The organism is Pseudomonas sp. GLN_2 (assembly GCF_043106005.1).
In the GTDB taxonomy this organism is placed as follows: Bacteria; Pseudomonadota; Gammaproteobacteria; order Pseudomonadales; family Pseudomonadaceae; genus Aquipseudomonas; species Aquipseudomonas alloputida.
Window position 1 is genome coordinate 111,799 of record NZ_JBICMC010000087.1, and the last position, 55,657, is coordinate 167,455.

At 56.1% G+C, this 55,657-nt stretch carries 57 protein-coding genes and 3 pseudogenes (2 of these 60 running past the window's edge); 25 read left to right on the forward strand and 35 right to left on the reverse strand.

The window, feature by feature from the left end:
• Positions 1-763, reverse strand: the 5' portion of a protein-coding gene (locus ACF8Q6_RS21445; protein WP_392489769.1) for an MFS transporter. The gene continues 539 nt to the left of window position 1, outside the view; 763 of the gene's 1,302 nt are visible here — the first part of the coding sequence; it begins with the start codon at positions 761-763; its stop codon lies beyond the left edge, outside the window.
• Positions 764-830: 67 nt separating this feature from the next.
• Entirely contained in the window at positions 831-1,580 is a 750-nt protein-coding gene (locus tag ACF8Q6_RS21450; RefSeq protein WP_392489770.1) for an SDR family NAD(P)-dependent oxidoreductase, read from the reverse strand.
• Between the two features lie 194 nt (positions 1,581-1,774).
• Between ACF8Q6_RS21450 and ACF8Q6_RS21455 the strand changes: the two genes are divergently transcribed.
• The 3 genes from ACF8Q6_RS21455 to ACF8Q6_RS21465 all read left to right on the forward strand — a co-directional run bounded on the left by ACF8Q6_RS21455 (position 1,775) and on the right by ACF8Q6_RS21465 (position 3,800).
• Positions 1,775-2,692: a LysR substrate-binding domain-containing protein gene (locus ACF8Q6_RS21455; RefSeq protein ID WP_029380745.1), complete on the forward strand. Its 918-nt coding sequence runs from the start codon at positions 1,775-1,777 to the stop codon at positions 2,690-2,692.
• A gap of 566 nt (positions 2,693-3,258) precedes the next feature.
• The gene (locus ACF8Q6_RS21460) at positions 3,259-3,480 is read left to right on the forward strand and encodes a hypothetical protein (protein ID WP_324737247.1); all 222 of its coding nucleotides are present in this window, start codon (positions 3,259-3,261) and stop codon (positions 3,478-3,480) included.
• A complete protein-coding gene (locus ACF8Q6_RS21465) occupies positions 3,477-3,800 on the forward strand; it encodes a hypothetical protein (protein ID WP_104886884.1) in 324 nt (107 codons plus the stop codon). Before ACF8Q6_RS21460 ends, ACF8Q6_RS21465 begins: the two co-directional genes overlap by 4 nt.
• A 287-nt stretch (positions 3,801-4,087) precedes the next feature.
• Here the strand turns inward: ACF8Q6_RS21465 and ACF8Q6_RS21470 are convergent, their stop codons facing one another.
• On the reverse strand, positions 4,088-4,339 hold the full coding sequence (locus ACF8Q6_RS21470) for a hypothetical protein (RefSeq protein ID WP_104886883.1): 252 nt from the start codon (positions 4,337-4,339) through the stop codon (positions 4,088-4,090).
• A gap of 303 nt (positions 4,340-4,642) precedes the next feature.
• Positions 4,643-5,056 carry a response regulator gene (locus tag ACF8Q6_RS21475; RefSeq protein WP_196914280.1) on the reverse strand — a complete coding sequence of 138 codons (414 nt, stop codon included), beginning with the start codon at positions 5,054-5,056 and terminating at the stop codon, positions 4,643-4,645.
• A gap of 432 nt (positions 5,057-5,488) precedes the next feature.
• Here ACF8Q6_RS21475 and ACF8Q6_RS21480 point away from each other — a divergent pair, with 432 nt between their 5' ends.
• Positions 5,489-6,565: an ArsO family NAD(P)H-dependent flavin-containing monooxygenase gene (locus ACF8Q6_RS21480; RefSeq protein WP_104886876.1), complete on the forward strand. Its 1,077-nt coding sequence runs from the start codon at positions 5,489-5,491 to the stop codon at positions 6,563-6,565.
• 23 nt (positions 6,566-6,588) lie between these two features.
• Here ACF8Q6_RS21480 and arsJ read toward each other — a convergent pair whose 3' ends face one another.
• From arsJ to ACF8Q6_RS21520, 8 genes are read right to left on the reverse strand one after another with little or no spacing between them, the layout of a single operon-like run.
• Positions 6,589-7,821 carry an organoarsenical effux MFS transporter ArsJ gene (gene arsJ, locus ACF8Q6_RS21485; protein ID WP_104887857.1) on the reverse strand — a complete coding sequence of 411 codons (1,233 nt, stop codon included), beginning with the start codon at positions 7,819-7,821 and terminating at the stop codon, positions 6,589-6,591.
• Between the two features lie 9 nt (positions 7,822-7,830).
• On the reverse strand, positions 7,831-8,835 hold the full coding sequence (locus ACF8Q6_RS21490) for an ArsJ-associated glyceraldehyde-3-phosphate dehydrogenase (RefSeq protein ID WP_039582316.1): 1,005 nt from the start codon (positions 8,833-8,835) through the stop codon (positions 7,831-7,833).
• 32 nt (positions 8,836-8,867) lie between these two features.
• Positions 8,868-9,371 (reverse strand): cyclin-dependent kinase inhibitor 3 family protein, encoded by a 504-nt coding sequence (locus tag ACF8Q6_RS21495; protein WP_324737248.1) that lies wholly within the window; start codon positions 9,369-9,371, stop codon positions 8,868-8,870.
• A gap of 12 nt (positions 9,372-9,383) precedes the next feature.
• Positions 9,384-10,100, reverse strand: a complete 717-nt coding sequence (arsH, locus tag ACF8Q6_RS21500; protein WP_013974858.1) for an arsenical resistance protein ArsH — start codon at positions 10,098-10,100, stop codon at positions 9,384-9,386.
• Positions 10,101-10,103: 3 nt separating this feature from the next.
• Positions 10,104-11,165: an ACR3 family arsenite efflux transporter gene (gene arsB / locus ACF8Q6_RS21505; RefSeq protein ID WP_054912979.1), complete on the reverse strand. Its 1,062-nt coding sequence runs from the start codon at positions 11,163-11,165 to the stop codon at positions 10,104-10,106.
• Positions 11,166-11,183: 18 nt separating this feature from the next.
• Positions 11,184-11,654 carry an arsenate reductase ArsC gene (locus tag ACF8Q6_RS21510; protein WP_044047179.1) on the reverse strand — a complete coding sequence of 157 codons (471 nt, stop codon included), beginning with the start codon at positions 11,652-11,654 and terminating at the stop codon, positions 11,184-11,186.
• A 19-nt stretch (positions 11,655-11,673) separates the two neighbouring features.
• The gene (locus ACF8Q6_RS21515) at positions 11,674-12,030 is read right to left on the reverse strand and encodes a metalloregulator ArsR/SmtB family transcription factor (RefSeq protein WP_324737249.1); all 357 of its coding nucleotides are present in this window, start codon (positions 12,028-12,030) and stop codon (positions 11,674-11,676) included.
• 8 nt (positions 12,031-12,038) lie between these two features.
• Positions 12,039-12,452: an arsenate reductase ArsC gene (locus ACF8Q6_RS21520; RefSeq protein ID WP_289805267.1), complete on the reverse strand. Its 414-nt coding sequence runs from the start codon at positions 12,450-12,452 to the stop codon at positions 12,039-12,041.
• 115 nt (positions 12,453-12,567) lie between these two features.
• Here ACF8Q6_RS21520 and ACF8Q6_RS21525 point away from each other — a divergent pair, with 115 nt between their 5' ends.
• Together ACF8Q6_RS21525 and ACF8Q6_RS21530 are read left to right on the forward strand one after the other, a co-directional pair.
• Positions 12,568-12,906, forward strand: a complete 339-nt coding sequence (locus ACF8Q6_RS21525) for a helix-turn-helix transcriptional regulator (protein WP_013974863.1) — start codon at positions 12,568-12,570, stop codon at positions 12,904-12,906.
• Positions 12,907-12,948: 42 nt separating this feature from the next.
• Positions 12,949-13,491: an NAD(P)/FAD-dependent oxidoreductase gene (locus tag ACF8Q6_RS21530; protein ID WP_231386153.1), complete on the forward strand. Its 543-nt coding sequence runs from the start codon at positions 12,949-12,951 to the stop codon at positions 13,489-13,491.
• Between the two features lie 209 nt (positions 13,492-13,700).
• Here ACF8Q6_RS21530 and ACF8Q6_RS21535 read toward each other — a convergent pair whose 3' ends face one another.
• Together ACF8Q6_RS21535 and ACF8Q6_RS21540 are read right to left on the reverse strand one after the other, a co-directional pair.
• Complete coding sequence (locus ACF8Q6_RS21535) at positions 13,701-15,398, reverse strand: phosphoethanolamine--lipid A transferase (protein ID WP_324737250.1); 1,698 nt, start codon at positions 15,396-15,398, stop codon at positions 13,701-13,703.
• Between the two features lie 507 nt (positions 15,399-15,905).
• Positions 15,906-16,097 (reverse strand): hypothetical protein, encoded by a 192-nt coding sequence (locus ACF8Q6_RS21540; RefSeq protein WP_044047183.1) that lies wholly within the window; start codon positions 16,095-16,097, stop codon positions 15,906-15,908.
• On the opposite strand from ACF8Q6_RS21540, the gene ACF8Q6_RS21545 reads away from it, so the two are divergent.
• The 3 genes from ACF8Q6_RS21545 (at position 16,035) to ACF8Q6_RS21555 (ending at position 17,702) form a co-directional block, all read left to right on the forward strand.
• Complete coding sequence (locus ACF8Q6_RS21545; protein ID WP_224459391.1) at positions 16,035-16,235, forward strand: zinc ribbon domain-containing protein; 201 nt, start codon at positions 16,035-16,037, stop codon at positions 16,233-16,235. The genes ACF8Q6_RS21540 and ACF8Q6_RS21545 overlap by 63 nt on opposite strands.
• 55 nt (positions 16,236-16,290) lie before the next feature.
• Complete coding sequence (locus ACF8Q6_RS21550) at positions 16,291-17,196, forward strand: cation diffusion facilitator family transporter (protein ID WP_225789572.1); 906 nt, start codon at positions 16,291-16,293, stop codon at positions 17,194-17,196.
• A gap of 155 nt (positions 17,197-17,351) precedes the next feature.
• Positions 17,352-17,702: a DUF3147 family protein gene (locus tag ACF8Q6_RS21555; protein WP_044047185.1), complete on the forward strand. Its 351-nt coding sequence runs from the start codon at positions 17,352-17,354 to the stop codon at positions 17,700-17,702.
• A 32-nt stretch (positions 17,703-17,734) separates the two neighbouring features.
• On the opposite strand, the gene ACF8Q6_RS21560 is transcribed toward ACF8Q6_RS21555, so the two are convergent.
• On the reverse strand, positions 17,735-18,061 hold the full coding sequence (locus tag ACF8Q6_RS21560) for a DUF2790 domain-containing protein (protein ID WP_013974870.1): 327 nt from the start codon (positions 18,059-18,061) through the stop codon (positions 17,735-17,737).
• A gap of 699 nt (positions 18,062-18,760) precedes the next feature.
• Here ACF8Q6_RS21560 and ACF8Q6_RS21565 point away from each other — a divergent pair.
• Positions 18,761-19,435, forward strand: coding sequence for a heavy metal response regulator transcription factor (locus ACF8Q6_RS21565; RefSeq protein WP_094010859.1), 675 nt, complete (start codon positions 18,761-18,763; stop codon positions 19,433-19,435).
• Positions 19,432-20,850 carry a heavy metal sensor histidine kinase gene (locus ACF8Q6_RS21570; RefSeq protein WP_013974872.1) on the forward strand — a complete coding sequence of 473 codons (1,419 nt, stop codon included), beginning with the start codon at positions 19,432-19,434 and terminating at the stop codon, positions 20,848-20,850. The genes ACF8Q6_RS21565 and ACF8Q6_RS21570 overlap by 4 nt, the downstream gene beginning before the upstream one ends.
• A 56-nt stretch (positions 20,851-20,906) precedes the next feature.
• On the opposite strand, the gene ACF8Q6_RS21575 is transcribed toward ACF8Q6_RS21570, so the two are convergent.
• Positions 20,907-21,494 carry a hypothetical protein gene (locus tag ACF8Q6_RS21575; RefSeq protein WP_324737251.1) on the reverse strand — a complete coding sequence of 196 codons (588 nt, stop codon included), beginning with the start codon at positions 21,492-21,494 and terminating at the stop codon, positions 20,907-20,909.
• 266 nt (positions 21,495-21,760) lie between these two features.
• Between ACF8Q6_RS21575 and ACF8Q6_RS21580 the strand changes: the two genes are divergently transcribed.
• Complete coding sequence (locus ACF8Q6_RS21580) at positions 21,761-21,982, forward strand: hypothetical protein (protein WP_013974874.1); 222 nt, start codon at positions 21,761-21,763, stop codon at positions 21,980-21,982.
• 82 nt (positions 21,983-22,064) lie between these two features.
• Here the strand turns inward: ACF8Q6_RS21580 and ACF8Q6_RS21585 are convergent.
• From ACF8Q6_RS21585 to ACF8Q6_RS21610, 6 genes and pseudogenes are all read right to left on the reverse strand, one after another.
• A pseudogene (locus tag ACF8Q6_RS21585) lies at positions 22,065-22,540 on the reverse strand (phospholipid carrier-dependent glycosyltransferase); the annotation flags it as partial.
• Positions 22,528-22,716, reverse strand: a pseudogene (locus ACF8Q6_RS21590) (hypothetical protein); the annotation flags it as partial. The pseudogenes ACF8Q6_RS21585 and ACF8Q6_RS21590, both read right to left, overlap by 13 nt.
• Before the next feature lie 206 nt (positions 22,717-22,922).
• Positions 22,923-23,246, reverse strand: a complete 324-nt coding sequence (locus ACF8Q6_RS21595) for a DUF2790 domain-containing protein (RefSeq protein WP_013974877.1) — start codon at positions 23,244-23,246, stop codon at positions 22,923-22,925.
• A gap of 159 nt (positions 23,247-23,405) precedes the next feature.
• The gene (locus tag ACF8Q6_RS21600) at positions 23,406-26,567 is read right to left on the reverse strand and encodes a CusA/CzcA family heavy metal efflux RND transporter (protein ID WP_225789569.1); all 3,162 of its coding nucleotides are present in this window, start codon (positions 26,565-26,567) and stop codon (positions 23,406-23,408) included.
• Positions 26,568-26,591: 24 nt separating this feature from the next.
• Positions 26,592-27,872, reverse strand: a complete 1,281-nt coding sequence (locus ACF8Q6_RS21605) for an efflux RND transporter periplasmic adaptor subunit (protein WP_324737252.1) — start codon at positions 27,870-27,872, stop codon at positions 26,592-26,594.
• 69 nt (positions 27,873-27,941) lie between these two features.
• Positions 27,942-29,213, reverse strand: coding sequence for a TolC family protein (locus ACF8Q6_RS21610; protein ID WP_266025068.1), 1,272 nt, complete (start codon positions 29,211-29,213; stop codon positions 27,942-27,944).
• A 402-nt stretch (positions 29,214-29,615) separates the two neighbouring features.
• On the opposite strand from ACF8Q6_RS21610, the gene ACF8Q6_RS21615 reads away from it, so the two are divergent.
• The gene (locus tag ACF8Q6_RS21615; protein ID WP_013974881.1) at positions 29,616-30,959 is read left to right on the forward strand and encodes an OprD family porin; all 1,344 of its coding nucleotides are present in this window, start codon (positions 29,616-29,618) and stop codon (positions 30,957-30,959) included.
• 490 nt (positions 30,960-31,449) lie between these two features.
• Positions 31,450-32,124 carry a heavy metal response regulator transcription factor gene (locus tag ACF8Q6_RS21620; RefSeq protein WP_013974882.1) on the forward strand — a complete coding sequence of 225 codons (675 nt, stop codon included), beginning with the start codon at positions 31,450-31,452 and terminating at the stop codon, positions 32,122-32,124.
• A 1,318-nt stretch (positions 32,125-33,442) separates the two neighbouring features.
• Here the strand turns inward: ACF8Q6_RS21620 and ACF8Q6_RS21625 are convergent.
• The 8 genes from ACF8Q6_RS21625 to ACF8Q6_RS21660 form a co-directional block, all read right to left on the reverse strand.
• A complete protein-coding gene (locus ACF8Q6_RS21625; RefSeq protein ID WP_085982928.1) occupies positions 33,443-33,769 on the reverse strand; it encodes a four-helix bundle copper-binding protein in 327 nt (108 codons plus the stop codon).
• Between the two features lie 160 nt (positions 33,770-33,929).
• Positions 33,930-34,283 (reverse strand): copper-binding protein, encoded by a 354-nt coding sequence (locus ACF8Q6_RS21630; protein WP_047595905.1) that lies wholly within the window; start codon positions 34,281-34,283, stop codon positions 33,930-33,932.
• A complete protein-coding gene (locus tag ACF8Q6_RS21635; RefSeq protein ID WP_266025004.1) occupies positions 34,280-37,438 on the reverse strand; it encodes an efflux RND transporter permease subunit in 3,159 nt (1,052 codons plus the stop codon). Before ACF8Q6_RS21635 ends, ACF8Q6_RS21630 begins: the two co-directional genes overlap by 4 nt.
• Entirely contained in the window at positions 37,435-38,898 is a 1,464-nt protein-coding gene (locus ACF8Q6_RS21640) for an efflux RND transporter periplasmic adaptor subunit (protein WP_324737253.1), read from the reverse strand. The genes ACF8Q6_RS21635 and ACF8Q6_RS21640 overlap by 4 nt, the downstream gene beginning before the upstream one ends.
• On the reverse strand, positions 38,895-40,145 hold the full coding sequence (locus tag ACF8Q6_RS21645) for a TolC family protein (protein ID WP_324737281.1): 1,251 nt from the start codon (positions 40,143-40,145) through the stop codon (positions 38,895-38,897). The genes ACF8Q6_RS21640 and ACF8Q6_RS21645 overlap by 4 nt, the downstream gene beginning before the upstream one ends.
• 86 nt (positions 40,146-40,231) lie before the next feature.
• On the reverse strand, positions 40,232-40,579 hold the full coding sequence (locus ACF8Q6_RS21650; RefSeq protein ID WP_324737254.1) for a hypothetical protein: 348 nt from the start codon (positions 40,577-40,579) through the stop codon (positions 40,232-40,234).
• 36 nt (positions 40,580-40,615) lie between these two features.
• Positions 40,616-42,022 carry a heavy metal sensor histidine kinase gene (locus ACF8Q6_RS21655; protein WP_324737282.1) on the reverse strand — a complete coding sequence of 469 codons (1,407 nt, stop codon included), beginning with the start codon at positions 42,020-42,022 and terminating at the stop codon, positions 40,616-40,618.
• Entirely contained in the window at positions 42,022-42,699 is a 678-nt protein-coding gene (locus ACF8Q6_RS21660; protein ID WP_324737255.1) for a heavy metal response regulator transcription factor, read from the reverse strand. Before ACF8Q6_RS21660 ends, ACF8Q6_RS21655 begins: the two co-directional genes overlap by 1 nt.
• A 165-nt stretch (positions 42,700-42,864) precedes the next feature.
• Here ACF8Q6_RS21660 and ACF8Q6_RS21665 point away from each other — a divergent pair, with 165 nt between their 5' ends.
• From ACF8Q6_RS21665 to ACF8Q6_RS21690, 6 genes are all read left to right on the forward strand, one after another.
• Complete coding sequence (locus tag ACF8Q6_RS21665) at positions 42,865-43,071, forward strand: co-regulatory protein PtrA N-terminal domain-containing protein (protein ID WP_019470284.1); 207 nt, start codon at positions 42,865-42,867, stop codon at positions 43,069-43,071.
• A gap of 181 nt (positions 43,072-43,252) precedes the next feature.
• The gene (locus ACF8Q6_RS21670; RefSeq protein WP_324737256.1) at positions 43,253-45,214 is read left to right on the forward strand and encodes a copper resistance system multicopper oxidase; all 1,962 of its coding nucleotides are present in this window, start codon (positions 43,253-43,255) and stop codon (positions 45,212-45,214) included.
• 14 nt (positions 45,215-45,228) lie between these two features.
• The gene (locus tag ACF8Q6_RS21675; protein ID WP_324737257.1) at positions 45,229-45,552 is read left to right on the forward strand and encodes a hypothetical protein; all 324 of its coding nucleotides are present in this window, start codon (positions 45,229-45,231) and stop codon (positions 45,550-45,552) included.
• Positions 45,542-46,657: a copper resistance protein B gene (locus ACF8Q6_RS21680; RefSeq protein WP_324737258.1), complete on the forward strand. Its 1,116-nt coding sequence runs from the start codon at positions 45,542-45,544 to the stop codon at positions 46,655-46,657. Before ACF8Q6_RS21675 ends, ACF8Q6_RS21680 begins: the two co-directional genes overlap by 11 nt.
• Positions 46,658-46,667: 10 nt before the next feature.
• Positions 46,668-47,450: a cytochrome c gene (locus tag ACF8Q6_RS21685; RefSeq protein ID WP_324737259.1), complete on the forward strand. Its 783-nt coding sequence runs from the start codon at positions 46,668-46,670 to the stop codon at positions 47,448-47,450.
• Positions 47,440-47,895, forward strand: coding sequence for a DUF411 domain-containing protein (locus tag ACF8Q6_RS21690; protein WP_324737260.1), 456 nt, complete (start codon positions 47,440-47,442; stop codon positions 47,893-47,895). The genes ACF8Q6_RS21685 and ACF8Q6_RS21690 overlap by 11 nt, the downstream gene beginning before the upstream one ends.
• A gap of 105 nt (positions 47,896-48,000) precedes the next feature.
• Here ACF8Q6_RS21690 and ACF8Q6_RS21695 read toward each other — a convergent pair whose 3' ends face one another.
• From ACF8Q6_RS21695 to ACF8Q6_RS21705, 3 genes are all read right to left on the reverse strand, one after another.
• On the reverse strand, positions 48,001-48,189 hold the full coding sequence (locus tag ACF8Q6_RS21695) for an AbrB/MazE/SpoVT family DNA-binding domain-containing protein (protein WP_324737261.1): 189 nt from the start codon (positions 48,187-48,189) through the stop codon (positions 48,001-48,003).
• A gap of 133 nt (positions 48,190-48,322) precedes the next feature.
• On the reverse strand, positions 48,323-48,655 hold the full coding sequence (locus ACF8Q6_RS21700) for a DUF2790 domain-containing protein (RefSeq protein ID WP_094010837.1): 333 nt from the start codon (positions 48,653-48,655) through the stop codon (positions 48,323-48,325).
• Positions 48,656-48,799: 144 nt separating this feature from the next.
• Complete coding sequence (locus tag ACF8Q6_RS21705; protein ID WP_324737262.1) at positions 48,800-49,315, reverse strand: antitoxin Xre/MbcA/ParS toxin-binding domain-containing protein; 516 nt, start codon at positions 49,313-49,315, stop codon at positions 48,800-48,802.
• Between the two features lie 364 nt (positions 49,316-49,679).
• On the opposite strand from ACF8Q6_RS21705, the gene ACF8Q6_RS21710 reads away from it, so the two are divergent.
• The 5 genes and pseudogenes from ACF8Q6_RS21710 (at position 49,680) to ACF8Q6_RS21730 (ending at position 52,890) form a co-directional block, all read left to right on the forward strand.
• Positions 49,680-50,510: a TIGR04255 family protein gene (locus ACF8Q6_RS21710; RefSeq protein ID WP_324737263.1), complete on the forward strand. Its 831-nt coding sequence runs from the start codon at positions 49,680-49,682 to the stop codon at positions 50,508-50,510.
• On the forward strand, positions 50,507-51,136 hold the full coding sequence (locus ACF8Q6_RS21715) for a hypothetical protein (protein ID WP_324737264.1): 630 nt from the start codon (positions 50,507-50,509) through the stop codon (positions 51,134-51,136). Before ACF8Q6_RS21710 ends, ACF8Q6_RS21715 begins: the two co-directional genes overlap by 4 nt.
• 4 nt (positions 51,137-51,140) lie before the next feature.
• Complete coding sequence (locus tag ACF8Q6_RS21720) at positions 51,141-51,617, forward strand: hypothetical protein (protein ID WP_324737265.1); 477 nt, start codon at positions 51,141-51,143, stop codon at positions 51,615-51,617.
• Between the two features lie 349 nt (positions 51,618-51,966).
• Positions 51,967-52,383 (forward strand): annotated as a pseudogene (locus ACF8Q6_RS21725) (TniQ family protein); the annotation flags it as partial.
• A 135-nt stretch (positions 52,384-52,518) separates the two neighbouring features.
• Entirely contained in the window at positions 52,519-52,890 is a 372-nt protein-coding gene (locus tag ACF8Q6_RS21730) for a hypothetical protein (RefSeq protein WP_392489773.1), read from the forward strand.
• On the opposite strand, the gene ACF8Q6_RS21735 is transcribed toward ACF8Q6_RS21730, so the two are convergent.
• Together ACF8Q6_RS21735 and ACF8Q6_RS21740 are read right to left on the reverse strand one after the other, a co-directional pair.
• Positions 52,862-54,340, reverse strand: coding sequence for a TnsD family Tn7-like transposition protein (locus ACF8Q6_RS21735; protein WP_324737267.1), 1,479 nt, complete (start codon positions 54,338-54,340; stop codon positions 52,862-52,864). The genes ACF8Q6_RS21730 and ACF8Q6_RS21735 overlap by 29 nt on opposite strands.
• A 24-nt stretch (positions 54,341-54,364) precedes the next feature.
• Positions 54,365-55,657: the 3' portion of an ATP-binding protein gene (locus ACF8Q6_RS21740; protein WP_324737268.1), read on the reverse strand. 156 nt of this gene lie beyond the right edge of the window; 1,293 of the gene's 1,449 nt are visible here — the last part of the coding sequence; its start codon lies off the right edge, out of view — the gene reads right to left on this strand; the stop codon is at positions 54,365-54,367.

The following is a 55,657-nucleotide window of genomic DNA, read 5'->3' on the forward strand; positions in this document are numbered from 1 at the left end:
AGGCCAGCAGCCATAGGCGGCGATCACGGATGAATTCCCGAGGTGAGGCATGAGTGACCTTGTGGGCGTTGTCCTCGGCGAGCTCCTTGGTAACCAGGTCCTTTTCTTCATCGGTCAGCCAAGTGGCCTGATGCACGCCATCTTTGAGATAGCTCAGTACTAACAAGCCGACGATGACGGTTGGAATTGCCTCGATGACGAACATCCATTGCCAGCCCGCCCAGCCATGAAAACCTGCGAACTGATTCATGATCCAGCCTGACAGTGGGCCGCCAATCATCCCCGACAATGGAATCGCGACGAACCACAGCACGGTCATCTTTGCGCGACGGTAGGAAGGGAACCAGTAGGTCAGGTACAACAACAGGCCAGGAGCCAGACCCGCCTCAGCGATGCCAAGCAGAAAGCGCAGGGCATAAAACTGCCAGGCGGTTTCAACGAAGGCAAAGAGGCCGGAAATGATCCCCCAGGAAATCATGATCCGGGCGATCCAGCGGCGTGCGCCGACCCTGTGCAGGATCAGATTGCTGGGCACTTCGCAAAGAAAGTAGCCAATGAAGAACATGCCGGCGCCCAGGCCATAAACGGCCTCGCTTAGGGACAGGTCGCTCATCATCTGCAACTTGGCGAAGCCCACGTTTACCCGGTCCAGATAGGCACACAGGTAGCACAGCATCAGGAACGGCATCAGTCGCCAGGCAGTCTTGCGGTATGCGTTGGAGCGCACGGCCGAAACCGCGTCCAATGACAGGGTGGTAATCATGATGGTCTGATCTCTTGTTTTTATCGATTCAGAACAGCGTCAGCCGCGCGGGCTGACGCAATGTGCATCAGTGAATGAGCATGCCGCCGTTTACATCCAGGGTGATTCCGGTCAGGTAAGTCGACAGATCGCTGGCCAGAAACAATGCGGCGTTAGCGACGTCTTGCGCTTCGCCCAGACGACCCAGTGGAATGCCGTCGATGATCGCGTGACGACGATCGTCCTGCATCAGACCGCCAGTGATGTCCGTGTGAATCAGACCCGGGGCGATGGCGTTCACGCGCACGTTGTCCGGCCCCAGCTCTCGTGCCATGGCCTTGGCCAGGCCCAGTACCCCAGCTTTCGCTGCGCTGTAGTGCGGGCCACCGAAAATGCCACCACCACGCTGCGCCGATACCGAGGACATGCAGACAATGCTGCCCGAACGTTGCTCGCGCATCAGGGGAATGACGGCCTGAGACATCAGTAGCGTGCCGCGCAGGCTGACGTCGAGTACCTTGTCGTAGTCGCTGTGCTTGATGTCCAGGGTCTTGAGGGGTTGGGTGATGCCAGCGTTGTTGACCAGCACGTCGATGCGGCCAAAGTGCTCGATGATTTGGGCAACTGCCTGGTTTACCTGCGCCTGGTCGGCGACGTTGGCGGCCAGGCCGAGATGCCCTTCGCCAAGAGACACTGCGGCATCGCGGGCAGCGGCTTCATCCAGATCGAGGATCACCACGCGGGCACCTTGAGCAGCGAATGTGGCCGCAGTGGCCCGGCCGATCCCGCGTGCCGATGCGGCGCCAGTGATGATTGCGACTTTGCCTTGAAGAAGCATGGATGTGACCTCTGATTGTTTTTATAGGGTCGATTCATGGGAATCGATGGGCCTACTTTGGTCTCGGCCCAGGCCATGAGCAATAACGCAAAAATCATTGGGTGCTGAAAAAAATTCAGCACTCGTCACCCTGACAGCTAAATGATTGAATGGAGGTCCCAATAAAAATATGCGCTGCGAGCGAAGTGACTGATATGCGATCTGTTGACGATACCGCGCCGGCCCTTCCACCCCTGAGAGCGATTCAGGCCTTCGAGCAAACTGCTCGTTTCGGTAATGTTGCCCGCGCGGCGGAAGTGCTGGACCTCACCCCTTCGGCTGTCAGTCATCAATTGGCCAAGCTCGAAGCAATGATTGGCCGACAACTGTTCTTTCGCGCGGCGCGCGGCGTCAGCCTGACTCCCGTTGGCGAGCAGTATCTGAAAGACGTTTCCGGCATTCTGCACAGTCTTTCCGTCGCCACGGAACGGGCCAGCAGCGACGTCAGCCTCGATTGTCTGCGTTTGCATTCGTCACCGAGTTTCGGCCTGCTCTGGCTAATGCCAAGGCTGGAAGCATTTCGGATGGCGCACCCGGATATCCAGATCAACTTGTCGTGCTCCTATGAATCTCTGCATTTCAGTCGCGACAAGATTGACGTAGACATTCGCCATGGCGAACCCAATTGGCCTAGCTACGAGGTGCGCACTTTAGGCAATGAGGCATTTGCCGTGCTGGCCTCACCGAAACTGCTGGCCCGGCATAGGATCGACGACGCGTCGGATCTACTGCGTCGGGACTTGATTCTCTCCGAGGCCACATTGCTGAAATGGCCGGCCTGGTTCGCTCGACACGGCCTCGCCCGCCCGGAAAAACCCTACGCGTTGAGCTTCGATCGTTCCTACATGTCCCTGGAGGCCGCCAGTCACGGGCTGGGTTTTGCACTCGAAAGCACGTTATTAGCGCAGAAGTACCTTGCGTCCGGAACACTGGTGGAAGTCGTGCCACACATCTTCAGCGCGCCTGTGGCGGCCCATCATCTGGTGTTTCCGAAAGCACATTCAGGGTTCGAAAGGGTCAGGCGTTTCTTGGCGTGGATGGAGAGAGAGCTCGGGCATGGCTTCGTGTTTTAAGCATGCTGATGATCGCGTGCATGTTGACGTCATTGCCCAAAAGCCAGCGTCGAACGAGTGAGGCAACTTCAAGGAGCAGGAACATTGCAGGCGGCGGCGCGGTGGACTCACCGCCTCCTGCGACAGTTTTAATTATCCTGCGTCAGCTTTAATTCTCTAAATCCACAAGCTGATGTTGCTGATTAATAAACTCTGTCACAAAACCTCTTGAATTTCGGGGCCTAGCGGGGAGGTTGATCCTGGGGAAGAGAAAATAAAGGTTGTCACAAAGCATAGCTTTTCAAAAATTCTCGGGGTTTTTCGTTTAATAAAGGTTGTCACAACAATAAAGGTTGTCACAGCAAAGGTTCAGCCACAGAAAAATCGCAGGAATGTACCGTGCAAAACCCCCAAAAAAATTATGATGGTATCTTTTTGGGATGGGTAACCCGTGTGGGCGCTCTTGCATCGTTGGATTTAGAGAATTAAAACTGTCGCAGGAGCCGGTGAGGCCTCTCTCCTCCGCTCCTGCGAGCACTGCCCCTCGCTCAAACCACCCGTTGCTGTGTGACTGCGGTGCTCGCTACTTGATCGCAGAAACGTCAGTAAGCCAGGCATTCGACTCGGCTGAAAAGGTAGCCGGTGATGCTGGTTTTGTCCGGCAGGCCAAGGCTAACCTCATGTGCGAGCTATACGTGATCCTTGGAGCTTTTGATGCCCCAACTGCAGTGCTGGATCAGGTGTTTGCTGCGGTCGAAGACGAAGAGCTTCCGTACTCCACTCTGATTCCATTCGAGAATGACAAATGAACAAGATCAATTGGTTCGCGGTTTCCAACCCAGACGGCAAGCGCTTTCCCGAGTGGCGCCGGTCGTTTGGCGTCAGTGACAGCGGTACTATATTTGTACCTGCAGCAATGGCGGGTGATGAGACGGAGATGAACGTAATGCTCTGTGCTTGCGATGACGGACAGAGCACGGCGGTGCACCTAGATCATCACTTTGTGCCCAGCGATTGGCTGAAGCGTGAGTTCCCCAAGCATTTGGAGCTGATCGAAATGATAGAGGTTCGTGCCCAGACCCCACTCAGTGAAATCAGTCAGCAAGAGCCAGCAGCTACTCAGGAGTAGCTATATAGACTGGCTTCAGGACAATTACGCCAGCGATGAGTTCGATGCTCTGGTCACCAACTGTGACACCGAGCTACCTCAGGACTTCCGGAGGTAGCTCGACGATGAAATCTCCTTAGCCGTGTCCCCAGGGTCCTAGCATTTCACTGTCATACGTAATGGCTGCCTCATAGAGGTCGGCTCGAGGGTGGCTTCACCGAATATCGTACTCCGTAATGAACAAGATCGGACTCCTGTCTGCTTGTGTCAAACTATGTTGTAGCGCCCACAGTCGCCAGCCCACATCACTATTCATTGGGAGAGCAGTCCACCCGCAAGAATGGAAAAAGTTCGTCTGGATTGCCGCATTCCCCGTTCAACTCCTCACAGGTGGCTTCTGCGAGCGACCTCGTGGAGTAGCTTGGCTTCAATCGTAATTTTTCCTGATTGTCGTAAATGTCGAATCCGCCTGATACGGTAGCGGCATAGTATCGAGAACCAGATTGGAAGCATTCTTTGTCGATCGGCACAGCCGGAACGATAACAAATCTCTTTTGCATGGCGCGTGTCTCTCCAAGCATATACCTTAGTCTTAGTCCCAAGATTGAAAAGCATCAATATGACTCATCGAGACGAATCAATGACGCTTAGTGCCTCGAAGTATCACTATCACAAGAAATGACGCAGGATGATGTGGGGCTTTCTTTCTGACCGTGCTTGAGGTGGAGCCGTCAAGGCTTTGATATTGTGTATGCACCTTACCGGTACCTTGGCAACGGGCACTTCAAGGTGATGTCCAGCAGTCTCTCTAGCCGTTTTGCCTTCGCTCGACACGTTGGCATGGTTGGCCTATGGGAATGCGGCTATGAGTCCCCATGCTCTCCCGAGGTTGATTTTTGCAAAAGGAGCTGCCGGTGTTCGGTCACTAGGCTCAGGAGTAGGTCAATTGACCATGGCTTCGCGAGGAACTGAGCGCCTTCGGGTATGAGGTCCGTTTCATGTCTGACGCATCCGCTAGAAATGACTATCGAGGTTTTGGGATCCTGCTGGCTAGCGATCTGAGCAAGTTCCCAGCCATTCATTTGTCCGGGCGTTTCTACATCAGTAATGAGCATGGTCACTGGTGTTCGTTTGAGTATCTCCAAACCTTCGTCTGCTGTAGCTACGGCGAGAAGTAGAAAGCCCGAATCCTGCAGTACCTCAACAATCATTGATCGCAGAATTGGCTCGTCCTCGACGATCAGGAGGAGTCCGAGCATTTCGTGTTCCGATTTCATGTTTTTGGCTCTTGAGCTAGCAGTGGCAAGCAGCACCGGAGTGCCAATGACGACCATGACGGAGCGAGCACCATACGTTGACGCGCTAGGCCTCAACCAGCCTCCCTTCAAGAGATGACTGTTACCTGACGCACCACAGCGCGCTGTAATGGCATTTTGACTCCTAGTTTGAGTATAGAGTTCCTCGCTTTTGGAGAGCATACGCATATCAATTGGAGATAGGCCGGAGAAAGCCATCCACGGCTAGTCGCAGAAAGGTATCGGTGGCCAGGCGTTCGGTCAGCATGACATGTTGCTCGGTCGACAAGCAGTACATACTCCCCTGCTAGTACGTCCAGCTCTTTGTCAGACTCTGGCTTCAGACGACCTACATCAAGTCACTTACCGCAGCACCTGAGAAAATGGGGCCTGACCATGGCCGGAGGGAGTGAAATGAAAGCCCATGCAGAGCGCTTGTGGGATGTAGTCATCATTGGCGGAGGACAAGCCGCCCTGGCAACGGCGTACTTCCTGCGCCGGACAGATCTCTCGCTCATCATCCTCGATGCCGAGCAGGGCGCCGGCGGGGCTTGGCGACACGGCTGGGATTCGCTGCGGCTGTTCTCGCCAGCCACCTGGAGCTCCATTCCCGGTTGGATGATGCCGCCTGCTCAGGATGGCTATCCGTCTCGCGAACATGTCATCGACTACCTCACCCAGTATGAGGCGCGCTATCAGTTTCCGATTAAACGGCCGGTACGTGTCACCTCAGTCGAGCGCGTAGCCGGCGCGTTACGTGTCCATTCAGTGTCTGGCCATTGGGATGCCAAAGCTGTGGTCAGTGCCACAGGCACTTGGAGCAATCCGAACATACCTGCCTACCCCGACGCTGAGCTGTTCCGTGGCCAGCAGCTGCATTCGGCTCACTACGTTGAACCGCAGGCCTTCTCGGGCAAGCGCGTGCTAGTCGTCGGCGGCGGCAACTCCGGCGCTCAGATTCTCGCAGAGGTTTCCAAAGTAGCTGCTGCGACCTGGGTAACCCCTACCGATCCAGTTTTCCTACCTGATGATGTAGATGGCCGAGTGCTGTTCGAGCGGGCCACAGAGCGCTGGAAAGCGCAGGTGGAGGGGCGTGTAATTGAGCAGCCGGTCGGCGGGTTGGGCGATGTGGTAATGGTCCCGCCTGTGGTGGAGGCGCGTGAGCGAGACGTTCTGCACGCGGTGAGACCCTTCGTTCGTTTCACCCCTAACGGCGTGGTCTGGGCAGACGGCTCGGAAACCGCAGTGGATGCAGTGATCTGGTGCACCGGGTTCAAACCCGCCTTGGGACACCTCGCCAGCCTTGGGGTTGTTACTGAGCAAGGACGTGTAGAGGTCGAAGGGACCCGATCTGTGAGTGAGCCGAGACTTTGGTTGGTGGGCTATGGCGAGTGGACAGGTTCTGCATCAGCAACCTTGATCGGGGTGACCCGCACTGCCCGCAGTAGTGCAACTGAGATCGAGCAGTTTGTGGTGAAAGCGGAGGCCTGATGGCCTCCGCATTTCCTCACGGATCAGTGCGTCTGCTGTGCCATTTCGCTGTGCCTGGGCAGTGCGATCGAGATGAGCGCGGCAGCCAATACGAGGATGCTGGAGACCCACAAACAAGCTTCCAACCCATAGGCTTGGAATACCCAACCTGACAGCAGCGTGCCGACCAAGCGCCCGAGGGCGTTGGACATGTAGTAGAAGCCCACATCCAAGGACACGCCGTCTTCCTTGGCGTAACTGACGATCAGGTAGCTGTGCAGCGATGAGTTCACGGCGAACAGCACGCCGAACAGCATCAACCCGCCGAGCAAGACTACCTGCGCTGACCAGCCTGCCGCCAGGCCCACGGCAATGAGCGCAGGCAGCCCGGCCAGGGCGATTGCCCAGATGAAGGCTGCTCGACCATCGGGGACATGTCCGCGCTTCTTACCGGTGATATGTGGAGCAAACGACTGGACGATGCCGTAGCCGATGACCCACGCGGCCAAGAAACCGCCGACCAGCCAGAAGTCCCAGCCAAACGTAGAGCTCAGGTATACCGGCAGTGCCACAACAAACCAGACATCCCGCGCACCGAACAAAAACAGCCGTGCGGCCGAGAGAATGTTGATCGCCCGGCTCTTGGACAGCATGTCGCGGAACTTCGGTTTGGCCTTGGCTTTGCCCAAGTCCTTTTTCAGCAGGATCAAGCTGCAGATCCAAATGAGGGCCAAGGCTGCTGCCATGGCCAGCACCGCCAGGGTGAAACCGAGCAGCGCTAGCAATGCTCCCCCGAGGAAGAAACCCACACCTTTGAGGGCGTTTTTCGAGCCCGTTAGGATGGCCACCCATTTGTAGAGGGTGCCTTGCTGGCTGTCCGGTACCAGGAGCTTGATGGAGCTCTTGGCGCTCATCTTGTTCAGGTCCTTGGCGATGCCGGAGAGCGCCTGGGCGGCCATCACCCACGGCACCGTCAGCGATGCTGCTGGTACCGTGAGCATAAGCAGGGCGACGACCTGCATGCCAAGGCCGATGTTCATGGTGCGGTTGAGCCCCAGGCGGGCGCCGAGGTAGCCGCCCACGAGGTTGGTGATCACACCGAACACTTCGTAGAACAGGAACAGCGCCGCGATCTGCAGCGGCGTGTAGCCCAGTGAATGGAAGTGCAGTACCACCAACATGCGCAATGCGCCGTCGGTGAGGGTGAAGGCCCAGTAATTGCCGGTAACCAGCAGGTACTGACGCACTTCCGCAGACAAGGCTGACAACGCCTTCATGATCGCCATTTACTCCGCTGCGCCGACCAGGCGTGCCAGTTCAACCGCACGGTTGGCGTAGCCCCACTCGTTGTCGTACCAGGCGTAGATCTTCACTTGGGTACCGTTGACTACGAGGGTGGACAGCGCATCGATGATTGAGGACCGCGGATCTGTGCGGTAGTCGATGGACACCAAGGGGCGTTCTTCGTAGCCCAGGATGTCCTTCAGCGGTCCTTCGGCTGCGGCTTTCAGCAGCGCGTTGACCTCTTCAGCCGTTGTCTCACGTTCCACTTCGAACACGCAGTCGGTCAGCGAGGCGTTGGCCAGTGGTACACGTACAGCGTGACCATTCAGCTTGCCGCGCAGCTCGGGGAAGATCTCGGCGATTGCGGTGGCAGATCCCGTGGTGGTCGGGATTAGGCTCATGCCCGAGGCTCGGGCGCGACGCAGGTCCTTGTGCGGTGTATCCAGAATGCTCTGGGTATTGGTGAGGTCGTGAATGGTGGTGATCGAGCCATGGCGGATGCCAAGGTTCTCGTGAATCACCTTGACCACCGGGGCCAGGCAGTTAGTGGTGCAGGAAGCGGCGGTCACGATACGGTGCTGCGCCGGGTCGAACTGGTGCTGGTTGACGCCCATCACCACGTTCAGTGCGCCTTTCTCCTTCACTGGAGCGCAGACGACCACACGTTTGACGCCCTGATCCAGATAGGCCTGGAGCACAGCTACCGACTTCATCTTGCCGCTGGCCTCGATGACCAGGTCGCAGCCCGACCAGTCGGTGTCTGCGATGCTCTTGTTCGCAGTGACCTTGATGCGCTTGCCCTCGATCACTACCGAGTCGCCTTCTGCGCGGGCTTCACGGTGCCAGCGTCCGTGGATCGAATCGAAGTTGATCAGATGGGCATGGGTCTCGGCGTCACCGGCCGGGTCATTGATCTGCACAAACTCGAATTCCGGCCAGTCCCAGGACGCGCGAAGCGCCAAGCGACCAATACGGCCAAACCCATTGATACCTACTTTGATAGCCATGTTCTTGGTCTCGCATCGCGATTAGAGAAAAGTCAGAGGGTGTTGGAGAACTGGTTGATGTACTCAACGTGTGCAGGGTTCTGAATCGCACGTGGGCGCAGGGCCTGGACCTGAGCAACGGCTTCCTGCACAGGAATGCCGCACTCGATCATCAGGCAGGCCGCAAATAGGCCCGTGCGTCCAGAGCCGCCCTTGCAGTGAATGGCGATCGTCTTACCGGTCATCACCAGCTCTTTCAGGCGGTCCCGGTGAGTGTTCCAGGCGGCAGCAAACGGCTCACCGGGTGCTTCGTCGTCCTCGACCGGCAGGTGGAACCATTCGAGGCCCAGCAGTTGGCACTCCTCGGGGAGCAGATCGATCTCGTTCTGCAGCAGTTCTTCACTTGGCATCAGGGTCACCAGCGCGCTCGCCCCAGCTTCGCGTAGCGTTGCCAGCGCCTGAGATACCGAGGTGTCCTTGGTACCAGGGCACGGAGTGAAGATCAGCTGGCCGACCAGTTCGGAATTAGCCAATACTGAATACGGGTGCAATTGCATGCTCACAAAGCCTCAAATGGATCGTTGATTGACACGCTTGGATAGTTCTTCAGCCGACTCTTTACGTTCGGAGTAGCGATCGACCAGGTAGTCGGAGCGATCACGAAGCAGCAGGGTGAACTTCACCAGCTCCTCCATTACGTCGACAACACGGTCGTAGTACGAAGAGGGTTTCATGCGACCCGCCTCGTCGAATTCCAGATAGGCCTTCGGCACGGACGACTGGTTAGGGATGGTGAACATGCGCATCCAGCGGCCGAGGACGCGCAGCTGGTTGACCACGTTGAAAGACTGCGAGCCGCCGCAGACCTGCATCACCGCGAGGGTTTTGCCTTGAGTGGGGCGCACGGCGCCCATGCTCAGTGGAATCCAGTCGATCTGCGACTTGAACACGCCAGTCATCGCGCCGTGGCGCTCTGGCGAGCACCAGACCATGCCTTCCGACCACAGCACCAGGTCGCGCAGCTCCTTGACTATGGGGTGGTCATCGGGCACGTCATCCGCCAGTGGCAGCCCGGTCGGATTGAAGATCCGCGTCTCGGCACCGAAGTGCTCCAGCAGGCGTGCCGCTTCTTCCGTCAGCAGGCGGCTGAACGAGCGTTCGCGGGTCGATCCGTACAGCAGCAGGATGCGAGGGTTATGGGTGGACTTTTGCTCGACTGCCAGTTTGTCTGCTGTCGGCAGGTCGACCAGATCGTTGTCGATATTCGGGATATGGTGTTCGGTCATGATTTACTCCTGAGTCAAGGCGCCAGATGGCTGATCGAACCAGCGGCGCTTGAGCCACAAGGCCACGCCCACCAGGGAGATCAGTACCGGCACTTCCACCAAGGGCCCGATGACGGTGGCAAACGCGACCGGCGAGGCAAGGCCGAAGGTGGCGATGGCCACGGCAATGGCCAGTTCGAAATTGTTGCTCGCTGCAGTGAACGCCAGCGCCGTGGTACGTGGGTAGTCAGCTTCCAACAGCTTGCCCATCCAGAAGCTGATGAAGAACATCACCACGAAGTAGATGGTCAGCGGGATAGCGATGCGCAGCACATCCAGCGGCAGTTGCAGCACCATGTCGCCTTTCAGGCTGAACATGGCGACGATGGTCAGCAGCAACGCCACAAGGGTCAGCGGGCTGATCTTCGGGATGAATCGCTCCTGGTACCAGGTCTCGCCCTTGCTGCTGATCAGGATCTTGCGGGTCAGGAAACCAGCCAGGAACGGGATGCCCAGGTAGATCAGCACCGATTGGGCGATATCGAGGAAGCTGGTCTCAATGACGCTACCTTCAAGGCCAAACAGCGGCGGCAACAGCCCCAGGAAGATCCAGGCGTACACGCTAAAGAACAGGATCTGGAAAATGCTGTTGAAGGCGACCAGACCCGCCACGTACTGGTTGTTGCCACCGGCGATCTGGTTCCACACCAGCACCATGGCGATGCAGCGTGCCAAGCCGATGAGGATCAGGCCGGTCATGTACTCAGGCTTGTCGGAAAGGAAGACAACGGCCAGCCCGAACATCAGGACCGGGCCGATCACCCAGTTCTGGATCAGCGACAGGGCAAGGATGCGCTTGTCCTTGAATACCTGTGGCAACTCCTCGTATTTCACCTTCGCCAGAGGTGGGTACATCATTACGATGAGGCCAATGGCGATGGGGATGTTTGTCGAGCCTACCGACAGGCTATTCAGCCACGCAGGCAATCCCTGGAACAGGCTGCCCAGACCAATGCCCAGGCCCATGGCCAGAAAGATCCACACCGTCAGGTAGCGGTCTAGAAAGGAAAGTCGGCTTTTGCTCATGGTGGATCTCCCTAAACGTCAGAGCGTTCCGATACGGGCCAGCTCGGCCTTAAGCTGGGCGGCATCCAATTGTTCGAAAGGCAGCGCGAGGAATGCATTGAGGCGTCGTTTGATCTGCTCAAGCGTGACGTCGAACGCTGCGTCCAGTTCGGCGGTGTTGCCCTGCTGGTCAGAAGGGTCAGAAAGCCCCCAGTGGGCTTTCACTGCTGGTCCGAAGAACACGGGGCAGGCTTCGCCAGCGGCCTTGTCGCAGACGGTGATGACAAAGTCCGGTGCCAGCTCGGCATGCGCGTCACTTGACTTGCTGCTGAGGCCCTCGGTGGAGATACCAGCACGCTGCAGCGCGGTGATGGACAGCGGGTGCACATCACCCTTTGGCTGGCTGCCGGCGCTGTAGGCCTTCATGCCGGCCGGGGCCAGATGATTGAAAACAGCCTCGGAGAGGATGCTGCGGCAGCTATTGGCGGTGCAGAGGAACAGAACTTTCATCGGTTTTTCTCGGCAATGATCAGCAGCAGGAGGCGACGCGTTGAGGGCGGTCACCCATTGTGTCCAGTCGTTTAGTGCTAGCACTCAGCCATTCGCGGTTGGCCTCCAGCGTCATCGCCAGGACCTCACGTACCCAGCCGGGAAGCGATGGATGCAGGCGGTAATAAACCCACTGGCCCTGACGCCGGTCTTCCAGCAGGTCACACGTGCGCAGTTGCGCCAGGTGGCGGGAAACCTTGGGCTGGCTTTCTTCCAGCGCGCAGGTCAGTTCACAGACGCAGAGTTCTTCCTCGCGAGCGATCAGCAGCATCATCCGAATGCGGTTCTCGTCGGCGAGGCATTTGAAAACCTTGGTAGGTGTCAGCGAGTCAGTCATAGCAATTCTCAGTGTTTAGTTTTCACGAGGACGAACATTTTGATGCGCTCATGAATCTCGTGAAGCGTGCGTCGGAAGGCATCGTGTTGGTCACTGGTAACAGGGTCTTCGAAGTTCCACGCCAGAACCTCGCCGAGGGCAGGCAAAGTAAGGCACTCATGGGCTGCCTTGTCGCAGAGCGTAATCAAGTAGTCGAACCGTTCCCCTGCAAACTCGTCGATGGACTTGCTGCGTAGAGCCTTGGTATCGATATCGAGATATTCGAGGGCGTCATAGGTGCGCGGATCGACTTGGCCAGGCTGGGTACCTGCGCTAAAAGCTTCGAAATGCACAGGGTCTGTGTGCCGGAGCAAAGCTTCGGCGAGCTGGGAGCGAGCGGCGTTTGCGGTGCAAACAAACAGAACGCGGGTCTTGCCAGTCATCACTTGGTACCCTGAGTGCATATGGTTTTTCGAATATACGATTTTTCGAATGTGTCGCAACCCCTCGATGATGGGTGGCTTTACATGTGCGCGTTCATGCACATATATTGGCTGCATGACGACCAACCAAAATCTCCGTGCTCAAGCCATCGAAGCCGCCATCGAGTCGCTAGACGAGACCTTCTTCAAAGCGCTTTGCGAGCCTTCCAGAGTCGCGGTTTTCAAGCGCGTACTTTTGCTCGGCCGGGCGGATGTCGGCGAAATCGCCAAAGAGCTGCCACAGGAGCGCTCGGTGATCTCCAGGCACCTGCAGGTATTGCATGACGCCAAGATCGTGAAGGCCACCAAGGTGGGTCGGCAGGTGTTCTATGAAGTAAATGGTGGGTCGATCGTCGAGCGACTGGAGGGCCTGCTCCAGCGAACCAAAGGTCTAGTATCGATCTGCTGTCCGTAGTCCGGCCTTTTTTTGCCTTTAAATATGTATGAGTGCGCATATATGAATGAGTTGGATCGCGTTCTGGATGTGGTCGTTATCGGTGGTGGGCAAGCAGGTTTGGCGACTGGCTGGCATTTACAGCAGCACGGCTTGGATTACCTCATCTTGGATGAGCAGACATCCCCGGGCGGTAACTGGCGTAACTACTACGAAAGCTTGCAGTTGTTCTCACCATCGGAGTACTCAGCGCTGCCGGGGCGAGCGTTTCTTGGCGATCCCAAGGACTACCCGGTGCGAAATGAAGTGGTGCAGTACCTGGAGGCATACGCCGCCGAGTTTCAGCTCCCTTTTCAGGGCGGTACCCGAGTGGTGGCGGTCGTACAGAAGGGCAAGGCATTTGAGGTTCGCACCGCCAACGGAGCGAATTTCACTACGCGTGCTGTGGTAGTGGCATCAGGTGGCTTCAGCCGTCCTTTCATGCCTGACATTCCTGGGCTAGAGAGCTTTTCAGGACACTGTCTGCAGATAAAAAAGCAGCTCCGAAGAGCTGCTTTTCTGCCCTACTCCCCCTTTTTATGCTTGTGGGGTTTCAGGTCTGGGTGATCCTTCTGCTTCTCAGGCGTGACCCGCTGCCTCTTGTCCGGAGTGCCATCTTCGTTGGTGCGTTTAGGGCCTGGCTTGATGCTCATGCAAATTTCCTTTTCCGCTTGGGTTGTTGAGTACTGCTATGTAGTTAGTCGAGCTTCTGGCTGCTGTCAAAGCAGCTCGATGTGGAATCGCTATCGACCTCACGTGTTCAGCCCGTTGCAGCATTAGAGGCCTGAGTAGGTGCTTCCGGTCAAAGTCTTGCAAGGGGCAGTAAAATCAAGAGCTGAGCGATACGAGGATGTCTGGACGTTCATCATCCCGAGTACGGTGTGGAACAGGTTGTCATGACTCAATGGCGAACCTGCTTGAGCTTTCAGGCAGCCCATATTGAGCCGTTCGCTCTTCGCGATAGAGTCAGACATCCAGAGCACCATTGGCACCTTGGTTTGCTCGTCCGGGGCCATCGCATAGGGCAGCCCATGCAGATACAGGCCACCCTCTCCCAGTGACTCTCCGTGATCTGAGACGTACATGAGCGCAGTGTCGAATTTGGTATTCGCAGCCAGGATGTCGATCAGCCCGGCCGTCACGTAGTCGGTGTAGAGGATCGAATTGTCGTAGGCATTGATCACCTCCTGCTGCTTACATTTGTCGAGCTCATTGGTCTCGCAGACCGGCCCGAATTTCTTGAACTGCGGGGGGTAGCGCTTGTAGTAGGCCGGGCCGTGACTACCTTTGTAGTGGAGCACCAGGACTGCATCGCCTTCCTGACGCTTGATGAAGTCCTCCATCTCCGAAAGCAGCACCCCGTCCTTGCACTCGTCGCTGGTACACAGTTGAGCATCTGCGTGTTGGGTAGCCTTGTGGTTTGGCACCCGATCACAGACCCCTTTGCAGCCCGAATTGTTATCAGTCCACATGACACTGATGCCTGCCCGCTGAAGCACATCGAGCAGCCCTTCTCGGCTCTTGGCCAAGCCGTCCTTGTACTCATCCCTCCCGACGTCCAAGAACATGCATGGCAGGGAAACCGCAGTGGCAGTGCCGCACGAGCTCACATTCGAGAAGCTGATGACATTGCGCTTTTCCAGCTCTGGATTCGTATCGCGGGAGTAGCCATTCAGGGAGAAGTTGGCGGAACGTGCGGTTTCCCCCACTGCCAGTACCAGCAGCTTGGGTTTGCGAGCCGCTCCCTGCCTGGTCACCACGGCGTCGGTACCGATGGAGGTCAGCGCTTTCGGTGTGGCCAGCTTGCGTTTCAGGTAACCATGACCGGCAGCAAACAAATTGGTGGGAACCAGAATGAGCCGGATCTCCCGATTGTTGCGTAGGAGGGAGGCATAAGACTGGTACTGGCTCAGCACGATACCAGCAAGGGTTACCAGTGCGAGCGACAGGACGATGAGTCTGCTACCCAACGCTTTGGTCCAGGGCTTGCGTCGCAGGGGCACCAGACAGATCAGGTAGACGGGCAATACCCCTACCATTGCCACCCAGAGGCCAAGTTTCCAGTTCAGTAGCTCGGACACCTCACCGACGTCGGTCTCCACGACGTTGGTGAACATCGTGTAATCAATGACGATGCCGTAAGCACTCATGAAGTAGCTGGCGAACGACGCGCTGATCAGCACCAGGCACAGCAGAGGTTTTGCGAGTCTTGACCATGACAGCAAGCTAAGTACGGTGAACACCCAAACGAACACTACGACTGGCAGGCTGGCGGCGAGCAACCAGTTAACTTCATCAGTGTTGAATGCCAGGCGCCAGAGCACACGCCAAAGCTCAGCGTTCGCGAACAACAACAACCAAAAAGTTACTAGCGCGATGAGTAAATTGGTGCTGATGCCTTCCTGTCTAACTTTGCGAATAGCATGGATCCATTTACTTAACAGGATGTGAACAATGGATTTAGAAGGTGTCATTATCAAACTCTAGGGAGCTGCTCATCCATGGCGCTGGTTATGAATAGTCGGGAGCTAAACGGCAAGCCATCGACAGACACTGAGCGAATCAGGCCGCACAGAGCGCCAGAGACCTTGATCCCCTTAGCCTGAGGACGCTTAGGATGTGTGAGGCATAGGATTAAATGAGAAATTAGCTCTCGCTAGGCGCATTATTTCCGCCACACGATAACGTCATGATGACTTCGCGATTACAATGCTGACAGAATCGCGATAATGACTTTTTCGATTGTAAATGCTCAGGCTATGATAAAAAATCGGACAGGTCCGACTCTTTGAGTAGTCAATGCCATCTGGCGAATTAAATTAAATTTCATAAACAAACCAGCTTCGTTTTGTCGTACGCTAATTTTGAACTTTTACTTTAACTTAAAAGTCATTCTAACGAGCAGAACACTTCTTTCACCTTTTGCTCGTGCTGATGTCACCTATCGATGAGGGACGAATACCATGAGTTTTCTCAAAAATTTATTGGGCGGCCACCACGGCCGTGGCAACCACGGCGGTGGCAAGCATCACGGTAGTGGGCACGGGAGTGATCGACATGACCGGCATGGTCGCTTCGAGCAGCAGCAATCCTGCGACAGTAATGACCGGGTGATTGAGGATGGTCGCGTAATAGCTCAAGCCCCAATCAAAGATCTGCAGACTTGCAGGCACTGCCGGACCGCAAACGCCCCGTCCGCACGCTTTTGTCTAAACTGCGGAACACCACTATCGAGTGGTTGCACGGCCTGCGGCTCATCCCTGACAGCAGGAGCAAAATTCTGCAGCCAGTGCGGCCAAGCCACCCATTAGCGCATGGCCACACTGGAAATCCAACGCGACCACTACCCTGTGCAAGGAGAAATACGTGGGATCGAATCATGATCATGGCAGTGCCGCGCTTCGTGAGGGGCATCAGAAGAAACTAGTCATGGCATTGGTCCTGACCGGTAGCTTCATGATCGCTGAAGTGATCGGCGCATGGATTACCGGCAGCCTGGCGTTGCTGTCGGATGCGTCTCACATGTTCACCGACACCGCCGCTTTGGCAATTTCGTTGATTGCGCTTCAGATCGCCAAGCGGCCGGCGGATCAGAAAAGAACCTTTGGCTATGCGCGGTTGGAGATCCTAGCCTCCACGTTCAACGCCGTGCTGCTCTTCCTGGTGGCGATGTACATCTTGTACGAGGCCTACCAGCGCTTCTTCATGCCAGCGGAGATCGCCACCGGGACAATGATGTGGATCGCGATTGCCGGCCTGATCATCAACCTGATTTCAATGCGACTGCTGGCATCTGCCAGCAACGAGAGCCTCAACGTCAAAGGCGCCTACCTCGAAGTCTGGAGCGACATGCTCGGATCGTTGGGTGTGATCATCGCCGCCCTCATTATCCGCTTTACCGGCTGGACCTGGGTCGACACGGTTGTCGCCGTAGCGATCGGCCTTTGGGTATTGCCGCGGACTTGGCAATTGCTTCGAGAGAGCTTGGGAATTCTTATGGAAGGTGTACCCCGGGGACTCAACGTGGCGGCAATCGAGGCCACGATCCTCAAGGTCGACGGCGTCACGGATGTCCATGACTTGCACGTTTGGGCCGTCAGCAGCGGAAGCAACGTGATGACGTCGCACGTGGTCGTCCGAGACGCAGCAGATGGAGATGCTGTGCTAGCGGCCGTCGTGGATGCAGTCAGCGACGCGTTCGAAATCCATCACTGCACCATTCAGATCGAGCGCGCAGCTTTCCACGAGAACGTTCCGTCGCCGTCGCATTGATCGGCCGGTAGACACCTGATCAACACACCGCCGCCAACGTCGGGGGGGTGTTGTCGAGGAAAGGTAAGGATGGATAGGCGACAGCAGAAGCACGTCGTGAGTGCCTGGCGAATGATCCCAGGAGATCCACTCCACTAGCTCAAGTAGGTTCAGCGATGGCTTGGATCATTACGAAGTACCTGGTCACTGCCGCGATAGTGATTATCGTGTCTGAGCTGGCAAAGCGCAGTGACAAGCTGGGCGGCTTGGTTGCCGCCCTGCCATTGGTCACCGTCTTGACGCTCATCTGGCTCTACTTGGAGAACCAGAGCATGGAGAAGATTTCCAATCATGCCTGGTACACGTTCTGGTATGTGATTCCAACGCTGCCGATGTTTATCGCGTTTCCGGCACTGCTGCCCAAGTTGGGATTCTGGCCAACACTTATCTCCAGCATCCTCATCACCATGGCGAGCTTCGGAGGATTTGCCCTACTTCTAAGGCGATTGGGCATCGAGTTGCTTTGAGTCGGGTGTAGAGGAAAGCACTCGGTCACCGCTTACCGGCTGTTGATGCACTCACCTTTCACGAGGTAGCGAACCATGTGCAGTTCGCCCTTGGAATCCTCGTAAGTCATCATGCTTCTCACATTCCCGCAGTACCGCACGCTAGGCGAGACGTACACCAACTTGCCAACGTCCAAATCCATACCGTATGCGTAATCTTCAAGCTCGGGCATGGGTTTCTTCACGCTCTGTGCATAGCGTTCTGTAGCCTTCCTGGCAGACTGCTCAAGATCGTCGTTGATCTGAACGCTACTTTGGGCATTTGTCGACAGTGCAGAGAAAAGCATGAACGCGGCAATAGCCGATATAGTTGTTTTCATGAGAAGTCCATTAATAAAAAAGCGCCCATGGCGGGGCGCTAAAATTCACCTTACCAAAGGAGCGTATGGTTCCAAGGTGAATGCATTGGCGTGAGCAGGGTATCGTTACTCCCGCCATGCTGCTTCAGATGAGACTGGCCCAAAGCAGCGCTGCCTGTGTGCTGTTCTTAAACTAGCAAAAGCGGCTAACGACAAGATGATTGTGAAATTACAATTTGGACATGTAATAGATTGTAAAGTAATTATTCTTGCCCAATTAAGATGAAAAGCCATGCATGCTGGCCGGTTTAAGCCCGTTATCAAAGGGGCGAACGATCGGTGGCTTGCTACCACTCGGAGCTTGAGCTTGTAGGATTGAACGCCATAAATGCTGAGCAGCTTGGCAGAAACGCCACCCCTCTCGGCCGAATCCTCCTGTCAGTCCTGAGGACTGATAACCGCTGCAAGCCACAGAATCCGCTAAGCTCAGTAGGGAAAGCCGTCATGACTGTCAGCAATCTTGCGGCTACATTACAAATTTGTAGGATTTCGCCGCGGCCAGCGTCTTCGCGTTAAGATTCAAGCGTCCTCAGGTGACCCCGGCGTATGGACAGAGGTAGCGACTACCAGATGTCATGCACTCAGCCGAACCTTCAAACTGCCTGCAACCACAGTCTTGGCGGATTAGGCCAATTCCTTCCTCACACCTTGAGATAAGTTATGCGCGTTCTAGTTGTGGAAGACGAAATTAAAACTGCCGAATATCTTCAGCAGGGCCTATCCGAAAGCGGGTATGTCGTAGATATCGTGCACAATGGTGTTGACGCCCTGCACTTGTTCAATACTAACGTCTATTCGTTGGTTCTGCTGGACGTAAACCTTCCTGGCATCGACGGTTGGGACCTTTTGGAAACCATCAGGAAAACCAGCCGGGTCCGCATCATCATGCTGACCGCTCGTGGTCGCATCAACGACAAGCTCAAAGGCTTGGATGGCGGAGCCGACGATTACCTTGTCAAACCCTTCGAATTCCCGGAGCTGCTCGCTCGAATCCGTTCGCTGCAGCGGCGTGGTGATGAATTAGTCGAGAAGAGTTCGCTGAAAATTGCCGACTTGGAACTCGACTCAGTGCGCCATCGGGTTTTCCGCGCTGGCACACGCATCGACCTTACCACCAAGGAATTTTCGCTCCTGCACCTGCTTATGAGCAGGACGGGCGAAGCGTTGACTCGTTCCCAGATCATTTCGTTGGTCTGGGACATGAATTTTGACTGCGATACCAACGTCATCGATGTCGCTATCCGGCGCCTTCGCTCGAAGATCGATGACCCGTTTGAAACCAAGCTCATTCACACGCTTCGTGGCGTAGGGTACGTTTTTGAGGAACGCGCATGAGGCCATTCAGCCTGGCTGCAAAGCTGGGATTAAAGGTGGGGTTGATGAGCGCAGCGTTGCTGCTTCTGTTCGCCACCTTCGGGTATCTGATGGTAGGCCAGGCGCTAGAGCGTAATGCTCGCAGTGACCTGGAAGTGAAGATGGCGGGCATGGCTCACAACCTGTCCATGATTTCCGACATCTCAGGCGTCAACGCAGACGCACATCAGCTTGTGGATCTGGTGATGGGCCACAACAACCTGTACGTCAGCATTTTCGAGTCGGCGCAGAGTGAAACGCCCCTGCTCTCGATTGGCTCGAAGCAGGTCAACGTGGAGGTGCACAAGTTTCAACCATCCGCACAGCCGAAGGAACATGAGTGGCGCGACACCCAGGACCGCCCCTTGCTGACAGCTTCTCGCACCATGAATTTGGGCGACGGAACCGAAGTCAGCGTGTACATGACTATGGACCAGTCGTCCAATGAAGCGCTGCTTGATGCATTGCTCACCTGGGCCCTGATGATTTCCCCGCTCATCATCGCGCTGATCCTCGCAATCGGCTGGTGGACCGTACGCAGAGGTCTGCTGCCTCTGACCAAGTTCCTGAAAGTCGCCTCGAAGATCTCCACCGAGAGTCTTGACCATCGTCTGCCGACTAATGGGATGCCAGCAGAACTCAAAGAGCTCGCCGACGGTATCAACATCATGCTGGCTCGCCTGGATGACGGGGTTCAGCAGCTCTCGCAGTTTTCTGACGATCTTGCTCACGAACTGCGAGCGCCGCTATCCAACCTGATGGGTAAAGCCCAAGTTGCACTGACCAGAGAGCGATCGCTTCCCGAGTACAGGGAAGTGCTGGAGTCGTGCACAGAAGAGCTGGACCGCATGAGCCGCATGGTTTCCGACATGCTGTTCCTCGCTCAGGTCAGTCATCCGGCATCCATGGTGGAGTTCGAACCTGTGTCCCTGGTCGATGAAGTTCAGCGGGTGTGTGATCTCTTCAGCATTTCGGCAGAGGATGGCGAGATCCAGCTGCAGATCTCTGGCAGTGATGACGTGGTGCGCGGTAACCGCCTGATGATTCAACGAGCCGTCTCGAACCTGGTGTCAAATGCGATTCGCTACTGCCCTCGCGGTCGCACGGTCTACGTGAAAGTGCAACGCGGTGGTAGCGGCACGACCTTGAGCGTCGGCAACCCGGGCCGCGGGATCGCCAAGGAACACCATGCGCATTTGTTTGAACGGTTCTACCGCGTAGATAAGAGTCGAGCACGAAGCGAAGGGGGGACCGGTCTTGGCCTTGCCATCGTGCAGTCGATCATGAGCCTGCATCAAGGCTCGGCGAGCGTGGAAGTGACCGAGGAAAATTTCACCTGGTTCCACCTTCACTTTCCCGAAGCCCAGCTAAAGCAGTCGGCAAAGACCGCTGCTTGAAGCGCGCCCACTTGAAAAGGCCCGTCAATCGACGGGCCTTTTGTCTATGCAATGCCTCAGTGCCTAAGCACCACAGGGTCCATAGGTGACCGCAGAATTACCGACTTTATGATCTTTTGCTCTTCTGGGTTGGCGTTTCTCCACAGGTGGGAGAAGAATTGGGCATTCACTTTTTCCTGAGCGCTCACACTGCCGGCGGCCTCAATGAACTGCATGGTCGAGTACACACAGATCAGTGCCAGGATGAAGAATGCTGTCGCCACCACCATGACATAACGTTTGGCCAGCACCGGTGCCCGCTTTAGCTCCAGGATCGAGGCATCCGCTAATTTTGTCGCGGCAGTAAGCTCCGAAATCAGCGGTTGGATGGCGGTCTCGACTCCACGAGCGGCAGCGGAATATGCCTCTGCCGCAGCGCGTATGGCGACCTCTTCGGCATTGGACCAGGCTTTCTCAGCCTTTCGTACCTCCTCCTGAATCTGCCGACTGACAAGGTCAACCTCCTCCACCAGCTCGTTCGACTTTTCCAGAACAGCGTTGCAGGCCCTGGTCTGGGAGGCCAGCTCATCGAGCTGAACAGTGAGTTTTTCAGTGCTTCGGCGGAAGTCACCGACGGCAACTGACCAAGGCTCTATGTCATTCATGGCTATCTCCTAGAGCGGCCGGTGACGGCGCACGGTTTTATTTTGTTAGATATCAAAAATGTAATTTACGGAACAGTTTGAAGTCAGCCTCGACACAAGCGAGATAGACATGATCCTTCCAGATTTGCAGATTGGGCGCATCCGGCCAGCCGCCTAAATTACGGAATTGTAATTATTAACTCACCTTGTCGTTAGCTTCGCGATCCTAAACTACAAACCAACAAAGGCCGTCAGTCAGGCAGGCCTAGTAAGAACCGAGGCACACAATGAAATTTGTCAAATCTATCGCTATTGGCAGCCTGCTGCTTGGTCTCGTGGGTACCGCTTACGCTGAAGGTGGTTACGAGCGAGCGAAACAGTTCCAGGAAAACTTCCGAAATGAACAGGCTCGCTTATGGAGCGACGATTCTTCGGACCAGAACAAACAACAAGTCGCTCAAGAGCAAAAGAAAGAAAGCAAGGATGGTAAGGAACAAGCCGATAACTAAACGGCGGTTAAATAGGACTTCAAATGACGAAAGCAATCGACAAAAAAGCCAGGGTAAAACCTGGCTTTTTTGTGTCTGGCATTTAACCTTCGTTTGTTCGAGGCGTTTCCGCATTACTTTCTCCGACCAGACCTTCGGTACCTTGCTTGGCGTCTTTCCAACGGCACAGCAACAGCTGACTGGCGTTCGCTTCGGTGATCTCGACACAGCCCAGGTTGGCAGGCAGCTCAGCATTGCTGTCGAGTAAGCGCCGGGACAGGTAGAATGAGCTGTCACGAGGCCACTTTGCTGGGTACTGGATGTTTTCGGACTTCCCGCTGCTGTAGAACTCCGAGGAATTCGAGCGGCGACCAGGGTAGATCAGAGGGGCCGATTGAGCACATTCAACCAGGCCTGAACGACATCTCGCTGGTTCTGAGGCCTCTGCATCAACACCCCGGCATAGATGATGTCGACGCCGATGATTGGCAGTATCAACGCTCGCGGCAGCGCCCTAGTGATCCTTCGGCCAACCTCATTGATCCGACCGGACAGGAGCAACGCCGAGACAGGTACAGAACCAGCGGCAGCCAGTCGATCAGCCCTAGTTTTCCTGCGAGCGCTCCGGCTCCGAGCAGGGCACCACAGATCAGCGCGAAAACCAGCTCGGTGTTCATGCCAAAGATGCCGTCGTGCTCATGGCTCAGCCCTTCATGCTCTGCTTGGTCATCTGGGCGTTCAAGCGAACTTTTCATAACTCGTCCCTTCTGGGGGGCAAGACTATAAACTGCTCTATGCAGTTGAAAGACATTACTGTTGTGTAGTTGAGATTTATTTCACAGCTAACCCAGGGGCAGTCATTAAGGCATCTAGCCTAAATGACGTTCATCGAGCTCAATAAAAAATGCCAGGCACTGCCTGGCATTTATGAATTCTCTAAGTATTCTACTCACAGCAATTACTACTTGTTGTTGATGCATTGCGAGTACATGGAGTAGCGAACCGTCTTAAGCGTACCCTGAGAGTCCTCGAAGGTCATCAATCGCGGGTAAACTTGGCAGGTACGCGGGTCTTGGGACTGACGCACGAATTTCGCAACATCGATCTTCATGCCGTAATTGTAGTCCTGGATCTCCGGCATCGGTTTGCCATTTCTCTCGGCATAGTTCGCTACAGCAGTCTGATGCTCCTTGATGTATTGCAGCTGCTTGCTTTCAGAGTAAGTATAAGCCTGCGAAGCCATCGAGAACATAACAAGTGCAGCAGCAACAATTAGCTTTTTCATAGGAACCTCTCAAATTCAAATCATCTCGGGCGTAACTTTAGCAACGCAGAGGCATCACCGGCATGACGAGAAACTTACAATTTTGAAAGGTAAGTGCATCTATTTCATATAAAACAAAAAACCCACAACGCGTGTTGTGGGTTTTTGTATCTGGGGGGATCAGCTTACGGCTTCTGCCTCGTCGCCGTCTTCATCCTTGCGATGTGCCCAATGATACAGGGCCGGCAGGACCAGCAAAGTCAGCGCGGTGGAGGAAAGGATCCCACCAATTACCACTGTAGCCAGAGGCCGTTGAACCTCCGCACCGGTACCGGTGGCCAAGGCCATTGGGATGAAGCCCAGGGACGCCACCAAGGCTGTCATCAACACTGGTCGCAGTCGGGTGAGTGCGCCTTCATCGACTGCCTGCCTGAGCGTTCGTCCCTCTTCTCGCAATCCGCGAATGAAGGCAATCATCACCAGGCCGTTCAGTACCGCGACGCCGGAGAGTGCGATGAAGCCTACCCCTGCCGAGATCGAGAGCGGGATATCACGCAGCCAAAGGGCCACGACCCCGCCAGTGAGAGCGAATGGAATACCGGTGAAGACCAGCATGCCGTCCTTCAGGTTGTTGAACATCAAGAACAGCAAGGTCATTACCAGCAGTAAGGCTACCGGAACCACAATCTGCAGGCGCTTGGCTGCCGACTGCAGCTGCTCGAACTGGCCGCCCCAACTGGTCCAGTAGCCTGCTGGAATTTCCACCTTCGTTGACAAGGTAGATGCCGCCTCATCAACGAACGACCCAAGGTCACGGCCCCGGACGTTGGCGCTTACAATAACCAAGCGCTTACCGTTCTCGCGGCTGATCTGGTTCGGGCCCAACTGCAAGTCCAGCTTAGCGACCTGCGAAAGTGGAATGAAACCGATCTGATTAGCGCCCTGAGCCGCATTGGCAGGCACAGGAATCAGCAAACTAGACATACCCGCGACGTCGGTGCGTACAGCCTCAGGCAGGCGCACCACCATGTCGAATCGGCGATCACCCTCGTACAACGTTCCCGCTGTACGACCACCCACAGCAATCGCGATCGAATTCTGCACGTCCGCAATGTTCAGGCCGTAGCGTGCTGCTTTTTCCCGGTCGATGTTAATGGTCAGCACTGGCAGACCTGTGGTCTGCTCAACCTTGACCTCCGAGGAGCCTGGTACCGCTTTGAGCGCTGCGGCGATCTTATTGGCCGTGCTGTTGAGCACATCCATGTCGTCACCATAAACCTTCACCGCAACATCGCTGCGCACCCCGGAGATCAGTTCGTTGAAACGAAGCTGGATAGGCTGGGAGAGTTCATAGTTACTGCCCGGGACACTGGCTGCCGCCTTTTGAACCTCGGCAATGAGCTCCTCCCGCGACTTGTCGGGATCGGCCCATTGGTCCTTTGGTTTGAGCATGACGTAAGCATCGGAGATATTCGGTGGCATTGGGTCAGAGGCGATTTCAGCCGTACCGGTTCGGCCGAACATACGCTCAACTTCCGGTACCTGCTCGATGACTGCTTTTTCCAAACGCTCCTGCATGTCCACCGACTGGCTGAGGCTAGTACCAGGTACGCGCAAGGCTTGAAGAGCGAAGTCCCCCTCACTGAGACTTGGGATGAACTCGCTCCCCATGCGACTGGCAAGTACACCGCTGAGAACGACCAGTGCTAGTGCGGCGGAGAAAGCGATATTCCGATGCCCAAGCACCCACTGCAGCACAGGCTCATAACGCAGCCGCGCAGTGCGCATAACAACGCCCTCTTCCTCCTTGACCTTGCCAGTGACGAACATGGCGATCGCTGCCGGCACGAAGGTAACGGAGAGGATCATTGCACCCAATAGCGCCATCACAACGGTGAATGCCATGGGGTGGAACATTTTGCCCTCCACGCCGGTGAGGGCGAAGATGGGCAGGTACACCACCATAATGATCAGTTGCCCGAAGATCAGTGGCCGACGCGCTTCGCGGGCAGCAGCAAAGACCTCATGGAAGCGTTCGGTTTTGGTGAGCATACGGCCATGTTTGTGCTGCGCATGTGCTAATCGACGGATCGCGTTCTCCACGATGACCACGGCCCCGTCGACGATGATGCCGAAGTCGAGTGCGCCCAAACTCATTAGGTTGGCACTGACCTTGTTATTGAACATCCCTGTGAAGGTGAACAGCATGGACAGCGGGATCACCATCGCGGTGATCAACGCTGCACGGATGTTGCCGAGGAACAGGAACAGAATGGCGATAACCAGGATCGCACCTTCAACCAAGTTCTTCTTCACCGTCGCAATGGCTTTTTCAACCAAGTTGGTACGATCGTAAACGGTGACCGCAACCACGCCCTTTGGCAGAGTACGGTTGATGTCCGCAAGCTTCGCTGCGACAGCTTGGGACACAGTGCGGCTGTTCTCACCGATCAGCATGAATACTGTACCGAGCACGACCTCGCGGCCATTCTCAGTGGCAGCACCAGTACGAAGCTCCTTACCGATGCTGACGTCGGCGACGTTGCTGATGCGAATCGGTGCACCATCCACACTGGTGATTACGATGTTGGCGATGTCTTCGATGTTGCCGACTTGGCCCGGTGCACGAATGAGCAACTGCTCACCATTACGCTCGATGTAACCGGCGCCTACGTTGGCGTTGTTGCTTTCCAACGCGGCTACCAGATCATTCAGGGTCAACTTGTAGGTAGCCAGGCGCTTCGGATCCGGCGCAACCAGGAACTGCTTGGCAAAGCCACCGATGGTATTGATCTCTGCCACGCCAGGTACGTTGCGCAGCTGAGGCTTGATGATCCAGTCCTGGATTACCCGCAGGTCGGTGGGCGTGTAGGGCGTACCGTCTTCTTTGACCGCGCCCTCTTCGGCTTCAACGGTCCACAGGAAAATTTCGCCGAGGCCGGTTGAGACCGGGCCCATGACGGCATCTACGCCCTCTGGCAGCTGTTCCTTTGCAACCTGTAGCCGCTCATTGATCAGCTGGCGGGCAAAGAAGATGTCGGTGCCGTCCTTGAAAATCACGGTCACCTGAGACAGGCCCGAGCGAGACAGCGAACGGGTCTGCTGAAGACCTGGAAGACCAGCCATGGCCGTTTCAACTGGAAACGTGATCCGTTGCTCGGTTTCCAATGGGGAATAGCCAGGCGCTGCAGTGTTGATCTGCACCTGGACGTTGGTAATGTCAGGAACGGCATCGATCGGCAGCTTTTGGTAGCTGTAGATGCCGATACCGGCCATGATCAGGACAGCGATCATTACAACGATCCGCTGTTCAATGGCAAATCTGATGATACGTTCAAACATAAGAAATCATCCTGTCAGTTCGCATCAGTGACTGTGCTCGGCAGAGGCTTTGCCGAGCTCAGACTTGAGTGTGAAGCTGCCATTGGTAGCCACTTGAGCGCCCGCTTCGATGCCGTCCGTGATTTCCACGTACCCACTGTCACGGCGGCCCAGCTTTACTGGGCGGGTGTCGAAGCCCTCGGCGGTGCGTACGAAGACCGATGGTTTGTCCTCAACGGTCTGCACGGCGTGTTCCGGGACAGCCACCGCCACGCGATCAGTCTGGGACGTGACTGCGATGTTCACGAAAAGACCAGGACGCCAGGCCCCGTTGGGATTGGTCAACGTAACGCGGACGGTCGCTGCTCGGTTTTGCTCGCCCAACAGGCTGCCGACATAACCCACCTTGCCCTCGACCTCCACGTTCATGTCAGGTGAGGAAACCTTCACGGCGCGGCCGGTAGTGACCTTGGCCAAATCGGTAGGCGGTACAGCGAAAGTGGCCCAAACTTGGTTAAGGTCGGACAGAATAAAGGCGTTAGTCGCCTCGCTGACGACTTCCCCGACGGTCAAGTGTTTCTCCACCACTACGGCGTCAAAGGGAGCCCTGAGTTCGTAACGGTTACCGCCTACCGAACTGACCGAGGCACCGATCGCGCTGACTTTTTGCTTGGCGTTGGCCAGAGAGATTTCGGCTTCCTGCAGCGCCTGGCGAGCCTGGAGGTAGTCCTGCTCCGCAGAAATCTTGTCCTGCCAGAGCTGCTTCTCTCGGCTAAAAGTCACGCGCGCAAGTTCGACACGACGCTGAGCGGCTTGTTGCTCGCTGCGCAGGTCAGAGATCTGCTGGCTGGCAATCACCGCAAGGACTTGACCCTTCTTGACGGACTCACCCAAATTCGCCTGGACTGTTTCGACAACGCCTGGAACGCGAGGAACAACGTGCGCAGTGCGGTCCTCGTCAAAACGAATCTCACCCGGGAAGCTCACGACGGTTCCCAAATCACGAGGCGCTGCCGATTCCAGAGTCACGCCAGCTGCTTTGATCTGTTCAGCACTAAGGGTTAGCTTACCTTCTTCCTCACCGCCCTCTTCACTGTGGCCCTCCTCGCCATGACCTTCTTCACCGTGCCCATCTTCACTATGCTCCGCTTCACTGTTCTCTTTGTTAGCTGATCCGGCCTTCTTGTCATGGCCATGACCATCGTCAGCACCATGTTCTGCGTTAGTCGCCGCTTGTTGATCGGAACTGCTGTTCCAGGCGAGGCTGCCAAATCCAAGGATTGCCACAGCGGCTACCGCGAGGGCGATCTTGCGTTTGTTTTCCATTGCTACTCCTGCTGATCGTAGGCACCGGCAGGTTTAAACGCCGAGTGCCGAGAAAAATGTATGCCCCGTTCAGCGTGCGCCGGCGGTCGAGCCTACTTCGCCATAAACCCTTTCTACTTGCGCACGCGCATTGGTCGCCGCTGCCAGCGAGTCGAGATACTGGCCACGAGCAAGGATCAAGGTGCGCTGGGCGTCCAGTACTTCGATAAAGCCGAATTTCCCCATCTCGAATCCGCGGGTTGCGGTATCCACGGCCTGCTGGGCTGAGGGCAGAATGGTCTTGTCGTAGGACTCAACTTCTTGCATGGCGGTGGACCACTGGTTCAGCGCGGTTTGGGTTTGGGCGCGCAGTCTCAACTCGACAGCGTTACGCAGGTCGCGGGCCTGATCGGCACGTCGAGAAGCGGAAAGAATGTTGCCTTGGTTACGATCAAACAGCGGCAAAGGCATGGACAGACCAACGACATTGACTCGCTCGCGCACCGAGCGGTCGTACTGGCTACCCACGCTTACCGTGAGGTTTGGAATACGCTGAGCTTTTTCTGCGCCAAGCGAGGCATCGCTCTTATCAATCTCCACCACTGCCTGCCGCATTTCCGGAGTCTGATCGAGCTTTGCCAGCAACTCTTCAGTGCGCGGCGGCATGCCAGGAGACAAGGTTGGTGATTCAAGGCGATCGAATATGGTCACAGAACTCCCCGTGACTTGGGCGAGTTGCTGGTAAGCATTCGCTTTTTCCGTTTCGGCGCGACGGACCTGCAACCGGGCTTCAGCCAGTTGAACCTGGGCGCGGGTAGCCTCCACAGGTGAAGATTTACCTGCGCGAACTCGACCATCGACAATGCGAAGGCCGCGCTCAGTAAGTTCAAGGGATTGTTTAGCGAGGTCGAGTCCGGTTTGGGCTCGTAATGCAGCGTAAAACGCCTGCACGACGTCTGCACGCAGACCATTCACGCGTCGGTCCAGTTCCAGTTGTGCAACACTCTGGCCGTATGTGGCGACATCTACGCGGGCTCCCCGCTTACCACCGAGCTCCAAGGTCTGACTTAGCGTAACGGTCGTTGTGCTGGTGTTACGCTGTGTGTCCTCCATCTCATACGAGATTTCGGGGTTTGGAATCAGCCCGGCTTGCTTGCGCGCACCGTCCGCGATGCCGATTTCCTGACGTGCCGCCGCGAGGTCTGGGTTGGCATCCATTGCCGTCGACAGCGCTTGGGGCAAGCTGATGCTTTGGGCAAATGCGGTGGGTGCCAGCAACCCGGAAATCACCGCACAGAGAGCGGCAATTTTCCACGGTGAGACGTAGGTCTTGGATAAGACATTGCGGTTATACCGGAGCACTTTCTTGGTCCTCGTGCACAAACTTCGTTAGCTTGGCCAGAACGCCGAAATAGCTGCCAAGCCCCACTGGATTAGGTGATGGCACTCTAAAGAGCGGTAGCTATCAGAGGGGTGGCTAGAAAATTACAATTTCGTAAGAAAAGCTTGTAATGCCCGAAAACGCTGATGACACAGTCGAACCACCGAATTTCATTGCGAACGCGAGAGATGGCTAGCATGCGGCGTCAATGACCAAAATAACGACCAGATGACGAAATTGTAATTTTCCTATCACCATCCCGTTATCTTCCGCCTGCAAATATGAGCTCGGCGCTACGCGAGGCGCGCCGCCGGCTCAGAACTTATAACGACACCCGCGCCGGAAAACATAATAAAAACTGCCGTAAATCAAAGGAGCATCGGATGAAAATCAAAGTACCACTGTATTTGGCGGCAGTTTCGGCGCTGTCTGGAAGCTATGCAGTTACTGCTCAAGCTGAAGATAAGCCCGAAGGTTTCATCGAAGGTAGCAGCCTTACAGTGCTCAACCGCAACTTCTATTTCAATCGTGATAACCGCGACAGCTCAGCTCCCACTTACAACAGCGGCAAGGGCAACACCAATGGCTACTCCGAGGCCTGGGCGCACGGGATCATCACCAAATTCAACTCTGGTTTTACCCAAGGGACGGTCGGCGTTGGTGTTGATGCCTTTGCCATGATAGGGCTTAAGCTCGATACTGGTGACGGGCGCAACGGCGGTCGTAGTTCATTCGACGTCATGCCTGTTGATAACAAAGGCGAAGCTCGCGACGAATACACCAAGGTTGGCGGGGCGGCTAAAGTTCGCTTGTTTGATACGGTCGTGAAAGTGGGTGATGTTTTCCCGTCGACGCCAGTTGTTGCATCAGGCGACTCGCGCCTGTTGCCTGAAAGCTTCCGCGGTGTGACCGTTGAGAACACCAGCATCCAGGGCCTCACCCTGCAGGGTGGCCGACTGCATGCGATGAGCCAGCCGGTCTCCAGCAATCTGAATGATAACTTCGCAACTTTCTACGGTGGCCCGGTTAACTCGCCTTGGGTAGGCTACGGTGGCGGTGATTACGCGATCAACGATAACTGGACCGTGAGCGTATACGCCAGTCAGTTGAAAGAAGTCTGGAACCAGTACTACGCTGGCACCAGCTTCGCCTATCCACTGAATGACGACCTTGCGCTGATTGGCGGCTTCAACTATTACAAAGCCGTGGATGAAGGGAAGCAGCGCCTAGGCGAGTTTGACAACGATATCTGGAGTGCCAAGGTCGGGGTCCGTTACGGCGCTCACACCCTGGCCCTGTCGCACCAACGCAACAACGGCGACGATGATTTCGACTACCTGCGTCAGTCAGACTCGATTTTCGTCGACAACTCTATCCAGTACAGCGACTTCAACTCGCCGAAAGAGCGTTCCTGGATGCTGCGCTACGACCTGAACTTCACCAGCTACGGCATTCCTGGTCTGACGTTCATGACCCGCTACGCCAGAGGCTCGGGCGCAGACTACTCGAACGCCAACCAGTTCTACATGCGCACCGACGCCAACGGTGATCCGCTCACCAATCAGAAACGTTGGGAGCGTGACGTAGAGGTTAAATATGTCGTGCAAACTGGTCCAGCAAAAGACCTGTCCTTCCGGTTGCGCCAGGCCACCACGCGTGCCACTGCATTCGAATCGGATCTGGATGAAACTCGTGTGATCATTGAGTACCCGCTTTCGATCCTGTGATTCTCTAAGGGGATCAGTTTATTCGTAAACTGGTCTCTTCAGAAAAATGTGCATTACGAATTCACCTTGAGTGGCTTAAGTGCTCCTTTGGTAAAAGGTGGATATTTGGCGCCCTTTGGGCGCCTTTTTTTTACCTAAAATTCAATCAACCGTTCGAGTGTACGCATTGCATGCCGGTGAAACTCATGGCTGCACCAATGACCAGTTTCCTCGACATGAGTAACTTCGCCGTCATCTGAACGGAACAAAGTCAACACAAAGAAGAAAACAACCACATACTTCATAAGGTCAAATTACCTATTGGAGAGAGGGCCCGCACCTGTCAAACCCAAACCGCGAAAAGATATACCTCCAGACTATCAATCATATTACCTGGAAATTACAAATCCGTCATTTAGGCCCCGCCCAGCTCATTTTGATTTACCATTCCTTTCAATAATGCCGGCGCGCGTGCGCGGTTAATTGCTCAGTGATATCGAGACAAAATCCCATGCGAATTCTGGTAATTGAGGACGAAGTAAAAACTGCGGAATATGTGCGTCAAGGCCTTACAGAATGCGGTTATGTCGTCGATTGCGTGCATACCGGGTCAGATGGGCTATTCCTAGCCAAGCAACACGAATACGAGTTGATTATTCTTGATATCAATCTGCCAGAAATGGATGGGTGGCAGGTACTTGAGCTTTTGAGGCGTAAAAATTGCCCCTCCCGCATCATGATGCTCACGGCGAGAAGTCGTTTGGCAGATAAGGTCCGGGGTTTGGAGAACGGTGCAGATGACTACCTGATCAAACCATTTGAGTTCCCAGAACTGCTAGCCCGGGTTCGCGCCTTAATGCGCAGGTCTGAACACCCTGCATCTGTGGAGATCATTCGTGTCGCTGACCTGGAGCTAGACCAGAGCCGTCACAGGGCCTTCAGGGACGGCCAGCGTATTGATCTGACGACGAAAGAGTTTGCACTTCTGCACTACCTAATGCGCAATACCGGCGTGGTGCTCAGCCGCACACAGATCATCTCACAGGTCTGGGATATGAACTTCGACTGCGATACAAACGTTGTAGAAGTGTCGATTCGAAGACTTAGAGCCAAGATCGATGACCCTTTCGAGACGAAGCTGATCCATACGCTTCGCGGTGTGGGCTATGTGCTTGAGAAGCGTTGATCGCCCGCTACTTAGTCATGAAAACAGAGCCAGGGATCATGCATGTAAGTCGAGCCATACTGTTTTTGACCCTTAGCGCGCGTTTCCTCACTAAACGTATGAGGTGTGCTGGACATAAGGTATAGCATAGATTATCAACAGGTAACGGAAGGCCAAGCGTATGCCAGAGCTGACGCACGCTCAGCGGACATTGTTTTTAACAGCGCCATGGCTTACCTCTGATACTGTGCGCCGGCGATGAGGTTAACCTCCCGACTACAGCACCAAGCAGGCTCAGTCGCCGCTCAACGATGATGGCGCCCGCCGGCTTTTCTGGTTCGTTGCAGGGCTACTCACGGTCATTGCCTTCGTCATGGCCACCCTCTCTGTGCATCTTCTCACCTCGCTCAAGGAACTTGGCCTTCCAACGGTCACGGTGTTGGCGGTGGGGATGGTCCTTGGGCCGGCCCAGGTGGTGGCAAGAGTATTGGAGTTCTCGCTTGCTCGGCATCTTCACCCAACCTGGTCGGCCGTGCCGGCGTGTTGGTGAGCTTCATCGGCATCTGCTTATTCATTCCTGGCGTGCCTTGGCTGGCATTCCCTGCAGCAGCGCTGTAGGGCGCCGGCATCGGGATTCTCACTATTGCCAGAGTCATCTTGCCTCTGGTGCTGTTTGGCAAGGGTATCGCGCACGCATGGGAGCATTAGCTCGCCCAATGGTCTTGGCGCAGGCCACGGGGCCGTTTGCTACGGCCTTTGTGCTGAGTACTCAAGGCGCACCTGTGCTCTTGCTCATGGCGGCGATGGTCGCTGTCGCGCTAGATAGCAGTTTCAAACTGCCCCTCAACCCAGTGCAACGTAGGTGAAGCTGGTGATTCTGCCCTCAAATCGGGGTACCCGCTAGATTTCCCCCCTAGCTTTGCCTTTGACTCTGCCTGGGGGTATACCGCCAGGGGATAATCGGCCTGCTTTGTCTTTGCGGATTGCCCTGCCAATTGACGGGGCCTACATAAGCCGTTTCCAATGCCCTCGACGTAGAACCATTCGCTCCGGCCGAAGCTGGCTGGTGGGCGTGAGCCAAGAGGCGTATCCTACAAATGCTTGCTCCGAGACTTGTTGGCCTACAGCCTCCCCTGGGAGACATCTGATAGCCCGCCGCCGAGGCGGGCTTTTTTGTCATCAGATCCGTAAGGCAGCGCCTTGGTGAATGGCTGCCCAAGCTAGGCTCCGCCAGAGCGCATGCTCAACATCAGCGGACTACCCGTCTCCCTAGCCAGACGGTTAACGACGTATCCATATCCTTTGTCAGGCGCATGGAAAGCTGACTGGGCGAAAACGCTTACGCAGCCATTGCTTCGCAGGATGCAGCGCAGGCCAAACAGGTCTGTGCGCAATGCTGACAGTGGTCTGCCTTATGCTTACCGCACGCCTCCCCGCAGGCGCGGCAAATCCTTGCGCACAACGCACAAAATTCCTTGGCGAGCATGCTTTCTCGTGTCATCAAGGTAGCCGCCAGCTTGCACATATCTGCGCAATCCCTGTCCAGCTTGATGCAGTCAGCCATCATTTTTACGTCCTGCTCTCGCAGGCAGGCTGACGCGCAGACTTCACAGGCCAGCGCGCAGCGCATGCATTCCGAGATGCATTCATCAAAGCTACTGTTCATGATCATATCTCCGGTATCGGGTCGATGAGATGCCAGTGCACCGTCTCATGACGGTATGTAGCGTTCGACCTGACGGGGGCCTGAAGATTGATTACATTTATGTAAGCTTGTCCGAATCATCTCGGTATGAAGGCGTGCCCGATCATTCAAGGCTTTTCAATCACTGCTTCTGGATGCTCACGATTTTCGCGACACTTCCCTCCATACGGAACCCAAATTTCACCTTGTCTCCTACGTTCAAGCCCTTCAGCTGTGCAGGCTCAGCTTGGAAGCCCATGGTCATCGCCGGCCATTTGAGCTCTGCTACCGGGCCGTGCGCCAAGGTGATTTTCCCGCTTTGAGGATCCAGCGCCTTAATTGTCCCTTCCGCATGCGCAGTGGGCGCCGCCTGGCTGCCTTGGCCACCCTCGGCGGAGGCTGGCATTTTCTTCATGTCCATACCATCCATGTCCTGGGCATGCACACTGGCGGCGAAAGCTGTGACCAGGCCTGCGATGACAATTAGCTTTTTCATTGGATTTCTCCTGAGAGGTTGGGGGTAGTTACAGCAAGTTCGCGGCGACGGATCAGCCAGTACGCCGCAGGGATTACAAAAAGTGAAAGCAAGGGGGCGGTGAGCATGCCGCCCACCATGGGCACCGCGATGCGGCTCATGACCTCGCTGCCGGTACCGCTGCTCCAGAGGATGGGCAGCAGGCCTGCAACGATGACCGCCACAGTCATTGCCTTGGGCCTGATGCGTTGCACCGCGCCCTCACGGATCGCGTCGAGCAGCGTTGCTCGTGTGGTTTCGCCGTTGGCCTGACGCTCCGCCCAAGCGTTATTCAGATAGATGAGCATGATCACTCCGAACTCCGCCGCTACGCCGGCCAGGGCAATGAAGCCAACGCCTGTGGCCACTGAGAGGTTGTAGTCCAGCAGGTAGAGCAGCCAGACGCCCCCGGTTAGGGCGAAAGGTAAGGTGCCCATGATGAGCAGTGCTTCACCGAGGCGGCCGAAGGTCAGGTAGAGCAGCACGAAGATGATGGCCAGCGTCGCCGGCACCACCCAGGCCAGACGGGCGTTCGCCCGCTCCAGGTATTCGAACTGGCCGGAGTAGCTCAAGCTCATGCCTGGATCGAGTTTTACCTCGCTGTTGATCGCCTGACGTAGGTCTGCCACAACAGACGATAGGTCCCGGCCACGCACATCGATGTACACCCAGCCCGAGGGGCGAGCATTCTCGCTCTTGAGCATGGGGGGGCCATCAGCGATACGTATGCGGGCCACGCTGCCGAGGGTCAGCTGGCCGCCCTGCGAGGTGTAGATCGGCAGCTGACGCAACGCCTCCACCGAATCACGCCATTCGCGTGGATAGCGCACGCTGATCGGATAGCGGGCCAAACCTTCAACCGTTTCCCCGATGGTTTCGCCACCGATGGCGCCGGCGACAATGGCCTGTACGTCGGTGATGTTCAGGCCGTAACGGGCTGCGGCATGGCGGTCGATATCCAGATCAATGTAGCGGCCGCCAGTCAAACGCTCTGCCAGCGCCGAAGTCACTCCAGGCACCTTTTTCGCTGCCCGCTCCACAGCGAGGGTAGCCCGGTCTATCTGGTCAAGGTCACTGCCGGCAACCTTGACGCCGATCGGGCTCTTGATGCCGGTGGCCAGCATATCGATGCGGTTGCGGATGGGCGGGATCCAGATGTTGGTCAGCCCAGGCACACGCACAGTGCGATCAAGCTCCTCGATGAGCTTCTCCGTGGTCATTCCTGGACGCCACTCAATCTTGGGCTTGAGCCGAACGGTGGTTTCGAACATCTCCAGCGGTGCCGGGTCGGTAGCTGACTCGGCGCGGCCGGCTTTACCAAAGACACTGGCCACTTCGGGAACGGTTCGAATCAGACGATCCGTTCGCTGCAACAGCTCTGAAGCTTTCTGCGCCGAGAGTCCAGGCAAGGCTGAAGGCATGTAGAGCAGATCACCTTCATCGAGCGGAGGAAGGAACTCGCCCCCAAAATGATTCAAGGGCCACAGACTGCTGAGCAGGATGAGCAATGCTCCAGCGAGGGCAACCAGAGGCCGGCGCAGGACGACCTCCAATGCCGGACGGTACAGCCGGATGAGGCCCCGGTTGAGCGGGTTGCGCTGTTCCGCAGGCAGTGGCCCTCTGATCCAGTATCCCATCAGCACCGGAATCAGGGTCACCGATAGCGCAGCCGCCGCTGCCATTGCGTAGGTCTTGGTAAAGGCCAAGGGTGCAAAGAGGCGTCCTTCCTGGGCTTGCAGCGTGAACACCGGGATGAACGAAAGCGTGATGATCATGAGGCTGAAGAACAGTGCCGGCCCTACCTCGACGGCTGCCTCCGTCATTACCCTCCAATGCGCTTCTCCCCGCAAAGGTTGACCAGGATGCCGGATATGCCAGGCCTCAACACGTTTGTGGGCGTTCTCGATCATGACCACGGCAGCGTCCACCATTGCACCGATGGCAATAGCGATTCCGCCAAGTGACATGATGTTGGCGTTGATGCCCTGATGACGCATGACGATCAGCGCAATCAGGATTCCCACGGGCAGCGACACGATAGCCACCAACGACGAGCGCAGGTGCCAGAGAAACGCTGCGCATACCAACGCCACTACCACGAATTCCTCGATCAGCTTGTGACTGAGGTTCTCCACGGCACGGTCGATCAACTGGCTGCGGTCGTAGACGGTGACAAGTTCCACCCCAGCTGGCAGGGCTTTCTTCAGGGTTTCGAGCTTGGCCTTGACGTGCGCGATGGCCTCACGAGCATTCTTCCCGCTGCGCAGGATCACCACACCTCCTACGGCTTCGCCGAGGCCGTCCAGTTCGCCTATGCCTCTGCGGGCTTCCGGGCCTATCTGCACCGTAGCGACGTCGCCTAATGTCACCGGCACGCCCTTGGTAGCCAGTCGCAGGGGTATCGCTCTGAAATCATCCAGCGATCGCAGGTAGCCGGCCGCACGTACCATGAATTCCGCTTCGCCCTGCTCCAGTACACCGCCACCGGTCTCCTGGTTGGCCTTGCCTATAGCCTCCACCACCTCAGCCTGGGTGATCCCGAGGCTGGCCATACGCAGTGGATCGAGGACGACTTGGTACTGCTTGACCATACCGCCGATGGTGGCCACCTCAGCGACATCCGGCAGGGTCTTGAGCTCATAGCGCAGGAACCAGTCCTGCAGGCTGCGCAGTTGCGACAGGTCATGGCCGCCGTTGCGATCGACCAACGCATACTGATAAATCCAGCCCACCCCGGTGGCGTCCGGGCCCAGTACCGGCTTGGCTGCCGCAGGTAATCGCGATTGCGCCTGGCTCAGGTACTCAAGCACCCGTGAGCGCGCCCAATACAGATCGGTGCCGTCCTCGAACAGCACATAGACGAAGCTGTCACCGAAGGCGGAGAAGCCGCGAACCGTTTTGGCCCCCGGAACCGAGAGCATGGTCGTGGTCAGCGGATAGGTCACCTGATTCTCAACGATCTGGGGAGCCTGGCCTGGGTAGGACGTGCGGATGATCACCTGCACGTCCGACAGGTCGGGCAAGGCGTCGATTGGTAGGCTACGCACCGAGACGAAGCCCCATGCCACCAGAAACAGCGTGGCGAGGAGCACCAGCACACGGTTGCCTACCGACCAGCGGATCAGTTTGGCAATCATGGTTGGCCCTCTAACACTTTGATCTGCTCAACTACCATGCCCTCGTCGCGTTCGCGTATGCCAAAGCGAATCTGCGCACCGATCTTGAGGCCATCAAGGAGAGACTGCTCAGCCACAGGGAAGGTCATGGTCATCCCTGGCATGCCCAGGGTGATGAAAGGACCGTGGGCAACGGTGAGCTGGGTGCCGTCTATCTGCACGACACGGCCATCCGCTTCATGCAGGGCTGGCCCCGCATTAGGCTGACTATCCTGCGCCGTCGCCGCCTCGATGCCTTTCAAATTAGCGTCGGAGTCCAACAGGAATTGCCCGGACGCGACGATGCGCTGTCCTGCCTGAAGACCCTGCAACACCGCAACTTGGCCTTTGCTCTCCTGGCCCAACACGACTTCCACCGGCCGGAAGCGACCACCGTCTTCAGCCAGCATCACCAGGTCTCGCTTGCCGGTGCGGATGACCGCCTCGGCAGGCACCAAGAGGCTTTGCCCGGCAGGCTCGCCGGGATGGAGAGCCACTTGAGCAGTCATCCCAGGACGAAGCCGCCCATCTCGGTTGGGCAACTCGATACGCAGGCGCAACGTGCGGCTCTGCAAATCGGCATCGGCGAGCAACGCGGTCAACTTGCCCGGTATGGGATCGCCTGGGAACGCTGGCAATTGCGCCCGCACAGGCTGGCCTTCGCGAAGACCTTGAGCCTGGGCTTCCGGCACAGCCGCTTCCAGCCAGACGTTGGCCACTCCATTGATCCTCGCCAAGGTAGCCCCCGGCGTCAACGTCATGCCGGGTCGCAAATCGAGAGCTTGGATTACACCGGCAGTGGGTGCGGAGAGGGTGACCGAGAGCTGCACCTTCCGGGTGCTCGCGACCCGGTTGATCAGGTCGGCCGGCATGCCGGCGAGCACGAGCCGCTGTCGTGCCGCCGCCGCCAGCTGCGCGTCGCCGGAATGCCGCAGCGCCAGGTATTCCTCCTGCAAACCCGCCCACTCCGGGGTCAGCACATCGGCTAGCGGAGCGCCTTTGGCAACGATGTCGCCCGTCGCTCGGCCATAGACGCGTTCGACGTAACCGCCAGTTCTGGCCTGCAACACGCTGAAGTCGCGTTCGTCGAACGTCAGAACGCCGCTCACACTCAGGGTCCGTTCTAGCCGCCCAGCCGTCACCGTTGCCAATCGAATCCCAAGGTTTTGCTGGAGCCCAGTCGAGACCTGAACCGCAGGCTGCTCCTCGCCAGCCGTGTCATCCGAATACTTGGGCACGAGCGGCATGTCCATGAACGGCGATTTTCCGGGCGCCGGGAAGTGCTGCTGGGGATACATCGGGTCATACCAGTACAGCGCTTTTTTTTCCTCACCTACTGGCTGGGATGGGGAATACGCACCTCTTCCACCTAGCCAGAAGCCCGCGCCTATCCCAATTGCAAGGGCAGCAGCCACGAGCCAACCAATCGACCTATTCCTCATGCCCGCACCTCTCCATAAACGAAATGCAGACGCGCTGCTGTTGCCGCCAACTGTCCTTGCAGGTCCACATCCTGTAGCAGCGCTTCCACACGCTGCCGGCGTGCCGACAGCACTTCACTCAACGGCGACTTACCGGCGCGGTAGTCCGCCAGAGCGAGGCGTACCCGGTCCTCGGCCAGGGGCAAAAGTGTTTCGCGACTGCGCCGCACTGCCCGTTGCAAGCGGTGGTACTCGGCAAGGTCTGTTTCAAGCTGGGCTTGATGCTCGCGCAGGGCAGCGTCCTGCTCATCTTCCAATTGGCGAACTTGTGCGCGTCGTGCCGCAATCATCGGGTCTTGCCGTGAGCTGGTGAACAACGGCAACTGGAAGCTGACTTGCAGACTGACCATGTTGCTGAAGTCCGGGCCACGGCGCTGATAATCCACTCCCCAGGACCAATCCGATTTCTTTTCCGCCTGAGCCTGGTGTACCTGGGCCTGAGCCTCGCGTGTCATGGCGTTGTAGGTATTGAGCTCCGGATGGGCATGGACGGAGTGCAAGTATTCAGCTGCGTCTACAGGCCAGACAGGGAAGGTCGGCGCGCCTACTTCGGCGTCCTGCCCAATCCAGCGCTTCAGCGCGGCTCGCGCTTGGGCTGCCTGACTCAACAAAACGTCTTTCTGCTCGTCCAGCTGCGCGGCTTCTTGCTTGGGAGCCAGCGTATCGGCGGTAGAGCCTGCGCCTCCGGCCAGGCGGGCCCGCACTGTGGAAGCCAGCAGCTGGTTTTCTTTGTAGAAAGCGTCGAACTGTTCAAGCTTTCGCTGCACGGTGTACGCAGTAACCCAAGCCTGTGCGGTTGCCGCCCTAACCTTCAAGCGTTCGAAGATCGCCTCGGCATCGACTCGCTCGACCGTGGCCTGCGCTGTTTTTACGCGAGCTTTGCGCTTGTCCCGGTTCGGTACTTCTTGGGACAGGCCAACCACCTGCATGGTCATGAAGTCTCTGTTCATGCTCCAGCGATCGGTGCCTTCAATCGGCAGGTTTTGTACCCCGAGATTCAGGCGCGGATCGGGTAGTTCGCCCGCTGGAATGACTGCGCTGCGCGCAGCTGATGCCTGCTCCTGGCGGGCCTGTAGAGAGGGAGCGTTACGTTCAGCCAGTTGCAGCGCCTCATCCAGCGACAGCGTTGCAGCCTGTGCCGAGACAGCCGGCAGCAGTATGAACAGGACGGCCGTGGTTATCCGTCCCTGAAAACGTTGGGGAGTCATGAAAATGATTCCTCGAAAGATCAGCGCCCAGGCGCGTGCCATCGCCCCACTGCTAGGCGGAACGACGGTGTGAAATTAAGAGGGAATCAGACGCGGGGAGGCCGCCATGGATCGGGGGGAGAGCCTGTTGCTATGCCTACCGCGTAGGTATCGGCAGGTCGTGGCTTGGCAAAGGTCAGCCCAGGCGTCAGGAAGCTGAGCTGTACGGTACTGGCAGTCCTGCACTCCTGGCCGACCTTGCAGGATTTGGCGTGATCGCCGGCCTTGCCCAGGTCTTGGTCCTGGCAGCAGTCATGATCCATACCCGCCATCATTTCCATGCCCATGGTCTGCATTGGGCAAGGTTCAGTCGCCGAATCGATGCCCGCCATCCCGTTAAGCGGAAGCGCCATGATAAGCATCAGGATGGTGAGCAGTCGAATGAACCGATTCATGATGGGCGAGTATAGGTTACCGGGATGAGTTCAGCATTAAGGGGTTGAGGCTGCACTAACCAACCGCTTGGAGGCTGGGAGACTGATGAAGAAAGTTGTGACACCTTCCGCTGAAGTACACCAGATTCGTCCACTATGAGCCTCGATGATAGAGCGGGTTATCGACAGCCCCAGGCCTGCATTGCTTGGGCCGCCTTCGCGCCTGGCTGGATCGGCTCGATAGAATCGGTCGAAGATCTTGCCAATGTGCTGGGGGTCGATGGTTACCCCGCTGTTACGCACGGAAAGCGTCACGCTTTCAGGCGTCTGCTCGATCTGCACTGATATCTCGTTGCCTTCCGGGGTGTAGCGCAACGCGTTCGATAAAAGGTTGGAAAGCGCTCGGTCAATCATCAGGCGATCGCCACGAACCTTGCCACGACCTTTGAGGGTCAGCTGAATGCCTTGATCCTCAGCCAGGAACTGGTAGTACTCGAACAGCTTGAATACGAGTTCGGAAAGCTCCACATCGATCTGCTCGGGCACGATCAGACCATTATCCGCATTGGCGAGGAACAGCATGTCGTCGATCATGCGCGACATGCGCTTGAGGTCTTCCAGGTTCGAATAGAGGTTTTCCTCATAGGCATCCAGGTCACGCTTCTTGGTGAGCACCACTTCGGTATGGGTCAGAAGGTTGCTGACAGGCGTTCTCAACTCATGAGCGATATCGGCAGAGAAGTTGGACAACCGAACGAATGCATCCTCCAACCGTCCCAGCATCCCGTTGAAAGACAGGATGAGCTCCTGAAGCTCAAGCGGTACGGGCTCCAGGGGAATGCGCTCGCGGAGCGATCTTGCCGACATCCCGGTGGCCACTTTGGTGATTTGCCCAACAGGCCGAAGCCCACTCTTGGCCACGACCCAACCCAAGCCTGCGCTCACAATCGCGCTGATCACCAGGCCGATGCCGAACCACCATTGCAGGGTGACAAAGAAATGCGCGTGAGTGGTGACATCGAGCATCAGCACGGCCGTCACCGGCTCCGGCTCGCCTGCAATGGTCAGCTGGGCGGTAATGCCGCGAAAGTTCTGCGATTCATCCTGCCATTCCCAGACCGCACCCCGGTGCGCCTGCTCGAATCGCTGAGGAATTTGGGAGGCTTTGGGGTCTGAAAAAAGGACCGTACCGTCAGCCTTGGTGATTTTCGCCGACAAATCCTGATGTGCGCCGAGCAATGCCCGCAGCTGCTGCTCCTGATCGTGGAGCCCGCCTCGCGCTGCTGAGATGGACAGGATATGACGCGTTGACTCCAGCTTTTCGGAAAGCGCCTGCTCATCCAGCATCCGGAAATGGTGCTGACTGAGCCCGTAGAAAGCCACCCCGGCAACCACCAGGACAGCAGTCACCGCGAACATGAACATCAGGGTCAGTCGCTTGACGAGCGATGATTGCGGGCGCATCACTCGGGCACATCCATCATGTAGCCCATGCCTCGGGCGGTATGGATGAGCTTTGGCGCGAAGTCGTCATCTATTTTGGCCCGCAGTCGGCGAATCGCTACCTCGATCACGTTGGTGTCACTGTCGAAATTCATGTCCCACACCTGAGAAGCGATCAGCGACTTTGGGAGGACCTCGCCGCGACGGCGCATGAGCAGCTCCAACAGGGAAAACTCCTTGGCAGTAAGGTCAATCCGCTTGCCGTTTCGCGTAGCTCGACGCTTGAGCAGGTCTACCTCAAGGTCTGCCATCTTCATAGTGGTTTGAGCAGAACCACCGTTGCCTCTGCGCAGCAACGTGCGAACCCGAGCCAGCAGCTCCGAGAACGCAAAGGGCTTCACCAGGTAATCATCCGCGCCCAGTTCCAAGCCTTTCACGCGGTCGTCTACGCCGTCTCGGGCCGTCAAGAAAAGGACCGGCACATCCTGCCCCGCCGCACGGATCTTGCGCAGGACCTCCCAGCCATCGAGCCCCGGCATCATCACGTCGAGGATCAGCAAGTCATACGCTTCGCTCTGTGCCTGTTGCAAGGCGTCAGCGCCTGTCATGACCCGGTCAACGGTGAAGCCAGCTTCTGTTAGGCCTTGCTGGAGGTAGACACCGATTTTTGGCTCATCTTCGGCTACGAGTAATTTCATCTGCTCTCATCCACGCGGGGTGCATCTCCAGTTTGCAGGAAAAAAGTCGCCCAACCAGAAGCTGACGGAAAAGTAATGTCGAGATCAGTTTTCTGACAGCACCGCGAAGCTAACTTGACCCTGTACCTGACGCCATGAGGCGCAGAACCCACTGAGGATCTCCAGATGAACATGGTCAAAGCAATTGTGATGGTCGTTACCTTCGGCATGGCAGGCATCGCCCTGGCAGAGGGCGGCGCGGACCGGACCTTTGCGCGGATGGAAGCGGCTCGCCAAAGCTCCATGCAGGCCTACCAGGTTGCGCAGGAGAAGAAAGAGCAGGCCCCAGTCGCCGCCCAGTCGAGCAAGCACGCGGGCCACGAAAGCTGCTGATCCGAGCTTACAGAAATGTAATCACCCCGGAATCTGAACTATGGCAGTTTCAGACTACGGCCTCTCATCAGCCTCGCGCAGTGGCGAAAGTCTACGAGACTGGTGAGAGCTCCAATGAACCCAAGGGCTGCGCCATCGAGCAGCCTGGATATCAGCGATCTACCTGACTGGACGCAACGGCATGCAAAGCAAAACCACGAGACGATCTTTCGTCAAAGGCCTGGCCGCTACCGGAATTTTGGGTGGGCTCGGCATGTGGCGCGCGCCGGTCTGGGCCGTGACCAGCCCTGGCCAACCGAACGTGCTCAGCGGCACGGACTTCGATCTGTATATCGGCGAACTGCCCGTCAACATCACGGGTGCAGCTCGTACGGCCATGGCCATCAACGGCTCCGTGCCAGGGCCGATCCTGCGGTGGCGCGAAGGCGACACCGTGACGCTGCGCGTACGCAACCGGCTGAAACAGGACACCTCCATTCACTGGCACGGCATCATCCTGCCCGCCAACATGGACGGTGTGCCGGGCTTGAGCTTCCACGGCATCGCTCCCGATGGCATGTACGAATACAAGTTCAAGGTCCACCAGAACGGCACTTACTGGTATCACAGCCACTCAGGCTTCCAGGAGCAGTCCGGGGTCTATGGGGCGTTGGTGATCGATGCCAAGGATCCGGAGCCGTTTGTGTACGACCGTGATTACGTCGTCATGCTCAGCGATTGGACGGATGAAGACCCGGCGCGGGTACTCTCCAAACTCAAGAAGCAATCTGACTACTACAACTTCCACAAGCGCACAGTTAGCGACTTCGTTGACGATGTGAGCGAGAAAGGCTGGTCGGCCGCTGTAGCGGATCGGAAGATGTGGGCTGAAATGAAGATGAGCCCCACCGACCTCGCTGACGTGAGCGGGTATACCTACACCTACCTCATGAACGGCCAGGCTCCGAACGGCAACTGGACGGGACTCTTCAAGCCCGGCGAGAAGATCCGCCTGCGCTTTATCAACGGCTCGGCCATGACCTATTTCGATGTCCGGATTCCTGGGCTCAAGATGACGGTTGTGGCTGCTGACGGCCAGTACGTCAAACCCGTATCGGTCGATGAGTTCCGGATCGCCGTTGCCGAAACCTACGATGTCATCGTCGAACCTGAAAACGAGCAGGCCTATACAATCTTCGCGCAATCCATGGACCGTACCGGGTACTCCCGAGGCACCCTGGCAGTTCGTGAAGGCTTGCAAGCGCCTGTACCGGAGGTAGATCCACGCCCGATCATCGCCATGAGCGATATGGGCATGGACCACGGCAGCATGGGCGGAATGGATCACGGCGGCATGGCTGGCATGGACCAGGGGAACATGGCCGGCATGGATCACAGCAAGATGGCTGGGATGGACCATGGCAGCATGGCCGGCATGGACCACAGCAAGATGGCTGGAATGGATCACGGCAACATGGCCGGGATGGACCACAGCAAGATGGCTGGGATGGACCATGGCAACATAGCCGGCATGGACCACAGCAATATGGCTGGAATGGACCATAGCAGCATGGCCGGCATGGATCACAGCAAGATGGCTGGGATGGGTGATGAAGGCATGGCCGGCATGAGCGGTGCAATGCAGAGCCATCCGGCTTCCGAGACCAACAACCCGTTGGTCGATATGCAGACCATGTCGCCGACGCCGAAGCTGGACGATCCCGGAATTGGCCTGCGCAACAACGGGCGCCGAGTGCTGACCTACGCCGATCTGCGGAGCACCTTCATCGATCCCGATGGCCGAGAGCCTGAACGCACAATCGAACTGCACCTTACCGGGCACATGGAGAAGTTTGCGTGGTCGTTCGACGGTATCAAATTCTCCGACGCTGAACCGCTGCGGTTGAAATATGGCGAGCGTCTTCGCATCACCTTGGTCAACGACACCATGATGACTCACCCCATCCATCTGCACGGTATGTGGAGTGATCTGGAGGACGAGAACGGCAACTTCATGGTTCGCAAGCACACCATCGACATGCCACCTGGCTCAAAACGAAGCTATCGCGTCACCGCAGATGCCTTGGGACGTTGGGCCTATCACTGTCACCTACTGTTCCACATGGAAATGGGCATGTTCCGAGAAGTCCGTGTGGACGAATGAACTGGAGATTTGAGATGAGCAAACCAATGAAACGAAGCGCCTTTTTCCTCTCTGCTGCGATGGTCGGCATGTTGGCTGTTTATGCCCCGTCGTCGTGGTCTAGCGACAACCATGAACAGCATTCCCAGAAATCCACCGAGGCCGGTAAAGCCAAAGGTTCGCAGGACAAGCAGGGTCAGGGGATGAACCATGAAGGCATGGACCATGGGTCCATGGAAGGTATGGACCATGGCTCGATGAAGGGGATGGACCATGGCTCGATGGAAGGCATGGATCACGACAAAATGATGGAATCGCATGGCAGCGACAAAGCTAAGGCAGGGAAAGATGGCCAATAGCTTTGGGCGGCCTTCGCTGCTGGCCCTGACTGTTTCAATCGGCATGCTGGGCGTAACGCCCAGCTTCGCCGCTGAAGAAATGGATCACTCAGGCATGGATCATTCGGAAATGGGGCACGGTTCCATGCAAATGGATGCTGCTCCGTCCGAATCGATACCGGCGATGGATCACAGCAAGATGGGGATGAGCAAACAGCAGAAACAGCCTGCCCATGTTGATCACAGCCAGATGGGGCATGCTCAAAGCCAGAGCAAATCCAGCCCGGTGGACCATAGCAAGATGGACCACAGCAAAATGGACCATGGAAACATGAAGGGCATGGATCACGGTTCGATGAAGGGCATGGACCATTCCCAGATGAACCATGGTTCAGCGACTTCTCAGACCACAACGAGCCGTACGCCGATTCCAGTACTCACGGATGCTGACCGCGAGGCAGCCTTTCCGCCTTTGGATGGCCACCAGGTGCACGACAGCGGAATCAACAGCTTTTTCCTGTTGGACCAGCTCGAATACCAAGACGCCGATGAGGGCAGCACCCTGGCCTGGGACGCATCAGGCTGGGTAGGCGGCGACATCAATCGACTCTGGGTTCGCTCGGAAGGCGAGCGCACCAATAGGGTAACCGAAGACGCTGAGCTGCAACTGCTATACGGGCGCTCGGTCAGTCCTTGGTGGGACGTAGTCGCCGGGGTCCGTCAGGATTTCAAACCGGAATCACCGCAGACCTGGGCAGCCTTTGGTATTCAGGGCATGGCCTTGTATGACTTCGAGGCCGAAGCTACGGCGTTCATCGGCGAAAACGGCCAGACTGCTGCGCGTCTTGAAGGCGAATACGACATCCTGCTGACCAATCGCTTGATTTTGCAGCCCACGGCTGAGGCGAACTTCTATGGCAAGAACGATCCTGAGCGCGGTGTTGGCTCGGGTCTGGCCAATACCGAAGTCGGGCTGCGTCTACGGTATGAAATCGTCCGTCAGATTGCCCCGTACATAGGCGTTACCTGGAGCCGCTCCTACGGCAACACCGCTGACTTCATCCGAGACGAGGGTGGAGATGTTAATGAGGCACGCTTCGTTGCCGGCATCAGGATGTGGTTCTGAGAATTCCAACATGAAAAGAACAATTACAACGCTGCTTGTGGCCGGTGCTGTCGGAAGTGCTGCGGTATTGGGCACCGCGTATTTCGGCTTGGTGAATGTCGGCGCCGATGATCCTCACTTCCCGGCTGTCCATTCGTTTCTCGCCATGGCTCGCGACCGGTCGATTGAGGTTCGAGCGCGAGACATTGAAGTGCCTGACCTGAAGGACGCTGCGTTGATCAAGGCAGGCGCAGGCAATTACAACGCCATGTGCATTGGGTGCCACCTCGCCCCAGGCGTTGGGAAGACAGAACTTAGCCAAGCGCTATACCCGTCGCCACCTGACCTCACCAAGGTGGGTGTTGGAGGCGATCCGGCTGCCGCATTCTGGACGATCAAGCACGGCATCAAAGCCACCGGCATGCCCGCTTGGGGCAAGAGCATGGGTGATGAGTACATCTGGGGAATCGTCGCTTTCCTTGACCGACTGCCCCAAATGAATCCTGAGCAGTACAAGGCGTTGGTGGCCACGAGCGGCGGCCATCAGCACGGCGGCGGTGAAAGCGATATGCATAATCATGAGGGCCAGCACGGCGGGAGCGGTCATGCCGAGCGTGGCGATCACGACGAAGCGGCAGATGACGACCATGCTCAGACAGCTTACGAACATGGAGCTGCACCCGCAGGCGCCGCCCAAGCGGCAGATCATCACGGTGACCACAATGCGGCCGAAGCCCATTCGGACGCCCACCCGAAATCGTCGACAAAGACGCATGTTCACAAAGACGGTAAGGAGCACACTCATGCCAACTAACCGGATACTCGTTCGGCTAGCCGCAATCGCTGGGCTGCTGGTGGCCTCGGCGGCCTACGCCGCAGAGCCATTGTCCATCGACGTTCACCGAGATGCGAACTGCGGTTGCTGCAAGAAGTGGATCGCGCACCTGGAAGCCAATGGTTTCAAAGTGACCGACCATGTTGAGACGGACATGAGCGCAGTGAAACAGAAGCTGGGCGTAGCGCCACGGTTAGCCTCCTGCCACACAGCCGTGATTGACGGAAAGTTTGTTGAAGGTCACGTGCCAGCTGAGCAGATTCGAGAACTCAAGGAGCGGAACGATCTGGTAGGGATCGCCGTGCCAGGAATGCCAGCTGGATCCCCAGGCATGGAGGTTGATGGCGTAAGCCATGCCTACCAAGTCATTGGGTTAACCAAAAGCGGCGAGGACCTAGTAGTCGCCAACTATCCAGCCAAATAACGCACCGAATAGAAGGATGGCAGTAGGCTGACTGCCGTCCCATGTATCCCCGCTAGAAAGCTTCATCAGCTCAACACGACGACACAGAGGGCCTGCAACGCGTAGCTAATCAGATTCGCGGCGCTCGCGGACTGGCTTGAGTACGATATCGCCGTTGATGAGCTCTATGGAGAGTCTGTCGCCCGTCGTGACCCTGAGCTCGCGCAGAATGTCGTCGGGTAATTCCACAATCAGATCGCCGGAGCCGTCGCCGGGATCAAAGCACTTAACCGTGGTGCGCGCTGATTCAGTCATTGGGCTCTCCTGCCTGAGCTACCAATCCTCATCGTACTCCACCACCCATGAAAGTCGGTAACCAGGCGATCAATCGCCGGAATCGACGCTTCAACCCGGCTATCAGCGTGAGTCCTGCCCGCTCGATCAGTGCTCAGTTCTGGCCCCGGCAACCGATACCAGCGGTCCGGTACTCAAGGATTTTCAGGTCTCCATTGGAATCCTCGTAGTTCATCTGTGCTGGCATCACGTCACAGCTCGCCTTGGTCGATGTCATGCTGATTACCCTCGCCACGTCGAGCCGCATCCCGTAGCGATAATGGATCACCTCCGGAGGCTTCTTATCATTGGCGGCTGCATAAGCTCGCATTGCTTGCTCATTGGCCTGAATCATCTTCCCGTATAGACGGTCGGATCCTCCTTCGGCGAGCGCGGTTGAGGAGGCCACTATGGCCAGGATGGCCGCGATACTTTTGATGACTTTCATTTCAATCACTCCAATAGACGTGACTGAAGATTAGGATTTTGTCGCTGTCAATTGAGTGATACGGGGATTACAAGGTTGTAAGTCCGGCTTGCAGAGGGAGGTAGCGTTGCGTCTTCACGGCATACCAATTCCCCCTCAGGCACACTACTGATAGACACCCAGGCGAAGACGCTCAAGATAGTCCGCTACCACGCTGAATCCGAGCGACGTGTCGAGCATCTCGAAGGGTACAAACCCCATCAAACGGCCGCACGGCCGACAAAGCCACTGCTCCGCGAGCATCTGAGAGCCAAATACCTTCGACGCAAGCTCCAGTCCTTTCGCATATTGAAACGCCACCGCGCTCTGCTGGGCATCCAGGCGATAGGCCTGAAAGGGATGGCTCCGACGGTGAATGCTTCTGGTCGATCTTCCTGTGATTCGCCCGACCAGGTTACGAGCCTTGAATAGGCTTGAGGACTCGACCATGCACTCCACGTCGCTGAAAAAAAATCCTGTTTGGACAAGACGCAGGAGCTCCAGCTGACCCAAATCGTCAGGGTGGGCATGAATCAAATGGAACGTCGGTGGAAGCGCTCGCGATGGGATAGATGGGCGCATGCTCGTCGGGCTCACTGCATCGACCTCCTCTAGTGCGTTGAGCATCCAGATTAGATCCATTTCGCTTCCAAGGCACGTACGTCTTCCCAAGGGGCAGCCCCGCAAGGCCATGATTTGAATACCTTTGAGGCTTCAAATGGAAACTAATCCGCCAGAAAAGAAGCCTCAAATAAGAGTTGCCACAGCTATTTTGAGAGGCTAGGCTCTGGCCAACGGCCCCATCAGGGTGGCCGTTGGTCAGAGCCTGACGGGGTATTTCATCCCTTGAAATTCGTCGGATCTGCCACACTTGAGATGAGGAAGGCCGCCAAATGGAAATCGGCGCATATCAAGCCACAGAGTCTTCTCAATTTCTCTTCCGATTACCTTTGGCTAGCGTTCCAAACTGCTCGGAATTTGGAGCTTTCCACCCATGAGTACAGGCATGTTCAAGCCGGTTCACGGTGCACACGCCGTCGTTGAAACAGTGTTCTTTTTCGAATTTGCAGCTCCGATTCTGTCGGATCAGGCAATCGAAGAGGACTTGGCGCTCGCCTATGGCGATGCCCTTGCTCGGATGGATAAGACAGGCTCCTACGAAGTGAGTTTCGACCCCGCGACCCTCCAATCAAGTCAGCGCGAAATCTTCACCTATACCTTCTCCAATGGGGATGAATTGGAGAACGAGGCTCCTGAATGGGCTGTGCGCATTACTGATGGGATTCAGGTTTCCATCCATTGCACCGCTTACACGCGATGGGAGGCCGTTTCGAAGCTCGCTTTTCAATTCCTGGACAAGCTGGCACTGCACGCCCAGGCAGCGCTTGACCTAAAATCGCTGGGGTTCAAGGTCGTAGATCAGTTCCGGTACGAGCCATCTGAGGGAAGCTACGATCTTCGTCTGCTATGCAACCCGAGCAGCAGCTATCTGTGCCGAAAGAATTTCGAATCGGCTGATCGCTGGCACAACAACTCCGGTTGGTTTTGGCTGCACCCCAATGGAAAACAGATACTGAATCACTTGAACGTGAACTCCTCAGCCGTTTCGGTGCAGCATAAAGCGCCCCATACCTACGTAACGATTGATCACGTTCAGGTGCTCCGGCGGGAAGAGGACGGTGATGCTTTGCTCTGCTCCGTTGATACAGACCAGTTCTCTCGCGTTGCCCATGAGTTCTTTGAGCCGCTACACGATCAGAACAAGCTGGTGATCAACGACCTTCTGACTGAGGACGCGTGTCGTCGCCTCAGCTTGGTCATAGGAAGGACACAATGAACGCTACGATGCTCAGCAACCCTTTCGCCAATGCTCCCGAGCCCACCGCTGGGGGTATTAAATGGCTCCCTCCCACAAAGGGCCAAGGCAGGAGCAAGATCATCTACGCAAAAGCTGGTGGTGTTCAGAAAACGATAAGAAGCACTGATTGCTTCACCATTACCTACACCTGGGCTTCGCGAAGCTCTGTGGTTGGCAGCAACGTGGAAGGCACGCTGCGAGGGCACCTCAAAGGCGCACAGTTTCCACTCTACGATTTCCGCCAAGCTCACACCGTTAAGAACAGCTTGCTGTCGAAGATTCGTGGCCTACTCGACCTAGAGCCCGGTTGGGACGGCTATGCCGCTAAAGTTCCTGCCGGATCGGCCATCGATGAAGCCGAGCAGTTTGCGAGCAGCGTTCTTCCTACTGGAGACTTCCAACTGCCGGCAGTCACCGCAGCAGCGGACGGGGAAGTCAATTTCTCCTGGAGGAACCTCCAAGGCTATATCGACCTTGGCTTCTATGGCGACGGCAGCTATTCCTTCTACGCCAAGACAGCGGCGGGCGAGGAATTCATGAGTGATGAGTCTTCCGTTACTGAGCAGCTTCCTGAACAGGTCTTGAAGATTATCCGGGGAAACTGAGTTCATGGATGTACCGCCACTGTCCGACGATGAGAGCTTGGTCAGAGCCTTCTTCTGCCCAGAGCAGCACGATGGTCAAGAATTCTTGGCGTCTGTTGTGAGCCTCGCCGACCTAAAGGATCGGGGATTCAGTGTTGATCGCCCAATACTCACTCCTCTGTCGGTGTTGGAGCATCGCGTGGACGCCCAACGAGCCAACAAACCTGATGTTCGCGAGTTCGCGAAGTTCTCCCAGCTCTTCTGCGCGAAGCTCAGAGAAGACCGGGATCCGTCAGGCCAGGACTACTTTGAGGTTCAAGCATCTCCGGTCATTGAATCTGAACATGAGCCAGCCAACCCAGGGCATGCATCCATTTACAGCGCGGATAGGAGCCTCGGCAGAGGCGGGTTGCGGAAGGTCCGAACTGAGCTCATCAAGCATCTGAACAATATCGTGGGCCTGGAAACCTTAGCCTATCTTCCTGATAATAAGTCGGACTGAACAGCCTGGGTCCGGATGGAAGCTGTCCTTGTGTTAAGTGCCAAGCATCTCAGCGATCATGCCGAGGCAATGACCTAGGCTTTCCGGCTAACTTTCCCAGTGGTTCTATATCAGCTTTTTCATGATCAAACTTCAAAAAACCACTGCACGTGCTTGCCTTATTGGCAAGAATAGAACGGGCCTTATTAGTGTACTCTTGAATCATAGACCATTTTTCAGTTTTGACTTTCCGGCGCCCTTTCATCTGAAACACCTGGGCCATAAAAGCTGCGTAATATCGGTGAAAACCGCTACCTTTAACCAAGCTAAAATACCACGCGCCTAGCGACGCGTGAAATAACATAAAAACATGAGAATATTAGCACCATTACCTGGAGAATATATCGCATCTGCGCTTAAGCGTGGCAATGAGCTTCTAGGCATTAAAACGTTGAAAACTGAAGATTTCTATATAAAAGCGAAACCTCGTATTGGGTTCGGAATTAATAAGACTTTGGGGAGATTGCAAACAGAGTGGCGGCCGCATCAAGAATTCTATTACCCAAAGCTGCTAGACGAACACAAGATTTCGGACTTAGCCCTAAACAATCACACTTTGTATCCTATGCTAGCTGCCCTCGGGCGTCATCGAGCGACCGCAATCGTCACACCGAAGACTTGGGAAAAGGTTTGTCCAGATTGTGTTCGCGATGACCTGGATAATTGCGGAAGCCCCTATATTCATCGCAGGCACGTGTTGGGTTCCGTACAGGTGTGCAGTACTCATGCCTGCGCTCTAATCGAGACGTGCCCGACCTGCTCAATACCAATGAGAAAGCACGAAATTAATCACCTAGCCAAGTGCAGCAAGGTTAACACATGGTCAAGACGTCAAAAGCATGAATTCGGATCAAACCGTCATATGTACGCCAAATTTGTCGCAGACCTTTTGGACTATCGCGGCCCGATGATCAAGGATGGAATGGCAGACTTTGTCGCATATGCAAGCCTCATGATAAATCGAACGAGCGCATTCGAAAAAAACCAGCTTGATATTTCCAAACTGATCAACGAAGAAATGGGCATAACTTCGAGACTCACCCATGCCAGTATCTCTACCAGCGACAAATATCCTATCTATGTGTTTCTTGGATGCCACACCGCTGAAAAGTATTTTAACTTGCTAAATAATAAGAATGAGCAAGACATGCTGCGCGAGAAGAAAACAGTCATATTCAATAAGCTTTTGCACGAAGCCATGAAAACTAATCCATATCGTCACGAATCTGCGTAAAGACTTCATCTTCGGACACGCGAGATACTCTTATTCCTGCATAACGGTATAAAACACTCATCGCACAGTTTTCAGTCAGCGAGTATTCTCGAATTGCCCACCGGATTTTACGTAGCTGATGGTCATGAGTAGACTCAAGTAAACCCGCCATCAACTTAGTGCTCATCGGAAAGTAGTCCGGCATCTTTAGGAAAGCATGAGCGTTTAGGACACGCCTACATAGAGCAGCGCGGGTGACCTGCTGAGGCTTTCCGTCTACAGAAAGAATCATCGTCTTCGCTTTAGCGAGCTCCAACGCAAGGGCCGAGTCTCTAGATTGCCAATCGATCAAAATTCTTCGGTCTCTGTGGTAGGGGTTCCCAGCAATATAGCGGGCCAACCATTCCCTGTCGTGGCGGTACAACCACTGATAGCCCGGCTTGTCATGACATTTGAGATTCGTACTTTTCGCAAACGCTATTCGCCGGGCGTGAAGGTCATCATCCGGGATGAGGTTATTCGGTTCATCAGGCCGGACCACAATACCAGCGCGATTGTCGGCCTCTGGACGGTAGGTCTTCAGGTGCTCCAGCTCTAGATCAAGGAGCCAGCAGAGAAAATAGAACTTGAAAGGCTGTACGGTTCGACCTTGTCGCCGCAATATCTGAAAGACCCACTCAGCGGATCGAACCATTTCTTCGAATTCGGCGGCGCGAGGACTGCACCGAAGTCGCCTGGTTAAAAAATCTCTCAGCATCTGCTCTCTAATTCGTCCAGACCTGATAAAACCCATCTCGTCTAAACGGTTCCTGAGCAAATTTCCAGCCTTAATCGTTTTCATCTCACCGGGATGGTCGAGCCCCCACAGCTGCATGCGGGCAATGGCAACGGCCCCGCTGTGGTCACCACAGTCCATAACCGGCGTTCCAGCAGATTCCCCCGGAAGCAACATACAACGCCAATCTGACCCTCCGGGGAATCTAATCGCCTGTAGTACTTCGTTGTGGCGTGGACAAATGCAAGTGCCCGAAGCTTGGTGAATACGATGCCAATAGGCTGAGCCGCACTCCAGAATGTCCTCTCTGACGCAGCTCTCGCAATACCTAAACGAGGCGTGTTGGAGGAAACGCGATGCTGTAATGCCCAAGGCCATCTTGAGGCCTGTACCTCGATTACCTCCCATTAGAACGGCAGCATCGCGGCCCTTCTCTTCGTCCAAAAAAGGCAGAAAAAGCGGTAAAAGCGTGAAGCGCTCGATCAGCTCTCCTACGGAGAAGGCGCCTCTGAGACGTTCAGACAGAGCCTCTAAGCAGCACGGCAGGATGGAACCGCAGGTACGCGAGTAGCTACCGAACAGCTCTTGGCTGGTCGCTCGGTATCCCTGATTCGCTGCTAGCTTGTGATAGCGCACGGCCAGGCTATAGAGCGACTCATCCGGAAACGGTTGGGGGAAGAACAGAAGATTAGCCACTGCCCTGAGCTCCCCTGCGTCAAATTACCAGGAAGAATCCCTATCCACCCAGCCGCGCTGTTCGAGCTGAGCCTGAAGGTCTTCGTCCTTCGAAAAATGCACGTTAGTTAACGCGCCGTCAGCAACCGGTACGACCGTACGACTCGGAGCCTTCGGCACCGATTTGTCATTTGCTAGAGGTGAAGGTGTTATCACGTTCTGTGTAAGTAGCGAAAGATGAGCCCGGTCCGCCCGGCGAGCCAAGTCATAGCTCATCATCTGAGCGATTTGGTCTTTTGTAGGCATCATGTCCTCGAAATCAGCAATCTGAAGAGGATCACCGCTTCGAAGGGCCTCGATGGGCTTGTGCAAAAGCCTCATTTGATTGTCATACACCTGCTGAAGCACGGCTGGCGTAATGGCGTCGATTCCTTCCCAAATAACATGACGCTGCGCAAGCATAAGCAGTTTCGCTAGGAAATCTGTATTGCCCTGGGTGAGATCATAGATCTTGGACAGGAGGTCACTCGTCAGGGGAGCGCAAGATTCCGTCCAGTCATAGGCCCAGAGTTGGGACACCAAGTGATGCCAAAACGGATCGTCTTCACTGAAACGGTCAAAGGCGATTGGTCCCATCCCCGCCGCTCTTCGGGCATTACGCAACACACCAGAAAAAAGCGGAAGCATTGCGTTGGTCCCTACATAGACAAGCGGAACGCCCGCATCATTGGATAAAGTTACGAAGAAATTCAGTAACTTTTCCCGATCCTGCCCCCCTCGCGACGAGCAAAGATGCTGCATTTCATCGATTATCAAAGCACCGATAAAAAAGGTTTTGCACAGCTGACTGATATTCTGGAGCATTACACTGATGCTGTTGGCGGCACCGCCCCTGCGAGAGTATTTTTCGACACCTAACGCAGCGTCCAGTGCAGAGAAGAATGCTGCGCAAAAACCGCGCAACGAGCCATCGTGAGGGCACTCAATCTTTAGCCACACAACCTGGGTTTCGATGAGAATCGCGTCTTTATATCTGCTGTGACTGATCACCTGCGGATAAAGCCTTGCTATGGAATTAAGCGCTGTGGTCTTGCCCATACCACTCAAGCCAATAAGGGTCATCGTCTCAGCGGTGGACATGAATCCATGGCGCTTGGCATCTGCTGAGGAAGGCAATCGATGCCTAACAGATGAGGCCAACAGCGGATTGCGGCCCGAATAGCCGTAGCGGATCAGCTGGCTGAATAGGTCTTCGAGGCGCAAGTGGATTTCGAAAGGCACCACAACATCTTTGAGCCGGTTGATCCCATGGCCGCGAAGCTTCGGTGGCAACGCTCG

Coding starts and splice junctions, on each gene's coding strand:
- ACF8Q6_RS21490 (WP_039582316.1), bottom strand. CDS start 8,835: ATGGCTATCAAAGTAGGTATCAATGGGTTTGGCCGTATTGGTCGCTTG.
- ACF8Q6_RS21495 (WP_324737248.1), bottom strand. CDS start 9,371: ATGCAATTGCACCCGTATTCAGTATTGGCTAATTCCGAACTGGTCGGC.
- ACF8Q6_RS21480 (WP_104886876.1), top strand. CDS start 5,489: ATGAAAGCCCATGCAGAGCGCTTGTGGGATGTAGTCATCATTGGCGGA.
- ACF8Q6_RS21680 (WP_324737258.1), top strand. CDS start 45,542: ATGGCCAATAGCTTTGGGCGGCCTTCGCTGCTGGCCCTGACTGTTTCA.
- ACF8Q6_RS21645 (WP_324737281.1), bottom strand. CDS start 40,145: ATGACTCCCCAACGTTTTCAGGGACGGATAACCACGGCCGTCCTGTTC.
- ACF8Q6_RS21710 (WP_324737263.1), top strand. CDS start 49,680: ATGTTCAAGCCGGTTCACGGTGCACACGCCGTCGTTGAAACAGTGTTC.
- ACF8Q6_RS21570 (WP_013974872.1), top strand. CDS start 19,432: ATGAGGCCATTCAGCCTGGCTGCAAAGCTGGGATTAAAGGTGGGGTTG.
- ACF8Q6_RS21635 (WP_266025004.1), bottom strand. CDS start 37,438: ATGATTGCCAAACTGATCCGCTGGTCGGTAGGCAACCGTGTGCTGGTG.
- ACF8Q6_RS21560 (WP_013974870.1), bottom strand. CDS start 18,061: ATGAAAACAACTATATCGGCTATTGCCGCGTTCATGCTTTTCTCTGCA.
- ACF8Q6_RS21715 (WP_324737264.1), top strand. CDS start 50,507: ATGAACGCTACGATGCTCAGCAACCCTTTCGCCAATGCTCCCGAGCCC.
- ACF8Q6_RS21625 (WP_085982928.1), bottom strand. CDS start 33,769: ATGAACAGTAGCTTTGATGAATGCATCTCGGAATGCATGCGCTGCGCG.
- ACF8Q6_RS21720 (WP_324737265.1), top strand. CDS start 51,141: ATGGATGTACCGCCACTGTCCGACGATGAGAGCTTGGTCAGAGCCTTC.
- arsJ (WP_104887857.1), bottom strand. CDS start 7,821: ATGAAGGCGTTGTCAGCCTTGTCTGCGGAAGTGCGTCAGTACCTGCTG.
- ACF8Q6_RS21605 (WP_324737252.1), bottom strand. CDS start 27,872: ATGGAAAACAAACGCAAGATCGCCCTCGCGGTAGCCGCTGTGGCAATC.
- ACF8Q6_RS21475 (WP_196914280.1), bottom strand. CDS start 5,056: ATGAAATCGGAACACGAAATGCTCGGACTCCTCCTGATCGTCGAGGAC.
- ACF8Q6_RS21575 (WP_324737251.1), bottom strand. CDS start 21,494: ATGAATGACATAGAGCCTTGGTCAGTTGCCGTCGGTGACTTCCGCCGA.
- ACF8Q6_RS21660 (WP_324737255.1), bottom strand. CDS start 42,699: ATGAAATTACTCGTAGCCGAAGATGAGCCAAAAATCGGTGTCTACCTC.
- ACF8Q6_RS21685 (WP_324737259.1), top strand. CDS start 46,668: ATGAAAAGAACAATTACAACGCTGCTTGTGGCCGGTGCTGTCGGAAGT.
- ACF8Q6_RS21695 (WP_324737261.1), bottom strand. CDS start 48,189: ATGACTGAATCAGCGCGCACCACGGTTAAGTGCTTTGATCCCGGCGAC.
- ACF8Q6_RS21620 (WP_013974882.1), top strand. CDS start 31,450: ATGCGAATTCTGGTAATTGAGGACGAAGTAAAAACTGCGGAATATGTG.
- ACF8Q6_RS21640 (WP_324737253.1), bottom strand. CDS start 38,898: ATGAGGAATAGGTCGATTGGTTGGCTCGTGGCTGCTGCCCTTGCAATT.
- arsB (WP_054912979.1), bottom strand. CDS start 11,165: ATGAGCAAAAGCCGACTTTCCTTTCTAGACCGCTACCTGACGGTGTGG.
- ACF8Q6_RS21455 (WP_029380745.1), top strand. CDS start 1,775: ATGCGATCTGTTGACGATACCGCGCCGGCCCTTCCACCCCTGAGAGCG.
- ACF8Q6_RS21650 (WP_324737254.1), bottom strand. CDS start 40,579: ATGAATCGGTTCATTCGACTGCTCACCATCCTGATGCTTATCATGGCG.
- ACF8Q6_RS21730 (WP_392489773.1), top strand. CDS start 52,519: ATGTACGCCAAATTTGTCGCAGACCTTTTGGACTATCGCGGCCCGATG.
- ACF8Q6_RS21580 (WP_013974874.1), top strand. CDS start 21,761: ATGAAATTTGTCAAATCTATCGCTATTGGCAGCCTGCTGCTTGGTCTC.
- ACF8Q6_RS21655 (WP_324737282.1), bottom strand. CDS start 42,022: ATGCGCCCGCAATCATCGCTCGTCAAGCGACTGACCCTGATGTTCATG.
- ACF8Q6_RS21670 (WP_324737256.1), top strand. CDS start 43,253: ATGCAAAGCAAAACCACGAGACGATCTTTCGTCAAAGGCCTGGCCGCT.
- ACF8Q6_RS21600 (WP_225789569.1), bottom strand. CDS start 26,567: ATGTTTGAACGTATCATCAGATTTGCCATTGAACAGCGGATCGTTGTA.
- ACF8Q6_RS21700 (WP_094010837.1), bottom strand. CDS start 48,655: ATGAAAGTCATCAAAAGTATCGCGGCCATCCTGGCCATAGTGGCCTCC.
- ACF8Q6_RS21665 (WP_019470284.1), top strand. CDS start 42,865: ATGAACATGGTCAAAGCAATTGTGATGGTCGTTACCTTCGGCATGGCA.
- ACF8Q6_RS21555 (WP_044047185.1), top strand. CDS start 17,352: ATGGCTTGGATCATTACGAAGTACCTGGTCACTGCCGCGATAGTGATT.
- arsH (WP_013974858.1), bottom strand. CDS start 10,100: ATGACCGAACACCATATCCCGAATATCGACAACGATCTGGTCGACCTG.
- ACF8Q6_RS21630 (WP_047595905.1), bottom strand. CDS start 34,283: ATGAAAAAGCTAATTGTCATCGCAGGCCTGGTCACAGCTTTCGCCGCC.
- ACF8Q6_RS21615 (WP_013974881.1), top strand. CDS start 29,616: ATGAAAATCAAAGTACCACTGTATTTGGCGGCAGTTTCGGCGCTGTCT.
- ACF8Q6_RS21515 (WP_324737249.1), bottom strand. CDS start 12,030: ATGACTGACTCGCTGACACCTACCAAGGTTTTCAAATGCCTCGCCGAC.
- ACF8Q6_RS21465 (WP_104886884.1), top strand. CDS start 3,477: ATGAACAAGATCAATTGGTTCGCGGTTTCCAACCCAGACGGCAAGCGC.
- ACF8Q6_RS21530 (WP_231386153.1), top strand. CDS start 12,949: ATGAATGAGTTGGATCGCGTTCTGGATGTGGTCGTTATCGGTGGTGGG.
- ACF8Q6_RS21675 (WP_324737257.1), top strand. CDS start 45,229: ATGAGCAAACCAATGAAACGAAGCGCCTTTTTCCTCTCTGCTGCGATG.
- ACF8Q6_RS21450 (WP_392489770.1), bottom strand. CDS start 1,580: ATGCTTCTTCAAGGCAAAGTCGCAATCATCACTGGCGCCGCATCGGCA.
- ACF8Q6_RS21470 (WP_104886883.1), bottom strand. CDS start 4,339: ATGCAAAAGAGATTTGTTATCGTTCCGGCTGTGCCGATCGACAAAGAA.
- ACF8Q6_RS21705 (WP_324737262.1), bottom strand. CDS start 49,315: ATGGATCTAATCTGGATGCTCAACGCACTAGAGGAGGTCGATGCAGTG.
- ACF8Q6_RS21510 (WP_044047179.1), bottom strand. CDS start 11,654: ATGAAAGTTCTGTTCCTCTGCACCGCCAATAGCTGCCGCAGCATCCTC.
- ACF8Q6_RS21535 (WP_324737250.1), bottom strand. CDS start 15,398: ATGACACCTTCTAAATCCATTGTTCACATCCTGTTAAGTAAATGGATC.
- ACF8Q6_RS21595 (WP_013974877.1), bottom strand. CDS start 23,246: ATGAAAAAGCTAATTGTTGCTGCTGCACTTGTTATGTTCTCGATGGCT.
- ACF8Q6_RS21565 (WP_094010859.1), top strand. CDS start 18,761: ATGCGCGTTCTAGTTGTGGAAGACGAAATTAAAACTGCCGAATATCTT.
- ACF8Q6_RS21690 (WP_324737260.1), top strand. CDS start 47,440: ATGCCAACTAACCGGATACTCGTTCGGCTAGCCGCAATCGCTGGGCTG.
- ACF8Q6_RS21520 (WP_289805267.1), bottom strand. CDS start 12,452: ATGACTGGCAAGACCCGCGTTCTGTTTGTTTGCACCGCAAACGCCGCT.
- ACF8Q6_RS21525 (WP_013974863.1), top strand. CDS start 12,568: ATGACGACCAACCAAAATCTCCGTGCTCAAGCCATCGAAGCCGCCATC.